The organism is Acinetobacter sp. CIP 102529 (genome assembly GCF_000368325.1).
GTDB classification, from domain to species: domain Bacteria; phylum Pseudomonadota; class Gammaproteobacteria; order Pseudomonadales; family Moraxellaceae; genus Acinetobacter; species Acinetobacter parvus.
Window position 1 is genome coordinate 90833 of sequence record NZ_KB849355.1, and the last position, 57671, is coordinate 148503.

Sequence of the window (57671 nt, forward strand, 5' to 3'; positions counted from 1 at the left end):
ATGGAGTGCGGTACGCTCCATGATCGGGATGTAAATTCCGCACTGAATATTCTTGCGCTCGGACATGAGCGTCTAGCAGTAGGAATCCCCGTCCTTTAGGTCGGGGAGGATGTCAAGCATGGTTATGTTGGGATTTCTGCTTTAGGTCGTACAGTGGTATGGACTAGGACGGATAGTGCGTCGTCCTAGTGGTTTATTTCTAAATATGTGAACCAGTTAAAATTCACTCTCATTTTAGACAGTCAAATATACATTTACCTTGTTGACTGTCTTCAAACATTAGAATAGATATATATAAATGAGATGGACCTGTTTTGCATTATGGAGCGTTTTATGCAAAAAAACTCACTCATGAATGGAATCATGGGAATTTCTTTGGCGGTGTTCTCAACTGGTGCTTTTGCTGTAACACCTGAAAGGTATTGGAAAAGCATTGACGACCGTACAGGCGAGCAGCTTTCATTTGTCGAAATAAAAAAGAAACCTGATACGACTTATACAGCAACCATTGTCTACCGTTATTCTGTTCTAGGTGGTGAGAATATACTGACCAACTGTGTTAAGTGCCCTGAAGTTTTCAAAAATAAACCCATTCTGGGTCTTCAGATCGCCTAGGGGTTAAAAGAAGACCCAAAGAACCCAAATCACTATATTGACGGTCGTGTTTTAGAGCCTAAAACAGGAAATATCTATGAAGGTAAGGCACAACTCAGTGCTGATGGCAAGCGTATACGTATGCGTGGTTATATGGGAATCTCTGTTTTGGGGCGTACCGTGGTCTGGATTCGGACGGAACATGCAAATCCATAAAACTTCGAACTGGGGCGTCAAAGTGAGTTGATTTAAAAATGTGATAAGTTATATAAAATTGGTTGTATAAAGATAAATGTGTTTCTTTTTAAATGACGGGATTAATTATGCTAAATCGTGTGTTCATAAAAGGCATCGTGGGATGCTCTATTGCTTGCGCAAGCCTAACAACTTTTGCAGCCTCTATCGAAGGTTACTGGAAAAGTATTGAAGAACGTACAGGTGAACAACTGTCAATTGTTGAAATCCGTAAAGGAAACGATGGCAGATATCATGGAAAAATCGTTTATCGTTATCCGAACTCGCATGGTATTGCACTGACCAACTGCACCAAATGTCCAGCACCTTATACTAATAAACCCATTCTGGGTTTGGAGATTTTATCTGGATTTAGGGAAGATCCAAATAAGGCAAATGCTTATATTGATGGTCGAGTACTGGAACCTACATCTGGGAGAATTTATAAAGGTAAGGCTGTGGTGACTGGTGAAGGTAAACGCCTGCGCATGCGTGGTTATATGGGGGTGTCTGCATTGGGTCGTACCGTAGTCTGGATTCGTACAGATAAGGCAAACCCTTAATCTTATTTAAAAAAACCTCGAACCATTGGGATTCGAGGTTTTTTATTGGGTCAACTAAACGGGGCACGGTAGATTTTCGTCTTCCTCACCGATTTTTTTCGCGGCAATGAGTGCCTGCACTTTTTTGCTTGGTACTTTTTCTTTTCCAAGCACATCATAGGTATTCACGATATTGGTAACTTCTAAGGCGCTAAGATCAATACCCTCCGCTGATAAGAATACTGAAATCACATGATGATCAATGCCCGCGGCAGCAAGATCATGGATTGCCTTAATATTTTCTAGACGATACAAATGTGCTTTTAATTCCATAACAGTAGCCCTCGCTTGTTATTTTATATACCTACATTGGCATATATCATTAAGCAATAACCATGCACAAAATGTAAAAGTCTGGAAAAAAATGTAAATTGAGCGATGAAATGCAATTGCTTATGTAGTTTTTATTTAAGAATAGAAACCTATGTTGTAATTTTGTCTAAACTATCAGCATATTGACTCAATTTGATTTGAAAATGACAGAGTTTAGCTCAATAAAATTGTTAAAACTCATACGGGGTCTTAAAGACAGGCGGTATCAGTTGGCGTATGATCAAGTCATTACGAGTCTTGCCAACAAGACCATCAAAAAGACATGACCAAAGATAAGGAATACTGATGAACATTGCGGCACGACCTCCTGTACAGGCAGATCAAACCATTTATTTAAAAGATTATCAAAAACCCGCTTTTCTGGTTGAGTCGATTCATTTGGACATTCAGGTCTATGATGATCACACCATTGTTGATTCAACATTGGTTATGAAACGTCAGGCAGCGGGTGAGCTGGTATTGTTGGGTCGTGATCTGGAGTTACAATCCATTCAAATGAATGGACAGTTGTTGAATGCTGGTCAATATCAACTGGACAGTGAGCAGTTGGTGATCACCGATGCACCAGATCAGGTCATTTTGAAAATTCAAGTGGTGATTCACCCTGAGTCAAATACGCAACTGGAAGGTTTATACAAAGCGGGTGATTTATTCGTGACTCAGAATGAGCCCGAAGGTTTCCGTAAAATTACATTCTATCCAGACCGTCCAGATGTGTTGGCGGAGTTTACCACCCGTGTTGAAGCGGATAAAAAATATCCAGTATTACTTGCAAATGGTAACTTATTGGAAACAGGTGAAGTGGGAGAGGGGCGCCATTTTGCCATCTGGCAAGACCCGACCAAGAAGCCAAGCTATTTATTTGCCTGTGTGATTGGTGATTTAGCGGTACTGAAAGATCGCTATACCACGTCTGAGGGACGTGATGTTGCTCTGGAAATTTATGCGATTGAAAAAGATATTCCAAAATGCCATATCGCGATGGAAGCACTAAAGCATTCAATGCGCTGGGACGAAGAACACTATGGTCGCCCGTATGATCTCGATAACTACATGATTGTGGCAGTGAGCCAGTTCAATATGGGCGCAATGGAAAATAAAGGTTTAAATATCTTTAATACGTCTTGTGTGCTTGCTGATGAGGAATACACCACTGATGCAGCCATTATGCGAGTGCAGTCGGTGATTGCCCATGAATATTTCCATAACTGGACAGGCAACCGTATTACCTGCCGTGACTGGTTCCAGTTGTGTCTAAAGGAAGGTTTGACAGTTTTCCGTGACCAGTCTTTCTCTGAGGATTTACAGTCTGCGGCAGTCCAACGTATTGATGATGTAGCGGTGTTGAAGTCACATCAATTTCCTGAAGATGCAGGTCCATTATCACATCCACCACGTCCAGATCATTTTGTTGAAATCAATAATTTCTATACTGCAACGGTTTATGAAAAAGGTGCAGAAATTAACCGCATGATGGCGACTTTGCTGGGCAAGGAAAAATACCGTAAAGGAACGGACGAATATTTTCGTCGTCATGATGGTCAGGCGGTGACGGTGGAAGACTGGGTTGCCGCATTAAGCGCAGGGTCAGATGTGGATTTAACCAATTTCTTAACATGGTATAACCAGCCAGGTACACCAAAACTGGAAGCCAGAGGTGAATATGATGCGGTTGCACAGACCTATCGTTTAAGCTTCAAACAAAGCCTAAAAGCACATCCTAAATATCCAAATTTAAAAGCAGTGCCAATTCCTGTGGCCTTGGCTTTATTTAATGCCAATACAGGTGAGCAATATACTTTGCATAGCCCTGATCTGTTTGTGGATGATGTTAAAGATGGGGTGTATTTATTTGATCAGGATGAGGCGAGTATTGAATTTACAGGTGTGACTACACAACCTGTTGCATCGTTATTGCGTAATTTCTCTGCACCTGTCAATCTGGTGTTTGACTATTCAGATGAAGATCTTGCTTTCCTGATTCAGCATGAAACCAACGGTTTTAACCAATGGCAAGCCACACAAAACTTGCTGGAACGTATTCTTTTAGAAGAGCATAAGGTCGATGCCTATATTCAGGCGATTAAAAATACCTTGCCTGAATTGGTCAATAAAGATCCTTTGCTTGCTTCACGCCTGTTTGATGTACCAAGTGAAAACTATTTAGGTAGTCGTATTGATCAAGACTATGAGCCTGAATTGATTCGTGAGAAACGCGAAGCAGTGTTGGATCGGTTGGCTCGTGAGTTGGGTTCATTCTGGAAAGACACCTATCTATCTTTAGACCCAGAGATGCAAAAAGAGTTTTCTTTGGCGATGGGGGTGCGGGCGCTTAAAAATATCATGCTAAATATGCTGGCACGTCAGGGCGATGAGTCGGTATTTGATTTGGCTTATGCGCAGTATCAAAACACGGGCAATATGTCTGAACGTTTGGGGGCATTGCGTGTGCTGGTCTGCAATGATGCACCACAGGCTCAAGATGTTTTGGATGACTTCTATAATCGTTTTAAGGATGAAGCCTTGTCGCTGGATCAGTGGTTTAGCATTCAAGCATCCAATCCGAATGCGACTGAAGAAACCATCAAATATTTGACCCAGCATGTAGATTATGATTTGGGAACACCGAATCGTATCCGTGCAGTGAGTGGCGGTTTGTCAAATAACCCAGTGAATACGTGGAGCTTTGGTGTCGATCATTTTATTGAGCTTGCCGCTTATTTGGATGAGAAAAACCCAATTTTAGGTTCCCGTTTATTACAGGTACTTTCTCGCTGGTACACTTTGGCTGAGCCACAACGCAGTCAGGTACAGCAGGCATTGAAGGCGTTGCAACCGAAAGTGAAATCTAAGAATGTATCTGAAACCTTGAGCAGTATGCTAAACATTGAATAACACATTATTTTCGTCAGAAAGGATGCTGTCACAGCATCCTTTTTTATATGTTCTGGATTATCATTAGCTCACAGAAAGGATACTCATATTGTGGTGATACATGGCTTTGCGTCGCAAAACACCAGCGGATCGGTTGTTTTATGCCATTTTAGGATTGTCGTTGGCCCTTATTGCGGTCATCTATTGTGCGGTAAATCAGCCCAGTAGCCATTTACGCTTTGAAGTCAAAGAACGCCAAAAAATTTCGGTATTTGACGGGGAGCGATTGATATTACAGGATGTGGATTCAGTTGCGATTTCATCAGCAGGTGGGCAGAACCGAATACAGCTAAACGCAAATGACTTTACTGAAGATCCCCATTTTGTTGCAACCTATCCTGAGATGCAGCAATTTTTTATCAAGCAGAGCCAAGTTCATCAACTGATGAGCCAGCATCAGCACATATTTTTGCAGTCAGGCGATCATTCAAGCTCAACGCCATATCCTGTCAATATTCAGCCTAAACGAACACTTCGGGATTTACCTTTTGAGTTCTGGTTTCAGCTTGCTGTCAGTTCGATTGGGTTTTTACTCGGCTGTTGGATTTGGGCATTGCGTCCCAATGAAATCGCCCCGCGTGTTTTTGCCTTACTCAATGCGGCCTATCCAGTATTCGCCTTTTCCGCAGCCATCTATAGCACCCGTGATCTGGCTTTAAATGCCGAATTATTTCGGGTACTGGTCGCAATCAATACGGGTGGTGCATTGCTATATGGCTGTGCATTAATCAGTCTATTCCTGGTGTACCCAAAGCAGTTGATCAGAACCCAATGGTTGTGGGCAATACCGATATTTTTCTCTGGTTGGTGGTTGCTCGATACCTTATTTCTATTACCTGAACCAAGCATGGGGGGAGACTTACCCGTTACCTTACAAATGCTGAGCGCAATTTTATGTATGGTTTGGCAATGGCGGGCAAACCGACATGATCCACGGGCAAAAGTGGCATTGCGCTGGTTTGCCTTATGGATTCTGGTTAGTAGCGGCGCATTTGTATTTTTGGTTCAGAGCACCCAGCTACTTGATATTCAGCTGAATATGTCACAAGCCTATTCGTTCGGTTTCTTCCTGTTTGTGACCATTGGTATTGCGATTGGCTTAAAACGCTATCAGTTATTTAGTCTGGACCGTTGGGCATTCGGAATTCTGTACTGGCTGGCAGGAGCGATTTTACTGGTGTTGCTGGATGCCTTTCTGGTGATGATGTTAAGCCCACTTATGTCACTCAGTCTGGCTATCCTGATCTGTGGTCTGATTTGGCTGCCTGTCCGTGGCTGGCTACAGGCACGGCTGTTACAACGTAAAAAATTATCCGACAGCGAACTGTTTGAGCGAATCTTGCAGGTCAGCTTTGCGGTGAATGAGCAGGAACGCCAGTTACAGTGGAAAGCCTTGTTGAATGACCTGTTTCAGCCATTAAACCTTGAAATAAGTGAACACGAAAATAATAGCCAAATTGAAGATAATGGACTGGTGATGTATACCCCACAGGTGGCAGGACTGGCAGCGATGCGTCTCAGCTATCCGCAGCAAGGCCGCCGTTTGTTTAATGCCTATGACCAGCAACTGGTTCAGAATTTATTACCGTTTTTAGCTCAGGCAGTCGAGAGTCGGGTTGCCTATGACAATGGTGTGCGTGAGGAAAGACACCGTATCGCCCGCGACTTGCACGATGACCTGGGGGCAAAACTATTATCAGGTCTGTATCAGAACGATGTGGATCAAGCCAAGCAGGCCATTCGTCAGGCGATTGCTGAAATGCGTACCATCGTCAATGGTCTGTTGGGTACGGGTGTTGAGTTAAATATGGTTTTGTAGGAGTTTGAGCATGAGGTTGTGACCCGCCTGCAAAGTTGTGGGATAGAACTGAATTGGCAACAAAATCTTGGAGATGTACCCATCACCTTAAGTTATGCACAATACAGGCATTATATTTCTGTGCTTCGGGAAATCATCAGTAATATAATGAAGTATGCCAATGCCCAGAGTGTAATCATTGAGATTAGCTTGGTTGATTCACAACTGGTTTCTGTCATTTGTGATGATGGTAATGGTTTTGATGGTGAAACTAATCAGTCTGAGGGGAATGGGCTTAAAAACCTGAGGGAACGTGCAACTGAACTTTCAGCAACCTTGCATTTCCAAAGTCTGCCAGAGGTAAAAGGTTCAAGGGTTGAGTTGATCTTCCCATTATAGCGACTTTGGCAAAAAGCAATGGATGGTCAATATATAAATGGGTATAAACATGATTCGAACGGCATTGATTTTAGAAGATATACTGGAAGTCAATGCATGGATCAAACAGATGTTACTTGAAACCTTTGCAGGCATTCGTATCCAGCAGGTTTATAGTGTAAAGGAAGCAAAGCAGTCATTATTGTCACAACATTATGATCTGGCCTTGATTGATCTTTCCTTGCCTGATGGAAAGGGAACAGAGGTGATTGACTGGCTGGCACAACATTCTGTCAATACCCTGAGTGTGGTGGTAACAATTTTTGAAGATGACCAATATCTGTTTGAGGCCATTTGTCATGGTGCAAAAGGGTACTTGCTGAAAGACCTTGAACCCACTATATTTCAGCAGCATTTGAAAAACCTGATTGCTGGAATCCATGCCTTTTCCCCAAGCATGACGCAGAAACTACTCAATTATGTCAAAACACATGAACAGCTTAAGCAGCAAAAGCAACAGGCCATACAGTCGCTGACTTTAACCAATCGGGAAAAACAGGTGCTTGTTTATATTGCCAAGGGGCATCAGGTGGCTGAAATCGCCTACGAATTAAAATTATCTGGCCATACCATAAATGGCTATATCAAGACAATTTATCAGAAATTGCATATCTCCTCCCGTGCTGAAGCGGCACTGCTGGCACAGCAATATGGTTTAATTTGAGAGGTTTTGTTCTGCTAGGGCTTTCTTCTCTAGCCATGTCACGACATCTTCATTTTTGACACGGTCATAAATATCTTCAACTGAAATGCTTAAACCAATTGAGTTCAGTGTAATGTGATCTCCCAAATAGTAGAAATGAGATTGCCAGTTTTGACTACGACATACTACTTCAATCTCGGCAATACCCTGTTCAATCAGGATATATTCCTGTAGGGTCGGAATCTGTAGATACTTTTCACGTTTGATCACACGGTCAATCTGGCGCGTGGATTTAGACAATACCTCAACAATAATGGTCGGTGTTTCTGTAAAAACACTGTCATCTGCTAAATCTGAACAATCAACCAGTACATCAGGATAGAAATAACAGCTATCTACTTTAACTTTCATATCTCCGCTATAAGGCTGGCAGGTTTTTCCCTTTAAGTGTTGGTGTAATGCAGAGGAAATGTTGAGGGTAATTCTGTTATGCGCCGCTTTTGCCCCAGCCATTGCATAGACTTCGCCATGAATATATTCATGTTTAATATCAGTTAGCAATTCGCCATCAAGATAATCCTGTTCACTGACTGAAAGTGGGTAGGCATGATGAGGTGACATGGCAATAACTCATAATGATATAAATACAGCCTATACCTTAGCGTGTATGAAGAAGTATCACAACTCATTGAATATTCACATTGTAAACAAGTTTTTGAAGTCAAAATAGATTTTAGGCTATCCCCCCCTGAACTGGGGATACGCAGAAAACCCTAAAAACGTTACTGTCATCACGAAAGGGATGAAATAACGAATGGGGTTCGTATGTTAAAAAAAGTTTATTGAGTGCTTGTATTGCTGCCAGTGTTTTACTTACAGCATGTCATGATGACGATGATCAGCACAGTAATACATCTCCAACACCGACCACAACCTACAGTAATTTAGCTGGAACAGCAGCTGTTGGGGCAGCGATTAAAAATGCCAGTGTCACAGCGAGTTGTAAAGATGGCACTGGGTTTAAAAATGAGGTTAAAACCAATGAACAGGGGGAATGGTCAGGCCAGGTGGATAGCACTAAACTACCTTGTGCATTGGAAGTGAAAGCATCAGATACCCAAACCTTGCATGGTTACGCTGCAAAAGCGGGTAATGTCAATATCACGCCATTTACTGATCTTGCTCTGGCTTTGGCAAGCTCACAAACGCCAAGTGACTGGTTTAAAACCTATCAACCGATTTTAGAAACCACACTTAAAACTGCGGTAGATAATTTAACTAAACAACTCAGAGCAGATGGTTATGTATTACCAGAAAACTTTGACCTATTAACAACTAAATTTGCAATTGATGATGCATTTGATAAGGCTCTGGATGCTTTTGCGGCATCATTGGCTGCCAATCAAGCAACAATTAAAGACTACGCTGCCCTGATTGAGAAAGTAAAAGCAGGAGATGTGGCAGCAGTTCCTGATTTCGTTCCTGTAACTCCTGCCCCAGTAACAGAAACCTGTGCCAGCAAGAAACTACCTGTAGGCAAACTCAGTGATTTGACGAGCTATAGCGGTGATTACAGTGATAAAGGTACAGTGGTCTTGAATCTGGATGCAGCGACAGGAAAAGTTATTGCAAAAGGCACAACTGCAACCATTGCAGAAGTTTGCGGTGCAAACGTTCAGCAAAATGGGACAAATTATTATGTAATTACTGACAAGGGATATGTGACCCTATTTAAAGAGAATGCAGGTAAATATTCTGCGGAAAGTGCAGATTTTACAGGTTTTTATCCGAATAGCCGTAAAACCTCGGGGTTTAGCCCGAGGATATAAGGCTGCAATCCGCTAGTCCCCCTTGTGGGGATTAGCTAGGATTGCTAAAAACATTTGAATCTAGTAATCCATGTGCTATGATAATTACGTTGTATATTTTTAGTCAGCAGACTGATACAACACGAAAAAAACAGTTTTCCCCATTGTAATCCGTGCACTCTTTGCAATCCGAAAGGTAGGACTACATTGGAATAAGAAGCAGAGAACTATAGTATCTGTTTCGTGGCAGGACATTGCCATCTAGCAGTAGGAATCCCCGTCCTTTAGGTCGGGGAGGATGTCAAGGTGAAAAGACCACAGCCTCTCCACAACTTTGTGAATCAAATGGTGCGGATGATAAGCTTGGCTTTAAGAATGCCCCGCATGATTTCTGTAGCTTTAGTAAGGTGAGTTCGGTTGTAATTAAATCACCTGATATTTATACATTTTTTAATGCTGATAAAAAAGAAAATGTAAAAATCACGGTTGAAAATACAGTCGTAAAAACTGTTCAGGTTGAAAATAATCAATATGCGTGGGCATGTGGTGTGGGAACAAATCCTGCCTGTAATGGTGTTACCGTAAAAGATGGACAGATCAATTCAAAACCTGCAAAAAGCTTCTATTTTAATAATACTGTATTAAAAGCAGTCAGTGGGACAACGCAAGATCTAACAGTTAAAAATAATAGTCTGTTGATGCATTTAGATAACAGTCAGCAGACTACACCGACACCTGCTACAAGCTGTGCAAAGAGTACTAATCAATGGGGTTGTATCACCATTACTGGATTAGCTTCGCCATTGATATTCGAACATAACTCAGCTGTATGGGCGACACCAAGAGTTGGGCAGTTTAACGCATCTAATCAAACTGTAAATGTACAGTTCGCCCATAAAGCAAATTCACCACTAGAGGATGGTATAACGATTACCAAAGCTAATGCGACTGCTACTTATATCTCATTTGCACTAGGTTCAATAACTTGGTATCAATGTGGAACATATGCTTCGGAAACTTCTGTATGCCCTGGATTAAGTTTGGACACAGCAAACCGTACATTAACATTTAAAGATGTAAAACTTTCTCAACAAGCTGATCCAACGAAAATATTAACTGCTAATGGTATACTGAAATTTTAAAAATTCACTCTAATCTTAGCTGGGGCATCTATTGATGCCCTTTTTTATTTGACAATTAATATTGTCAAAAATGATATAAAAGCGATTTAAAAAAATGGATAGCTGAAATGGAAATAAAAACAATCACATTACCGACACGTCAAATTGAAGTTGAAGTGTATGCACCTGCATCAAGCTCCGAAAAAGCACCAGCCATATTACTGCTGCATGAGTTATTCGGCATTCTCGATGTTTACCGTGAAGATGCCCAAGACTTGGCTGATCGGGGCTATTTGGTTTATGTGCCTAATTTATTTAGTGGTGGTGCAGTCAAATATTGTATTCGTGCTATGGTGAGTAAGGCAGGACGTATCAATGCAGCCGACAGTGAAGTTAATCAGGAAATTCATGTATTACTCGATGCATTAAAGGCAGACCCAAGATCGAATGGTCGGTTAGGCATGTTAGGGCAGTGTTTAACAGGGGGTTATGTGATTCAGATGGCCAAGCGTGAGGATATGCTGGCACCTGTGGTTTATCATCATTCACTGGGTATTCAAGGTGCGGGTGTACCGAAAAAAGAACCTCTGGATAACATTCGCATTTTGCAGGGACATTGGTCAAACGTTGATCCATTCTGTCCAGCAACCAAGCGCAACAAATTGATTCAGGAACTGGGTGATCGGGTTGAAGCCTATACCTATAACATGCCACATGGTTTCCGCAGTGTCAGTCGGGGCCTACCTGAAGCAAAGGTAGTTTGGCAACGTACGATTGATTTCTTTGAGCGAGAATTAAAACAAAACACAATATAAATCATTGGAACAACAGGTTATTATTTACTGAAATTCATTTATAGAAATAAAAAAGTGAGGGGAATATATGTCTCAGCAATACGCATACGCGGGCTTCTGGATACGTTTCGGTGCTGCGATTATTGATTCAATCATTGTGATGGTTGCCATGATTCCATTAACCATGATTTTTGATGGTGGCAATACCACAGTTGCCTCTGATGGTTTTTCATCATTCCAATTTATGTCTACGGCAGACTGGATTTGGCAAATTCTCGCCGCAGTCTTTTATATTTTTTGCTGGATTAAATTTGCAGGAACACCGGGTAAGCGTCTGCTTCGATTAAAAGTGTTGGATGAAAAAACGGGTGAAAATGTGACTGTCGGGCAGGCTATCATTCGATACATTGGTTATATCCCAGCAACATTAGTCTTTTTTATTGGTTTAATCTGGGTGGCATTTGATGCGAAGAAACAAGGCTGGCACGACAAAATGGCAAAAACTGTAGTGGTAAGAGAGCTTTAATTTAGAGCGAAATTTTATCATGTAATAAAAAATTCATACGATAGGGCTTGTGAATCAATTCGCATGTCCTATAATGCCGTTGAGTTTATTCACGGAGATCCTAAATGGGAAGTTGTTCGAGGTTCGGGTTTAATAAAGGATTAAGCCAAAGCGAATACTGAGCAAGTGAGCTATTTAGGTCGGCTGTCTTGCAATGAGATAGCTTTGCTAAAAATTATCTAAACCCTCCTATAAAATTTTGCTGTATCCACAAAATTTATTGTATTGACTGCATCCTGTTTAGTTTCTCACCTAAAATGGGGAGAAGCCCATGTTTTTTCATGCTTCCATTCAATGGCTTGCTGTTCTTAACGTATTTATTTTATGTGGATTATTGCTGACTCAAAAGAGTAAGGCGGGTCCACTCATCAACACCGATGATGTTTCTATTACAGCAGCGCAGCAGTGTCAGCTAGAAAGTACTTATAGCTATAACAAAGACGGCACTTGGTCTTATCAAGTTGTACCTGCCTGTAATCTCAATCAAAATTTAGAAGTATCTTTGGGCTATCACTCAAGTAAAGATCAAGATCAGATTCATGGCTTTTCGGTTCAAGCGAAAAGCATTTTAAAGCCAATGGAGAATGACTGGGGCGTTGCTAGTAGTTTACAGCTATCCCGTGATGATGTTGCTCATCATGGGGATTTAAACTGGTTTTTGAATGTTCCTGTCAGTTTTCAACTTTTAGATCAACGTTTAGCATTGGATACCAATCTCGGTTATCAACAGACCCATGAGCGCCTCGTTCGCTGGGGAATTGCTTCAACTTATACGGTGACTGAGCATGTCGGTGTAACAGTTGAAACATATAATCAAGATCGCCAAGCGCCATTTTTCCAGACAGCGTTGCAATATAGTTTGATTCCCAATGTACTTACTTTAGAAGCTTCCTTCGGCGATCGTCTACATCGTTTAAAACAACATTGGTTTGGACTCGGTTTAAGTTATACGCCGTCATCATAATCAGTTTAAATTCAGTTGATCCATCATTGAATCATTGATAAGAATATAGGTGTAAGATGCAATTAAAGTTTTTACAAAATATTGATTTATCAAATATTGCTGACACCTTGATCAGCCTGTCCGTTGCTTTTATTCTCGGCGCATTAATTGGCTTTGAACGTCAGTACCGACAACGCACGGCAGGACTCAGAACCAATGTTTTGGTGGCTGTCGGTGCTGCAATTTTTGTCGATATTGCTACCAATTTAACGGGTGCAGAAGGTGCAGTCCGCGTGATTGCCTATGTGGTTTCAGGTATTGGTTTCTTGGGTGCGGGTGTGATTATGCGCCAAGAAGGGAATATTCATGGTTTAAACACGGCGGCAACTCTCTGGTGCTCAGCCGCCGTGGGAGCTTCTGCGGGTTCAGACCTTATTATTGAAGCAATACTGGCAACGGCTTTTATCTTGGCAGCCAATACGCTGTTAAGACCGATTGTTCATGCCATTGATCGTCGTCCAATTGATGACGATACCGAGGTTTTACATGTCATCTATATTATTTGTGACCGTAGTCAGAGTAAGGTGGTGATGGATGAATTGAATTTAACCTTGCAACACCATAATTATCCTGCCAAAGATATTGAAGTAACACCTTTTGGTGACAAAGAGGTCGAAATTGAAGTCACTTTAATTGCTACGTCAATTGATGCAGAAGAAGCGCAGCATATTACTAATCATCTGAATGCCATGCCGCAAATTCGACAGGCATTTTGGGATAAAAATACCATCAATTAAGCCATTAGAAATTGTTTCTATATCATGGCATTGGGATACATTGTCTCATTAATGATATATAAAATGTCTATTGTTTCACATAAAATGACGCCAGCTTGATAACAATGAGAACAGTATGAGTTCAGAAGCACATTCAATCAGTTTAATTGCGCCAGTGGTCTTGCTTGCCGCTGCTGTAATTGCCGTTCCAATTTTTAAACGTATTGGCTTAGGTTCCGTCCTTGGTTATTTAATTGCAGGCCTGATTATTGGCCCATTTGGCTTTGCATTTTTCCACGACTCCACATCAATTTTACATATTGCAGAATTAGGGGTTGTCATGTACCTGTTTGTGATTGGTCTGGAAATGCAGCCTTCACATTTATGGGGACTCAGACGCGAAATCTTTGGCCTGGGGACATTGCAGATTGTAGCCTGTGCGACCGCATTAACAGGCGTGGGGCTATTATTTGGCTTCACATGGCAGGTGGCTTTTATTGGGGCGGCTTGTTTTGTACTCACTTCAACAGCAATTGTGATGCAGTTACTGGGAGATCGGGGTGATATTGCCCAGCCACAGGGCCAGAAGATTGTTGCCATTTTATTGTTTGAAGATTTATTGATTGTTCCTTTACTTGCAATTGTTGCTTTCATGGCACCGAATCATGTGGTTGAAAGTACCTCGGCGCGTTTAGAAAATATTGGTATTGGTTTAATTGCAATTGCAGGTTTAATCGCCGCAGGTTATTGGTTGCTGAATCCTCTGTTTAGATTTCTGGCGGCTGCAAAGGCGCGGGAAGTCATGACCGCAGCAGCGTTACTGGTTGTGCTGGGTGCTGCATTGCTGATGCAGGTCAGTGGTTTGTCTATGGCAATGGGTGCTTTTCTTGCAGGTGTGTTGTTGTCTGAATCAACATTCAGGCATCAAATTGAAGCGGATATAGAACCATTCCGAGGGTTGTTACTGGGTTTGTTTTTCCTCGGTGTTGGGATGTCGCTCGATTTGTCCGTGGTTGCCCAAAACTGGCAGCTTATTCTCAGTGGTGTGTTGGCGATGATGTTCGCCAAGGCACTGATGATCTATATCGTTGCCCGCATTACCAAAAGTTCACATACCGAAGCACTGGATCGTGCATTGCTGATGGCCCAGGGTGGTGAATTTGCCTTTGTGTTGTTTGCTGCGGCTCTCAGTGCCCAGGTGATTGATAATACAATCAAGTCGAACCTGACCGCAATTATCGTGCTTTCAATGGTGTTGACACCTATTCTGGGGATTGTATTCAAGCGATTTACTCAAACCAAGGACGAAATTAATTTAGACAATGTCAATGTTGCCGATGGACTCAGTGGTAGTGTTCTGATGATTGGTTTTGGCCGTTTTGGGCAGGTGACCAGTCAATTATTACTGGCAAGAGGCGTTGATGTCACCATTATTGATAATGACATTGACATGATTCAAAACGCGGAAAAATTCGGTTTTAAAATCTATTATGGTGACGGTTGCCGTCTGGATATTCTGCATGCTTCGGGGGCGGCTACGGCGCAGGCAATCGTGGTGTGTGTCGATAGTAAAGAAACCACCAATCGAATTGTGGAGCTGGTGACGCATGAATTTCCACTGGCCAAGCTGCTGGTACGTTCCTATGACCGCGAACACTCACTTTATTTAGTCAAGCAAAAAGTGGATTATATGATTCGTGAAACCTTTGAATCAGCAATCAAGTTTGGCGGCGTGATTTTGCAAGAACTGGGTGTCGATGAAGATGAGGTTCAGCGCATTGCCGATGAAATTCGTGAGCGTGATGATGAGCGTTTTGAAACAGAAATCGCTGCGGATGACGTTTATGCAGGTGTGGGTCTGCAATATACCAATGCCCATCCACGTCCAACTGCACCATTAATTCGACCTAAACAGGCTGGACGGATTTTAAACGATGAAGAGGCGCAGAAAGATTTGGATGAAAAATAACGGTTAACCAATTCATTTCTTAAATAAGCCTTAGGATACTAAGGCTTATTTTTTAGTTTCAACCTGAATAGGATCAAAACAAAAATACCTAAGATCAATCCCCAAAAAGCGGAACCAATCCCCCAGAACTGCACACCAGAAGCACTACATAAAAAAGTCAGCAAGGCTGCTTCACGTTCTTCTACATTGGCAAAAGCAAGTGCAACGTTATGGCTAATGGTTGCAAACAGGGCAACACCCGTCCAGCCGACCAGTTGATTGACATGCGGTTGATAGCCATAACTCTTGATCATGGCAATCCCAGGCAAGTTCTGTGAGGTCATATTAATCACAAACAGCGGTAAAGCCAGACCGAGTAAGGCAGACCATGAAAATGCAGGTTGCATCCAGACAGGTTGTGCCAAAGACCATGTGATGGAATGCAATTGAAACTCGATAAAGAATGGGCAAATCATCGCTCCTAAAATCACGGTGAGTACGATGCTGTAACGCGGAAACAGTCTTTTTGAGACCAGATAAATCAGCAGCATACTCAGGATAAAACCCAGATAAGTTTGCATACTGCTAAAAATCTGTATGCCAAATTTTAATAAAATTCCTGCAAGCATCGCACACGTGAGGCTTTGCGGAATATGCGCCATTAACTTTTGGAAAATGCCTGAAAATCCAACGATTGCGATTGCGACGCCACACATTAAGAAAGCACCAATTGCTTCATACAAATCATAATGGCCTGTAGAAGCGATAATCAACGCAATCCCAGGGGTCGACCATGCTGTTGCCACGGGATATTTATATTTCCATGACAGGATTAAGCCTGATAGACCAATTGCCAAACCCAGTGCCCAAAACCATGAGCTGATTTGTGCAGTATTTGCCCCTAAAGATTGTGCGCCTTGAATCACCAAGACCGCAGAAACGCTAATCCCAATCAGGAAAGTAATAAAGCCAGCAAATACCGCAGGAATGGAAAAATCTTGAATAAGGCGTTGCATCAATGCATCTATAGTTGATTAAAATTTGTTGAAAAGTATATCGTTAATATTCGCTAAATCGTAGTTCTAAAATGATTGAATAAATTGATCATTTGATCAAAAGTAGCATTAAGCCAGCGTTGAGGTTGCGAGTTTAACACCAAAACCAAAAAACAGGATGCCAACCAGACAAATACCACTTGCTGCCAGTTTAAGGTTATGTTTAAAAAAAGCTGCCAATTTAATACCAGAAAAGATCAAGGCGGTTAAATAACTAAAACTGATCAATTGCAGAATAATCGCCAGAATTAAAAAACTTAATGCAGGATAGGCATAGTCTGGTTTGACGAACTGCACAAAGAAAGACAGAAAAAATAGGATGGCTTTGGGATTAAGCAAGCTGATACTCAGTGCTGTACGGTAGGGGTGAACTTGATCTAATTGAGGTAAATCAGGCAGTTCAGCATGCTGTTGTGGTGTGTTCCATGTTTGATAAGCGCCCTGTAATAATTTAAAACCTAAATAGGCTAAGTAGGCACCCCCGATTATTTTTAAAATCACAAATAAAATTGGAAAAGCTTGTAACAGGGATGCTGCTCCAAAAATAGTCAGCAGGATTAAAATAGAATCGCCTGTTAATACGCCCAATGCACCCCAAAAACCTGTTTGGATCCCATAACGTGAGGCAACCGACATTACATATAACGAGTTGGGGCCAGGTAATAAGATAATCAACACTGTACCAATGATGTAAGTGGTTAAATCTGTGATACCAAACACAATCAACTCATTAAAAAACCGATTCTTGCTATAGTAACAAAAATCGGTTTTTTATAGTTGAAAAATCGACTAATTAAGGCTGGATTTCAGCATCAATACCAAATGATTGGCGTAGTAATAAACTGAGCTGGTCACGCGCCTTGATAAAGCCATCAATACCGCTTTGCAGTAACTGGAAAGCCATCAAGTCGTGTTCAAGTTCTGCCTTAAAGCTTTCTTTGCTTTGGGCAGGACGTTCAATTTTTTCTGCCTGTTGTGCTGCTTCGGTACTGAGCTGAGCTGTAACCGTTTGCTGATCCTGTTCCAGTTGCGCCAATAAATTTGGCGCAATCGTCAATAAATCACAACCTGCCAAGCCTAAAACTTGCGCTGTGGTGCGGAAGCTTGCACCCATGACCTGGGTTGGAATCCCATGTTGTTTGTAGTAGTTATAGATTTTCTTAACTGACAGCACTCCAGGGTCTTTTTCAATTGGATATTGATCAACGCCCTCAGCTTTTTTATACCAGTCCAGAATACGACCAACAAATGGGGAAATCAGTGTGACTTTGGCATCAGCACAGGCTTGGGCTTGATGTAGACCAAACAACAAAGTCAGGTTACATGGAATTCCCTCAGCTTCCAGCACTTTAGCTGCCTGAATCCCTTCCCATGTTGACGCAATCTTGATCAGGATGCGTGACTGTTCAATGCCATAGCCCTGATAAAGCTTGGAGAGTTCACGTGCCTTGGCAATCGTCGCTTCGGTATCATAAGACAGTGAGGCATCTACCTCAGTTGATACACGGCCATCAATCAGCTTTAAAATTTCAACACCAAATTTCACAGTTAAAATATCAATGGTGCGTTCAATCAGTTCATCACCCTGATAATTTTCCTGTTTTGCCTGAGTATAGGCATCTTCAATCAGTTCCTTGCTTTCGGGTTGTTCAGCAGCAGCCGTGATCAGTGATGGATTGGTAGTGGCATCCAAAGGGCGAAATTTTTCAATTGCTTCCAGATCACTACTATCGGCAACCACAGTGGTTAAATTCTTTAATTGATGTAATGCAGATTCAGTCATTGCTATAGATTTCTTGCTAAACAATATTATTGGTAACTTCTGTTATAGCACAATCTGCGTGAAAGCAAAGCATGGCTTTGATTGTAGATAGAGATTTATCTGTTTGCTTTTTATTATTTGTTATTGAGTTGGCGTTGTGTGCGGATATGCTCAATTAAGAAGCGTGCTGCTGCACCCAAGTCGCTTTCACGACTCCAGACCAAATCCACATAATATTCAAATTTGGGGGTAAAATCATAAAGTTCCATGATTTTAAATTTTTTCTTTAAGTCAGGATTTTCATTAAACATTTCCAGCGGTAAAACCCCCCAACCCAGATTCCTAACAATCATCATACAGGCGGAGTGATGATTATCAGTACGCCAGTAATCTTTGGAAAATAACAGCTCAGGTTTAATGGTATGGTCTCTGCAAATCAACTATTTTGCAGCGGTTCGTTTGACATTAGGTCTGTTGCCACATTTTCTGGAAAATGGTGGAGGACATGTGATTAATATCTCGACCATGTGCACCCATGTTCCGATGTCATCTAAAACAACGATTTATAAACATATGCAAATGCGGGATACCTCTACCGCAGCAGGATGGATTGTCAAGGCAGTACAGCAAAAGTCCTATCGTATCACCAGTACCAGTGGTGCAATTGCCAATGCCTTGCTGAATACTGCACCTGCTACGGTTATGAATTTAACCCGCCCCTTATTTCGCTTGATGGACCGCCAGTTAGAGAAAAAATGAAAAGATAAATCCAGTTAGTCTTCTTCCTGGATTTATATCCACATAAAAAACATCATGCTAAACTAAGTCAATTGTCCTTTAAATTGCACGATTTTCTCTATGTTTCAACAAGAAATCTCTCAATTAAATCTACAACAATTCAAAGCAGGCGAAAAACGCTGGATTGGTTCATTGCTTGGATCATCAGCTGCATTATTATTTAAAGAAATAGCCACGCAAAGTTCCAGTCTCTATGTGATTGTTGCAAGCAATAACCAGCATCTTGCGCAATTAGAAAGTGAACTTGAATTCTATGGCATCAAGCCTACCATTTTCCCTGACTGGGAAATTTTGCCTTATGACCGTTTGTCACCGCATCAGGATATTGTGTCAGAACGTTTGGCTATTCTGTCCCATATGCCACAAAAGGGCATTTTACTGATTTCGGCAAGTACACTTGCTCAAAGGGTTGCACCATATTCATGGGTTGTGGGCGAGCATTTTGATATTAAGGTGGGACAGAAACTTGATCTGGAAGCTCAAAAAAAGCAGTTGGTACAAGCAGGCTATCGGTTGGTTGATACGGTGTATGATCATGGTGAATTTGCGGTTCGTGGCAGCATCATGGATATTTACGCCTCTGGACAAGATCAACCGATTCGAATTGACTTATTTGATGATGAAATTGAGAGTCTGAAATTCTTCGATCCAGAAACGCAGCGCACCACTGAATCCTTAAAAAACTTTACTGTTTTACCTGCTAAAGAGTTTCCATTAAAAGAGGGGCGTTCGACTTTTAGAGATCGTTATGCGGAAAGTTTTCCCACTGCCAATCCTAAGAAAAATCCAATTTATCAGGATGTCCTAGAGGGCATTGCGACCCCAGGTCTGGAATTTTACCTACCATTATTCTTTGATAAAAAGCTGATGGAAACACAAAGCATCCTCACAACCTACTTACCAAAGAATTGCGTTGTCATTACAAATAATGAAGTTGAAGATGAACTCATCAACTTCTGGAAGGAAGTGGTTCGTCGTTATGAGGATCGTCGTCATAACATTGATCAACCGATTCTTCCTCCCGAGGAATTATTTTTAATGCCACATCATGTGTTACAGGCATTAAATCAATTTCCACGAATTCTGGCCTCAGCAGAAGCATTTGAAGCCAAAGCAGGTGTACTCAATCTTGCTGCTGAGCAGCCACCCAAACTTGCGGTTGATCCTAAAAAGCAACAGCCTTTTGAGGTGGTGAAACATTATGTTGATCAAGCTAAACATCCTATTTTATTGGTTGCGGAAAGTGCAGGTCGCCGTGAAACTTTAAAAGATGCTTTGCGGGCGGTATTAGGTGAAATTCAAACCGTAGAGAGTTTTGCCCAGTTCCAGAAAGATCAGTTACAGGTTGCCATTACCAGCGCGCCTTTAGATCGGGGCTTGTTGCTAACGAATCAACTTTCGGTGATTTCTGAAAATCAGCTCTATGAACATCGTGTGGTACAACGTCGCCGTAAACGTCAACAGGAAGTGTCGGAAGAATTCCTGATACGTAGTCTGACGGAACTGAGTATTGGTGCACCTGTGGTACATATTGATCATGGTGTTGGACGTTATGCAGGCTTGACGACGCTGGAAATTGATCAGCAGGATCACGAATTCTTACAGCTTGACTATGCTGATGGTGCAAAAGTTTATGTGCCTGTGACCAATTTACACCTGATTAGCCGTTATAGTGGCGGTGATCCCGATCTTGCACCATTACATAAACTGGGTACGGATACATGGAGCAAGGCCAAGCGTAAAGCACTGGAACAAATCCATGATGTTGCGGCTGAGTTGCTGCATATACAGGCACGTCGTCAGTCCAAGCCAGGCTTTGCATTTGAAATGGACCATACCGCTTATATGCAATTTGCCAGTGGCTTTGCTTATGAGGAAACACTTGACCAAGCCAATGCGATTGAAGCGACCCTACATGATATGCAACTGGCCAAGCCAATGGATCGTCTAGTCTGTGGTGATGTGGGCTTTGGTAAAACAGAGGTGGCGATGCGTGCCGCTTTTGTCGCTGTGCAAAATGGTAAACAGGTTGCCGTACTGGTTCCAACTACGCTATTGGCGCAGCAGCATTATGAATCGTTTAAAGACCGTTTTGCTGATACGGCCGTTCGTATTGAAGTATTGTCCCGTTTTGGCAGTAATAAAACTCATCTCAAAACTATTGAGGATTTGGCCGAGGGCAAAGTGGATATCGTGGTGGGAACACACAAGATTCTTCAGGAAAATATTCAGTTTAAAAACCTTGGTTTAATGATTGTAGATGAAGAACATCGTTTTGGGGTGCGGGATAAAGAGCGTATTAAAGCCTTACGTGCCGATGTGGATATGTTGACTTTAACCGCAACTCCAATTCCCCGTACCTTGAATATGGCATTCTCTGGAATGCGGGATTTATCGATTATTGCGACACCGCCTGCACGGCGTTTGGCAGTGAAAACCTTTGTACAGGAACATACCGATGACTCGATTAAAGAAGCAATTTTACGTGAATTGCTGCGTGGGGGTCAGGTCTATTTGCTGCATAATGAAGTGGAAACCATTGAAAGGGCAGCTGAAACGATCCGTCATCTAGTGCCAGAAGCACGGGTGGCTGTGGCACATGGGCAAATGCGTGAACGTGAACTGGAACAGGTGATGCAGCAGTTCTACCATAAAGATTACAACGTTCTGGTGTGTTCAACTATTATTGAAACAGGAATTGATGTTCCAAATGCCAATACCATTATCATTGAACGTGCAGATAAACTGGGTCTTGCCCAGTTACATCAATTGCGTGGTCGTGTCGGGCGCTCGCATCACCAAGCTTATGCGTATTTACTTGTACCATCTATTAAAGGCTTAAAAGGTGATGCTGAAAAACGCCTGGATGCCATTCAGCGTGCCTCAACTTTAGGGGCAGGTTTTATGCTAGCAACCGAAGACTTGGAAATTCGTGGTGCGGGCGAATTACTGGGCGAGCAACAAAGTGGTTCAATGCAAGCCATTGGTTATAGCTTGTATATGGAAATGCTAGAAAAAGCCACCAAAGCTATTCAGAAAGGCAAGACCCCGAACTTTGATGCACCATTGTCATTGACGGCTGAAATCAACCTGCACATGCCAGCCCTGATTCCAGATGATTATCTGGGGGATGTACATCAACGTTTATTATTTTATAAACGTATCAGTAATACCGATACTCAGGAGAAACTCGATAACATCCGTATGGAGTTGATTGACCGTTTTGGTATTCCGCCCCAGCCTGTAAAGCAACTGTTTAGTGTGCACCAGATTCGTTTAAGGGCAGAGCAACTGGGCATTACCAAAGTGGATATCAATAGCAATGATGGCTACATTGAATTTTCGCCCGATACACCTGTGCAGGCGATCAGCATTATTCAGCTTATGCAGAAAAATCCGACCTACTACCGTATGGAGGGTGGGCAGCGCTTGAAAGTGATGGTGCAACTGGCTGAATATGACAAACGTATCCAGTTTATCGTTGAGCTACTGAATAAATTGGTGGGTGAATTGCATAGTTAGTTGAAAAATGGATTGATGTTTAATTAAGCGAATATAGGTTTGTCGGTGAAAAATAACCATTTTTTGATCGGATGTTGCGCCAATAAATGAGGAAAATCATTGTTATTTGTAATCAAACAGGTGACTAATAATATTCACATCAAAACTGATGTGATAGTATTGATCATCATTATTCTGCATCATTTATAAAGATATGTTTAGTTTGCATCCACAACTTGCTCAAGATACATTTTTTGTAGGCGACTTCCCGCTTTCAACATGTCGTTTAATGAATGATATGCAATTTCCCTGGTTGATCCTTGTACCACGTGTGCCAGGCATTACAGAACTATATGAACTCAGCCAGGCAGATCAGGAACAGTTTCTACGTGAGTCAAGCTGGTTATCCAGCCAGCTCGCCCGTGTATTCCGTGCCGATAAGATGAATGTTGCCGCTCTAGGAAATCTAGTTCCACAACTGCATTTTCATCATGTTGTGCGCTATCAGAATGATGTGGCATGGCCTAAACCTGTGTGGGGTACACCAGCTGTGCCTTATAGCAATGATGTATTGGCACATATGCGCCAGACCCTAATGCTTGCATTGCGTGGTCAGGGTGACATGCCATTTGACTGGCGCATGGACTGAGCCAGAAAGAAAATAGAATAAAAGCCGTATTCTATAATAAGAAAAGGAGGATGGAGTGCCACTAGATAGGTTAATTGATAAAGAGCCTAGACAGTTCGCTTACTTTCATCGATTGATGGGATATTCGATCTTGTCGCTGATTTTGGTTATCTATACTTTTACCTCTACCAGTGCTAGCTATCAACTCTATATCCTCCCTTTGTTATTGGTCTATTTCCTGTTCTGTCCTAAACTGGAAAAGTGGCTGCAATATAAATATGACAAAGTCATTGAAAAGAATGTTGTCTTTGCCTGTGAAGCCATCATTGTTGCCATTGTTCTTGCGGGCCTGCATTTAAGTCTTGTCCCTACGTTTACCATTTTATTTGCTTTATTGTATGTTGGTCTAAATAACAAGATTTCCCTGCCAATTGGCTGCCTGATTGGGCTGATTGGTGTGGTGGTTTTTTATTTCTGTACTTTTTTTATCTTTAATGCCGAAGAATACTTTGAGCCAACCAATCCTGAACTGACCGTTGTGAGCTTGCTTGGTCTGATGATGTTTATTGTGATTGGTAACTACTATCAGCATCGTCGTCTCAATATTCTGGGACAGCAACGCCAGCATTACCATAATCAAATGACACGCTATATTGCATTTGCCAACCAGCTCAGTCGTTATGCACCACTGCAGTTGTGGCAATCGATTATGCGGGGTGAGACTGAGGCAAAAATTGAATATAAACGTAAAAAATTAACGGTTTTCTTCTCAGATATTCAAGGTTTTACCGAACTCTCAGAAACACTTATTCCAGATGATCTAGCTTTCCTGCTTAATGATTATCTTAGTCACATGACTGAAATTGCCAAGCAGTATGAGGCAACCGTGGATAAGTTCATGGGAGATGCGATCCTGATTTTCTTTGGTGACCCAAACTCACAGGGTGTGGAGCAGGATGCTAAATCCTGTATGGAAATGGCAATTTCCATGCGCCAGCAAATGAAACTTTTGCGTGAACGCTGGAAGAAAATGGGCTATCCAGCCCTGCACATCCGCATGGGAATCAGTACAGGTTATTGCCACGTTGGGAACTATGGTGCTTCACACCGTATGGCCTATACCATTGTAGGGCGTGATGTAAATCTGGCAGCGCGTTTACAGTCTGCGGCTGAAGTGGATGAAATACTAATTGCGGATGACACACATCAGTTGATTAAAAATGAATTTCTATGTGTGCCTAAAGTACCAATTTACTTAAAAGGCATTCAGGGGCCCGTAAAAACTTGGCAGGTGATGGAAAAATTCACTGGCAAGAAATCAGATACCCAAAAATGGTTTGATTTTGAGTACAAAGGTTTTCATTTGGTACTTAATTTAGAGGAAGTACAAAATTATGAATATCCTGAACTGGTTGAAATTCTTGAAAAAATGATAGACCGAATTAAAAAGCAACAGAAAATTACCAATGCACAGGGAATTCCAAAACTGACGTTGGATGATGAGATTAGACAATAACCCAGATTTATTCTTGAATAAAAAAACTCCTCTAATAAAGAGGAGTTTTTTTATGGATAAAGCTTAGTGATTTTCCGAAGCATGATTAATCGTATATTTCGGAATTTCAATTTCTAAGTCTTCATCAACGATCTCAACCTGACATGACAGGCGAGAGTCAGGCTCTAAACCCCATGCACGATCAAGTAGATCTGCTTCAACATCGTTCATTTCTTCAAGGCTATCGAATCCTTTACGAACAATCACGTGGCAAGTCGTACATGCTGCAGACATGTCGCAAGCATGTTCAATTTTAATGCCTTGTTTTAATAAACTTTGGCATAAATTGGCATTTTGTTCGACTTCAAATTCTGCACCTTCTGGGCAAATTTGTGCATGAGGAAGAACTTTAATACGTGGCATATTGATCACCTATACCTTTAGTTTGAGTTTGACCAATCTTCAAGTTTCGTACCTTTTAAGGCATGGTCAATATGTCGATTCATACGCAACGCGGCAAAGGCATCACTGTGAATTTTAAGCTGTTGAACAGCCTGTTCAATTGCTGCAAGCTCATCGGTTTTAAGGCGAGCTTTTAACGCTTCAGCAGCAAGAATTAGATCTCGTGCTTGTTGCTGAGAGAGTAAGTCAGTATCTGCTTTTAACGCTTGTTCTAAAGCTTCCAACTCACGTTGTGCTTCCACTTTTGTTTCTTGCAGATGGCGCAATTGTTTGTCTTCTTCAGCATGTTGGAAACCTTCAACCAAGAGGCGTTCAGTATCCGCTGCAGATAGACCATAAGATGGTTTGATATCAATTTGCGCTTGAACACCAGAAGTGGTTTCTTTCGCAGATACTGTCAGTAAGCCATCCGCATCAACTTGGAAGGTCACTTCAATACGTGCTTGACCCGCAGTCATTGGTGGGATGCCATGTAAAACAAAGCGACCCAATGAACGACAATGCTCGACTAAATCACGTTCACCTTGTACCACATGAATCAACATCGCGGTTTGGCCATCTTGATAAGTGGTAAATTCTTGACGGCGAGCGACTGGAATTGCTGTGTTTCGTGAAATCAAACGTTCAACCAATCCACCCATGGTTTCTAGACCAAGAGAAAGTGGCGTGACATCAAGCAGTAATGAACCATCTTGACTGTTGCCAATGAGCTGGTTGGCGGTAATAGATGCGCCAATTGCAACGACTTCATCAGGATTGATCGTACAGAGTGGTTCACGTTCAAATAATTCGCGTACAGCTTTTTGTACGGCATATGAACGTGTTGAACCACCTACTAAAACCACATGTTCGATTTCATCGAGTTCAAGTTTAGCATCACGCAGTACACGTTTACATACACTCATGGTTTTATCGAGTGCAACTTGAATAATCGATTCAAAGGTCGGACGATCTAAAGTGAGACGATCATCCAGTAATTTTAATTCAGCAGCTTCATGATCTGTTAAGTATTCTTTGGCTTGACGCGCTGCCACAATAAAAACAGCATATTCTTCATCGCTTAAAGTTTCGATATTAAGCTGTTTTTTTGCCCATTTTACGATTAAGCGGTCAAGGTCATCACCACCAAGCGCGGTATGTCCACCAGTCGCAAGAACTTCAAAAACACCTTGTGAGAAACGTAGGATGGAGACGTCAAAAGTACCGCCCCCTAAATCGTAAATCACATAATTACGGTCTGTACTGAGATTGGTATCTTGGTCTAATCCATAGGCAACCGCGGCAGCCGTTGGTTCATTCAACAAACGTAAAACATTCAAACCTGCAAGTTGAGCAGCATCACGTGTCGCTTGGCGTTGTGCTTCATCAAAATATGCTGGAACAGTGATCACTGCACCGTTGATAGGGTTGTTGAGGCTTGCTTCGGCACGATCTTTTAACTGCTTTAAAATGTCTGCAGAAATTTCGACAGGCGTTTTACGACCAGCAGCAGTTTGAAATGCTGGCATCTCATTTTCTGCACCAACAAGTGTATACGGATGCTGAAATTTGATATCTGCTTGCGAGCGACCCATAAAACGTTTTACTGAAACAACAGTATTTTTGGGGTCAGTCATCATAAACGGCTTGGCTTCATAACCAAACGTCGTTGAATCTTTTGCGTAATGAACAATCGACGGTAGTAATACACGATCTTTGTCATCTTGCAGAACTTTCGGTTTTCCCGATAGCACTGTCGCCACTAAAGAGTGGGTTGTCCCTAAGTCAATGCCGATCGCAATACGATGTTGATGCGGAGCAGTAGATTGACCTGGTTCAGCAATTTGCAAAAGTGCCATGCGTGCGGTATCCCTTGAAAATATTTGGTAACAGCGGATTAAAAATCATCATCGAGATCGAAGCCATCTTCTTCGTCCAACATACGATCTTCGGCTTTATCAATATCATTCATGACACGTTGAAAAAAACGTAGTTTACGAACGGTATCACGAGCCTCAGCCCAGTCTTCTTCAGCAAAATCAATTTTAAATTCACGAACTAACCCGTCAATCCATTGCTGAACTTCAACTTTTAAGGTGCGAAGTTGCTCGGTAGAGGTGGCTTCGTCAAGCTGTTCACGCATTTCGAGTGCAGATTGTAAAAATTCAAAATCGCTAATGGACTGATCCAAGTGATGATCTTGTTTTTTTAAGCCAAGTAAATACGCCGCACGACTATCAACTTGTGAGAGTACTTTATACGCTTGATTGATTTCACTCGACTTGATCAATGCTTGATCTTTGTCAGTGGCTTTATCGGGATGATATTGCTGTTGCAAACTTAAAAATTGTTTTTTTAAAGCTGCTAAATCTATATCGAGTGCTTCTGGTAATTGGAACAACTCAAAATGATTCATGGGAGATGAATTCCGCTATTAATAAATACGTTAAAACAGTGCGGAACACACTGTTTTGACGAAAAGAAAGAGGGTGTTGCTAGTTAGACGGTAAATGATTCACCGCAACCACATTCACCTTTTTGGTTAGGGTTGTTAAATTCAAAGCCTTCATTCAAACCATTTTTCACATAATCCATCTCTAAACCATTGAGATAAACAAGGCTTTTAGGGTCAACAAAAACTTTAACACCGAGTTGCTCAAACACTTGATCATGTGTATCGATATCATCGACAAACTCAAGTACATAGGCCAACCCAGAACAACCCGAAGTTTTCACACCAATACGAATGCCTTCACCCTTACCGCGGTTTTGCAGGTAATTGCTGATGTGAGTCGCAGCATTTTCAGTTAAATGGATCATGAAAACTCCAATATTATTTCGGTCATCACACAGCTTTCGCTTTCTTACCACGATAGTCTTCAATCGCAGCTTTAATTGCATCTTCAGCCAAGACAGAGCAGTGTACTTTTACTGGTGGAAGTGCAAGTTCAGTCGCGATATCAATGTTTTTGATCGCTTGAGCTTCATCAAGCGTTTTACCTTTTAACCATTCGGTTACCAGTGAACTTGATGCGATTGCAGAACCACAGCCATAAGTCTTGAAGCGAGCTTCTTCAATTACGCCATTGTCATCGACTTGAATTTGTAAACGCATCACGTCGCCACATGCAGGTGCGCCGACCATACCTGTACCTACGTTTTCTGCATTTTTGTCTAATACACCAACATTACGAGGGTTTTCGTAATGATCAATTACCTTTTCACTATAAGCCATGTCGCTTCTCCAAACCTCGGGGTCAGCCTAATATTAATATGAGGGTTAAAACACTGTTTTCAATGAAGAGTTCAATTCAAACTCCAATGAATTAGTGTTCAGCCCATTCAACTGTTGAAAGGTCGATACCTTCTTTATACATATCCCAAAGCGGAGAAAGTTCACGTAATTTCTCAACAGCAGCTTTGGTAATTGTTAACACATGATCAATATCTGCTTCAGTTGTATATTTACCAAAACTAAAACGAATTGAACTATGTGCTAATTCATCGGATAAACCTAAAGCACGTAATACATATGACGGCTCTAATGTTGCAGATGTACATGCTGAACCACTTGATACTGCAAGATCTTTTAACGCCATCATTAATGATTCACCTTCAACGAAGTTAAAGCTGACATTAAGATAGTTTGCAACGTTCTCAGTCGGATGACCATTCAAGAACACTTGCTCAAGGTCTTGTTGGAAGCCATTCCAAAGTTTGTCACGTAGGTGGCGAAGACGCTCTTGTTCTGCTTGCATGGTTTTTCCAGCAATTTCGAAAGCTTCACCCATACCTACAATTTGATGAGTTGCTAAAGTACCAGAACGCATACCGCGCTCATGACCACCACCATGCATTTGTGCTTTTAAGCGAACACGTGGGCTACGGCGGACAAATAGAGCACCAATTCCTTTAGGGCCATAAATTTTATGACCAGAGAAGCTCATTAAATCAATTTTCATGGTTGAAAGATCGATTTCAACTTTACCAGCTGCCTGTGCAGCATCAACGTGTAAGAATGTTTTATTCGCACGTGTTAGCTCGCCAATAGCTGCTACGTCAGTAATCGTACCGATTTCATTGTTCACCATCATGAGCGATACAAGAATGGTATCTGGACGTAAAGCTGCTTTCACCATTTCAGGCGTAATTAAACCTGTACGTGGTTCGGGTTCTAAATAAGTAATTTCAAAACCTTGTTCTTCTAGCTCGCGGCAAGTATCTAACACAGCTTTGTGTTCGATTTTACTGGTAATGATGTGTTTGCCTTTTGAACCGTAGAATTGGGCAATTCCTTTAAGTGCCAGGTTGTCAGATTCAGTTGCACCTGAAGTCCAGACGATTTCACGAGGATCAGCCTTGATCAGATTGGCCACTTGCTCACGGGCATATTCAACTTTTTCTTCAGCCTGCCAGCCATAAGCATGTGAGCGTGAGGCAGGGTTACCAAAAGTCCCTTCGAAAGTTAAGCATTCCATCATACGTTCTGCAACTTCAGGAAGTAATGGTGTTGTTGCTGCATAATCAAGATAAATTGGGCGTTTCATGTCAAATACCTGTAACCGATAGAAAGGCTGAATCGAGACTTACTGAATTCTGGCGAATGGCAACAGTTTGAACGTTGTCACGGGAAATCAGGTCAGCAAGATTGATTTTTGCAAGATAATCGGCAATATGGTGGGAGAGTTCTTGCCATAAGTCATGCGTTAAGCACATTGCACCATTTTGGCAGTTGCCTTTGTGGTCACAACGAGTCGCATCGACCGTTTCATTTACAGCTTCAATAATTTCTAGTACGGTGATTTCACTGGCATGTCGTGCAAGGTGATAACCACCATTTGCACCACGAACACTTGAAACTAACCCGTGACGCTTAAGTTTTGCAAATAACTGTTCCAAATAAGCGACTGAAATGGATTGGCGAGCTGCTATTTCCGCAAGCGTGATTGTTTGTTCAGTTGGCTGCAAAGCTAAATCAAGTAGAGCAGTCACTGCGTAACGACCACGAGTTGTAAGACGCATAATTCGATACACATGATTAGACTAGATGACTAAATTTTATGAATTCCGACTAAAATAGTCAAGTTTTAAATCGTCATTATGCGTGTGAAAAGTAAAATATTATGAAATTATTGTATCCACATATTATAAACAAAAAAGGCAATAAAAATAAAGCTCAATACAGCAAAGCCAATATTGATCAGGCGCTGGCGTTTTTGCATGCGGTGAATACGGTTCTGGTATTGTTTTGCTTCAACCAGCAAAGTGTTGATTTCAGAACGTTGCTGGTCAATTTTATCAAGCAGTGGGGTAATGCGCTGTTGGGAAGCAACGGCTTCCGCATCATTTTCAAAGTGGTTGAACCATTCACGCCAGTTGACCAAAATTCTGGACAGGGTGAGGTGCTGTAATACATCGGTCAGGTCTGTGGTAAGTTCGGGCTTACCCATAATCCGCATATTGTATAGACTTTGCTGATTGCTAAAGATGAAAATTTTAATTAGGTCAATCAGTGTGGTGTTGATCTCGACATCAATTGTACGATCATTGGCGGCAAGGTCGAATAAAATGCCTTTTTCAGTGAACTGAATGTAAAAATCAAAGAAAGGGATGTAGCTGTTTATCCTGATCGTGGTTTTTTTCTGGATCAGTTTCTGTGCCTGTAAGCGCAGGGTGGCATCGTGGGTTAAAATAAAGGAAAAAAAAGTCTCTAAAGCAATCAATGTCACATTTAGCCATAAATGTTTGGATTTTGAGCTTTCGTTCATTGATTGATTTTTCCTTACCAATATCGCTATAAAACAACAAGACTTGTAAGCCTGATCATCCTTACTCAATTATTAAAAATAATTTACAGGTCTTTGTTGCTTTGTAGAACAGTTTTATAAAACGATCAAGTCTTAATTTTGATATTATAAAATCATTTTTATGGTTAAATACCACATACTGTTTGTAAAGTGCTTGGGAGCAATGGTCAATGGATAACTCGAACATAGAAAATCCGAATGAAGAAGCTGAGGTAAAAACTAAGCCAAAATCAAAGAGTTCGAAGAAATCTGCACTCGATTTCAAAAAGTATACACAACAAATCTGGCTGGCAGGTTTGGGAGCTTTTTCACGCGCCGAAGAAGAGGGAAATAAATTATTTGACTCTCTGGTCAAGGTGGGTGAAGAGCTAGAATCCAAGACTGTAGATTTTGCTGATAACACCGTTGGAAAAGTGACTGAGAAAGCCAAAGAGTCGGTGACTGACACCAAAGACAAGGTGGAAAAAATTCTGGATACAGGTGTGAATCATTCGTTGAATCGTATTGGTCTAGTCACTCCAAAAGATCTCCAGCATATCGAGCAACTTTTAGTTCAGCTACATATTAAAGTAGATGCATTGATTGAAGAAAATAATCAATTAAAGAGTAAATTGAATAAAAAGTAAAAAATATAGGCACTCGTCTGTTTATGTGGTTTTTGAGTATTTATTTTTGCTAAAAGGTCTTTCTGGTATTGCGTTCTCCCCTAAAGCATTGCTATAAAGGCGGCATGGCCTTTTAAACTATAGCCTTGGATCTTAACAAACGATATTAAGAGGATGTTTTTTATCATGAATAAATCAGAATTAATTGATGCGATTGCTGAAAAAGGGGGAGTATCTAAGTCGGATGCTGGTAAGGCACTCGATGCAACGATTGCGTCAATCACTGAAGCACTTAAAAGCGGTGATACGGTTACTTTAGTTGGTTTTGGTACATTTAGCGTTAAAGAACGTGCTGCACGTACTGGTCGCAATCCTAAAACGGGTGAAGAGCTTCAAATTAAAGCAAGCAAAGTGCCTAGCTTTAAACCAGGTAAGGGTTTGAAAGATTCAGTTGCGTAATCTTTTTAAATCAATAAACGCACCGTTTCGGGTGCGTTTTTTATTTATTGAATGAAAAATTTGCTTTGAGCCGTATTCTGCATTCATTCGCTTTGTTTTTTCAGTTAAAATTGCCCCGAAATAAAATATTGGAATTCTTATGGAATCGTTTCGTACAGTCATTAAGGGTTGGCTTGGCAAAGTCCTGTTAGTTTTGTTTTTGACCCCTTTGGCACTTGTAGGTATTGAAGGATATTTTAGTGGTAGCAATAAGGCAGACGTTGCGAAATCGGTTAACGGTCAGGATATTTCTAATAAAGAATTAGAAAGCGCAACCAAAAATTATAAAGATCAATATTTATCATTGGTTAAGGGTGATGAATCACTGCTCAACCTGCCTGTGATTCAGCAAAAGGCACTGGATGCGCTGGTTGCGCGTAGCTTGCTTTTGCAGCAGGCCGAAAAACTCGGTATTTCTTTAAGCGATGTACAGCTTGAGCAAATGTTGGCGCAACAGCCGAGTTTTCAGGAGAATGGCAAGTTTTCCCAGCAGCTCTATGAAAATTACCTGCGTTCAGTGGGCATGACCAATCAGGGGTTGATTGCCAGCCTACGTCAGGACCATGCCTTGAAAATGATTTCAACCACCTTGATGGATTATGCATTGGTGAGTCAGTCAGACCTACAGCAATTGGCTAACTTGCAGACAGAACAGCGTACCCTGCATTTGGCAAGCATCAAGCTGGATGATTATAAAAAGGGTGTAACTGCTTCCAGTCAGGAAATCACAGATTACTACAACAAGCATAAAAATGAATTCAAGCAGGTTGCAAGTGTTGATGTAGATTATGTGGTTTTAAGCCCAGCATTACTTCCTGCGACCAATCTTGCAGTAACAGATGCCGATTTACAGCAAGCTTATAAAGCATTTGTTGAAAAACAGCAAAAAGATGTAAAACGTCAAGTTAAACATATTTTGATCACCACGGATGCCCGTGATGATGCTGCGGCTCAAAAGCTTGCCAATGAGGTCTATGCAAAAATTCAGGCAGGCATGACATTTGCTGATGCCGCTGCTCAGTTTTCTGATGATCCAGGCTCTAAAACTCAGGGCGGTTTGGTGGCGACCTATGCACCAGGTGTTTTCTCAACTGATTTTGACAATGCAGTCAATGCATTAAAGAATGGTGAAATTTCAAAACCTGTTAAAACCCAATATGGTTATCACATTATTGAAGCAAATTCTCCAATGGTGAAATTGCCATCGTTTGAATCAGAAAAGGTACGTTTAACTGCTGAAGTTGAGAAAACCAAACTGGCGAATCTATTCAGTGATACGGTCAATAGCCTGAATGAAATGGTAGTTGGTAGTGATTCTCTGGATGCGGTTGCACAGGAAGTAAAAGGTGCTCGTGTTGAATCTGTTAAGGGTGTAACCTTAACCACTGATAACCCATATTTGAGCGATTTGAATGTTAAGGCCAAATTGTTTAATGATGATGTGAAGAATGGTGATCGTAACGCATCTTCAAATATTCAGTTGGCAAATGGCGATACCATCTGGATTAAGGTTCGTGACTATCATCCAGCAGGGATCAAGCCATTGGCACAGGCCACAGCAGAAGTAAAGGCGAAAGTGGTTGAAGAGAAAGCCTATAAGGCTGCTCAGGCAAAAATTGCCAGCATCCTTGCTGATTTTAAAACGCAACCTGCGGCGCAGGTGGTTGCAAAATCACAGGTAACTTTTGAAGATGCAGGTACATATGCACGTTCTCAGGGCTTAAAGCGTGCGATTGAGCGTGCAGCATTTAGTATCCCAGCACCGAGCAAAGAGGGTATGTGGTCTGCTACAACAGCTAAACTGCCAAATGAACTGGTGATTGTTGCTGTTTCCAATGTGAACACCAGTATTGCGAGTGAGTTGCCACCAGAACAAATGCATGAGTTGAGCAAACTCTATCAACAGTTCCGTGGTCAACAGATTTTGGAAGACTATACTGAATATTTAAAATCCAAGGCGAAGATCAAATGAGTTTGTTCTAAGCATAAAAAGCCAGTTTTCATCAACTGGCTTTTTTATTGGAAGAGGTTGGTTATTTTTTTTGAATAAATTTCGCTTCCTCAGATTGAGGATACTTGTTAAGCAACTTGGCCTTATACTGGTTTGCCAAGGCTGTATTTTTATCTACATCTTTTGCAATGCTATACAGCTGATAAACTGCACGTGAAGCTTTTGCAGAGTTAGGATAGCGTGTGGCAACAATATTGTAATTCTGCTTGGCTGCCTTATAGTCCACAGGCTCAACAGCTAAATAGAACTCAGCCAGCCAAAAATAGGCATTGCCCACATAAATACCATTCGGGTGGTTTTTAATAAAGTTTTGCATTGGCTCAATTGCCTTTTTAGCGCCACCTTGTTTATATGCATCTAATGCAACCGTATAAGCTGCTTTTTCGAGTTCAATCTGGTTATTGGTGGTGTTTGTTGTTGCCGTATTTGTCTGTGGCTGCACAGCAGCACGGGCCTGTGTCTGGGCTGGAGGTTTAGGTGTCACATCCGCTACTGGAGGCGGGGTGGGTGTTATTGGGGTTGCTGTCCGCTCTGTTCCAGCCTGAGCGGTATCTGTAGCACCATTTTCTTCGGTATTTTCTTCTGGTGGATCAATTTTCTGTGAAAGTAGCTCCAGACGCTGGTCTAAATCTGTATAGCGGTTTGCAAGCTCTTTCTTGAGTTGTTCAATCGCATTGTCATGTTCTTCTAACTGGCCGCGTAATTTACGAATTTCTTCTTCAAGTTTTTGATTCTTTTGCATGATTTCCCAGTTTAAACTTGGAGAACCTGCAACGACGTTATTGGCTTGCTGTTGGCTTAGGGCACGAGATTCAATCGGGACATTGGCATATAAATGCGTACTGCTGAGTAGCGCAATAAAAAGTATAGAATGCTTTTTTAGCATGAAAATTCATCCATAAAGTTGAAAAACAAAGCTGTGGGCGAACAAGTCTTCATTTTTTACTTGCAACACACCGAATACACGTTTTTGATTTAGCCATTAAAACAGCAACTCGTTTAAATGCAATAAGCATTTACAATCTTCAAGCACTTTTGAAGAGAATTAGAGAGCTGTTGTTTAATGTTTATACAGCTTTTAAGTCGGTTATAAAGATATAGTGGCAGTATTGATGAGGAATTAGGCAGTTGAATTAAAAACTTACTGAAAAACAGAGACAAGTCTTGCAACTCAGGTAAAAATCTCTATACTTTGTCAGGCAATGGTAGCCCTACTGGTAGCTTCGCAATTGTACTCTACGAACCCCGCCAGGACCGGAAGGTAGCAACGGTAGTAGAACTATGATGTGCCGAAGTCATGCTGGTAGGGTTGCCACCAATCACTCTTCTTCGCTCGTTCGGGCAACCGCTTTCATAATTACATCCATATCAAAGCCACGGTATTGTAAAAACCGAATTTGTTTTGCCTTTGTTTTTGGATCCTTGGTTACAGCCTCTCCAAATTTTTTAACCTTGAGCTGATACGCCTGTTCATACCAGTCAATATCTTGAAGTTCTTCGGTAATCAATTCAGTATCGAGCTGCTTGGCCTTTAATGTCTGTTTGATGCGTTGTAAGCCTTTTCCCTTGCGAATTTGGCTGGCCAAAGTCTGTTCGGCAACGCGTTGGTCACTCTGATAGTTTTGCCCAGCTAATTCCTCCACCAGATTTGCCACCTCATCAGGATGAACTGCATATTGATTGAGTTTTGTGATTAACTCCGCTTGTGAGTAGTCACGGCGGGTCAGTAGGGCAAAGGCATAAGAGCGTAGTCTCTGACCTGTCAGGGTTTTGGGCTTTTCAGCTTTTTCTGAATTCAACATATTTTCCTCATGAAACAAAAACGCCCCGTAGGGCGTTCTAGCTTAGTTTTCTAACAAGTCTGGTTCTTCTGCATCTTCAGTTTGTGCGGCTTCATTATTGTTTTTGGTGAGAAGTTGCTCACGAATAAGCTTTTCAATTTCCTGAGCCATTTGTGGGTTTTCTTCAAAATGACGAATCACGTTATTTTTACCCTGACCAATTTTGTTGCCTTGATAAGAGTACCATGCACCCGCCTTTTGTACGATTTCCTGCTGTACCGCAAGGTCTACAAGTTCACCGAGTTGGTTGGTGCCTTTGCCATACATAATCTGGAACACTGCTTCACGGAAAGGAGGCGCCATTTTGTTCTTCACAACCTTAACCCTGGTTTCAGAACCCACAATTTCATCGCCCTCCTTAACCTGTCCAATACGGCGAATGTCCAGACGTACAGAAGCATAGAACTTAAGTGCGTTACCACCTGTTGTGGTTTCAGGGCTACCGAACATTACACCAATCTTCATACGAATCTGGTTAATGAAGATCACCATACAGTTGGAGCGTTTTGCATTACCCGTGATTTTACGTAATGCCTGACTCATCAAGCGTGCCTGCAACCCCATATGTGAGTCACCCATTTCGCCTTCAATTTCAGCTTTAGGGGTTAACGCCGCAACAGAGTCGACAACGATTAAGTCAATTGCACCTGAACGAACCAGCATGTCGGCAATTTCCAACGCCTGTTCACCATGGTCTGGTTGTGATACCAGCAGGTTGTCAATATCCACGCCTAATTTACGCGCATACTGCGGGTCTAGGGCATGTTCCGCATCAATAAAGGCACAGGTGCCACCATTTTTTTGACACTGTGCAATCGCCTGTAATGTCATGGTGGTTTTACCTGAAGATTCAGGACCATAAATCTCAATGATACGGCCTTTTGGTAATCCGCCAATGCCGAGTGCGATATCCAGTGTTAAGGAACCTGTAGAGACAGCTTCAACTGCCTGTACTGTATTGTCACCGAGGCGCATCACCGTATTTTTACCAAACTGTTTCTCAATCTGGCTTAATGCAGCTTGTAACGCCTTGTTTTTATTATCATCCATCTCAAAACCTCAAAACTTTATCTTCTTAACGACTAACCCAAGTGGATGTATTGAATCTCAACTTGTTGGGACTTGGGTATAGTGGCAGATTCTCATTGTTTATTCTACATCTGATCCGTGTCTGTACGACACAAGATGACGCATCCATTATTGTAAAAATTACTCGTCATGGTAAGACCATGATTGAGCATTTTCATGTTTAAAACGATTGATATCACGACGGTCTTTTTTACTTGGTCGGTGATCTGGTCGGGCTAGATTATGCATTTTTCGCTGTGAGGCATGCAACTCCCGACGTTCAATACTTTCTGCTGTTTCTTCATAAAGCTGCTGGGCAATTGGTGCGCCACCACGAACCGCAGAAAGAGCCTTGATGATTACGGTTTTTTTCTCAAAACCCTGCTGGATGGTGAGTTCCATACCAATGCGCACGTCTTTGGATACCTTGACGCGTTCATTCTGGTGATGGACTTTACCGCCCTCTATGGCAGCCTTGGCAAGGGAGCGTGTCTTAAAAAAACGCGCTGCCCAAAGCCATTTATCAATGCGCATGGCATCCATGCTTGCTGGTTCATGCTGTTTTTGCATCTGTATCCTGTAGTTTAATTTCAAGATAATCGACAAGTTCAGTGAGATGGTCGAGTGCAGGGTAAGGAAGTTCTGTTGCCGCTCTTGCAGGCTTTGCACTTGAGGGCTGTAGAATACTGAATAGTTGAGCGATGCCAAAGTCTTCTGCACCTTTGAGTACCGCAATGGTGTCATCCACAAAAACAGCTTGGGCTGGATTAAAGGGATGCAGTTGTTGTAGCTTTTGCCAAAATGCAACTTCCTCCTTGGCATGTCCCAGTTCCTCACTGCTGACCATTACTTCAAAATAGGGGCTTAACTCGATATTTTCAAGTTTAAGCTGTAGCCCTGCGTGGTCAGCATTGGTCAGTAACCAGCAGCGATAGCCCCGATTTTTGAGTTGTTGCAAAAGTTGATGACAGCCTATACGGGCACGAATTCTTTCACGATGTTCGTATTGGAGTTGTAATACATCAACACCAACTTTCGCCGTCCAGTAAGCCGAAGAATACCAAGATAGTGTATGCTTATGCTGTTGGTAGAACTGAAACAGGGTTTGTTGGCTCTGTTGCAGACTGCATTGATGGACCTGGGCATGTCGCTCTGGCAAACAATGATTCCAGATGAAATCGTCAAAGGCTAAATCAAGTAAAGTGCCATCCATATCAAAGAATATGATGGGTTGCTGCTGTAAATCTGAATATGACATAAGGTTGATCTATGTTTATTAAAACGCTTGCCCCACAGGATCAGTTGATTTCGCAACTTGTGCCAATCATGGCGCAGGCAAGTCAAATATTGCTGGAAGAATACCAAAGTTATTGTGCAGGTTGCGAGTTTAATATTCAGGAAAAAAGTGATGATTCACCTGTGACACAGGCTGACCTCAAGATAAACCGTTTTTTATTAAAGCACTTGGCGGAAATAACCCCCGATTTGCCTGTATTGTCAGAAGAAAGTGATTATTCTGCCCGAGCTGCATGGCAACGTTGCTGGATGCTTGATCCTCTTGATGGAACCAAGGAGTTTATTCATGAACGTGATGAATTTACCATCAACCTGAGCCTGATTGAAGACAGTCAAACTACTTTCGCGATTATTGCGGTGCCGTGTGAACAGGTGATGTATATCGGTTATACCTCACAGCAGCCTTATAAATACAGTTTTAGCCGCCAGCAATGGTCGCAGTACCAGATTGAAGAACATGTGGCTGAAGCAGCAATTCAAATTGGCCTGAGTCATCATAGTAAGAATCCAAAATACAAAAACTTTATTGAACAGATTTTGCGGTATCGTGAGGTTATTCGTCGTGAGGCGGGCAGCGCCTATAAATTCTGTATGATGCTGGAGGGGGAAATTGATATTTATCCGCGCTTTCATCCAACCTCTGAATGGGACACCAGTTCAGGACAGGCTTTTCTGGAAAGTATTGGTGGTGGTTTGATGACGCTGGATGGCAAGCCATTTCAGTACAACCAGCGTGAGACTGTGCTGAACAAGGGTTTTATCGCCTTTAGAGATCAGGATTGCAAAAAAATTGCTTATGATGCCTTGAGTCATTCAGGCATTTTAGATTGAGAGTTGAGCAGCTCATGGTATAGTGGGCTAAATTCTTATCTTTTATAATTGTAATATGGCCCTGCATTTATTGCCAAAAAGTATGTTTGAAGCAATTGATTTACTTCCCAATGCTTCAACCCCAGTGACTTTATTTACCCGCCACTCGCTGCGTGAGCTGGTAAATGGTCAGGGCTTGGCAAGCTATGATCTACAGTTGACTGAACAGGGGCGGGAGCTTGCCTATGCATGGGGGCAGTATTTAATTCAGAATACAGATCGGGCCATTCAGCACTGTATTTCAAGCCCAATCCAGCGTTGCGTGGATACCGCCGCATTGATGATAGAGGGTGCGGATCGCACCCATAAAGTGGTTAATACCCATACCATTGAAATTGTTGAACAGCGTTTGCTGGTTGAACCAGGCAGCTTTGTACTGGATATTCAGCAGGCTGCGCCCTATTTCCGTAAACAAGGTGCATTAGGGTTTATTAATAGTTTTGTGAACAATGCTTTGCCTGGTATGAAACATCCAATTACAGGCGTTTTTGATGTTCTGGAGCTGTTATATCATACCCATCCGACGCAACATCAGGGTTTAAGCTTGGCTGTTAGCCACGACACCATTCTTGCTGCGATTGTTGCTGTTATTTCAGGTAACAAACAAATTGAACAGTCCGATTGGCCTGACATGATGGAGGGGCTGTTTGTCTGGTTTGAGGGAGAGGATTTTAGCAATAGTAAGCTAAAATGGATTTGGCGTGGTCAAAAGCATGAACTGGTCATTAAAGATTTTCAGAATAAATAAGACTTTTGAAAAGTATGATTTAATTGTGCAATTTAAAATTAACAAACTACTAACGTTGCATTAGTAAATTGAAGATAATAAAAAAGCCCGAAAATCGGGCTTTTTTACATGCATCAAATTAGTTAGCTAAAGCTTTAATTTGAGCGTTTAAGCGGCTCTTGTGACGAGCAGCTTTATTTTTGTGGATGATGCCTTTATCAGCCATACGGTCGATTACAGGAACAGCTTTTTTGTAAGCTTCTGTAGCAACACCATAATCACCAGCAGCGATTGCATTTACTGTACGTTTGATGTAAGTACGAACCATAGAACGCAAGCTTGCGTTGTGTTTGCGTGCTTTAACGTTTTGACGAGCACGTTTTTTAGCTTGAGCAGAGTTTGCCACTCGTGCACTCCTTGAAAATAAGTTGGTCTGGGCGGGCTGAAGTTTAAACCAACAAAATTGGAAACATTCACCAGCCCGTAAACAAGTGCCATATTTTGAGGAAACTACGTCGCGAAGTCAAGCCTTGTAATGTGTTTAACTACATTTAACAGGTGATAATCTTGCAAGAAAACGTTACATTAACCCTAGTTATAACTTGAGTGATATAAAAATGAAAAGAGGTGATAAAAAAGCAATTGTGATTGGTGCAACGGGTCTGGTTGGCCAGGCCTTGGTGGAACGGTTGCAACAATCAGATGATTTTAGTTTAATCACGGTTGTGGTGAGAAAAAATTCAGATATATTAAAATCTTATAGTAAAGTAACACAGCTTATTCTGGAAGATTTTCTTTTGTTGAATGATGAGGACGTCAGTTCACATACCCATGCGTTTAGCTGCTTGGGAAGCACCATTAAACAGGCGGGTTCAAAAGAAAAATTTTATGCAATTGATTATGAAATCAATGCACACTTTGCTGATCTGGTTCAGGATAAAAATATTCATTTATTGGTTGTCAGTGCCTTGGGAGCGAATGCTAAATCGCCAATTTTCTACAATAAGGTAAAGGGTGAACTGGAACAATATCTCAAAAGCCTCTCAATTTATAAACTTTCAATTTTCCAGCCTTCATTGTTGATTGGTAAGCGCAGTGAAGTAAGGGTGTTGGAAGATATGGCTCAGACCGTATATAAACTGGTCGAAAAAGCTTGGACCAAGCCGTTTAAAGTTAAGCCTGTATCAGCTGAACAATTGGCGCATACTATGCTGGTCGCAGCCCAGACCCAATCAGCTGCATTTAAGCTGTATGATAATTTGAGTATACAACAAACCCAATAATGGAGAACTTCAGTGGCAACAATCCCTTTTGTAACCTGTGACCTGTTAGATGATAATCCTGAGAAAGACCTACAAGTCGTCACACCAAGCCTGGATGGAAAATTCTTTAAAAGTTATGGTGCGCGTAAAACTTTTGGTGGGCAGGTTGTAACAGTCAAGTGTTTTGAAGATAACTCACGTGTAAAAGAGCTATTGGCAACTGACGGTACAGGCAAGGTGCTGGTTGTGGATGGTGGGGCTTCCATGCGTTGCGCGCTAATGGGCGATTTGATTGCTGAATCAGCTGTGAAGAATCATTGGAATGGTGTGGTGATTTATGGCTGTGTGCGTGATGTTGACGCGATTGCTGAACTGGATTTAGGGGTTCATGCATTGGCTGCAATTCCACAAAAAAGTAACCGTAAAGGCATAGGTGAAGTTGATATTACCTTGTATTTTGGTGGCGTAACAATCAGTTCTGGTGATTATATCTATGCTGATAATAACGGAATTGTGATTGTTAAAGAAAAGTTGGTCGACTGCTAAAAGGAACACGATATGCTGAAAATGGTGAATCATCAAATTAAGGTTTTACAATCTGTTGTTGCAACTTTAATTGAAGGTGGAAGAGGTGTGATGGGAACACCCCAACCGAATCAGCCTTCGAAACCGTTAAAACTTTATGAGTTTGAAGGTTCACCCTTTTGCCGCCGTGTTCGAGAGGTCATTACCTTGCTGAATCTGGATGTGGAAATTTATCCATGTCCTAAAGGTGGGAAGAAGTATCGCCAAATTGTAAAAGATAAAGGTGGAAAAAAACAGTTTCCATTTTTAATTGATGAAAATACAGGGGCTCAACTTTATGAGTCACAAGAGATTATTCATTATCTATTCAAGCATTATGGTAAAACAGGGCAAACTCCTAGGAAATTCAGCCACTATCCAAAGCTTCCGTATATTTCGGCTTTGGCTTCAGTTGCCAATGTGGGTCGTGGTATCTGGATTGACCAGCAGATTATAGATCGTCCCGCTCCAGAAAAGTTATTAGAGTTGTGGAGCTTTGAGGCAAGTCCTTATACACGTTTAGTGCGTGAAGTTTTAACCGAATTAGAACTCCCTTATGTACTACATAATGTACCAAAAGAACGCTGGCAAGATATGGGACCTGCGGTTTTACGTTTGAAACCAGGCCACTATATTCCACTGCCTAATGGCAAGCGTGAAAAAGTGGTTGAAGTCATGGGGCGTGATATTCAGGTGCCATATCTGGTTGATCCAAACACAGGCGTGAAGATGTTTGAGTCAGCCAAGATTGTTGAGTACCTGAAAAAGCAGTACGGAAAATAAATTAGGACTTACGCATTGACGGATTCAAAAAAGTATTCAACTAGTTTATAAAGTATCTGTGATCAGACGAACTAAACATGTTTCTACAGCAACTTGTACATTACCCATTTGAGAAGTTTCAGGTAAGACGATCTAAACTGATTTTGAATCATATTTTTTCAGCCTTGATGGCCTACGTGGAGATACAAAAAAACCAGTTTGAGCAGATCTTTGAAAATGTATATCGTTGGCAGAAGAAATTATTTAGACCAATGATCAAAAACTTCATTGATGACTTTATTCTCGATAAAAATCATCTGCTACCACAGAAAGTCTATAAATAACAGTGCGTAAGTCCTATATATTTATAAGGGTCTAGACTAGAGCCTTGTTTTTTTCCTGATTGTGTGAAAATAATCCATATGAAAAAGAAAGTTTGATAGCCTAATGAAAAAATATCTTTTAATTGTATTGGGATTGGCAATTGTTCCAGCAACTTACGCAATGCGGCAACAAACATTTAACGTACAACATGTTCAATATGAGGTCATCAAAATAGAGGATCTGAGACAGCTTAAATTGTTCCTAAAAAGTCCTAAGACAGATCGTTATTACCAGAAGTTTTCTAATATTAAACGGGAGTTGCCAAAATGTGCACAGTTAAATTTTGCCATGAATGCAGGGATGTATCATGCTGACTTTCAACCTGTTGGGTTATATGTCGAAAATGGAAAGCAAATAAATCAGTTAAATGAAGAAACAGGTTTTGGTAACTTCTTTATGCAACCGAATGGGGTGGTTGCCTGGAATGATCAACAAGCGGTGATTAAAACAACCACGGAATATAAGCATGATGGGTTTAAGCCTCAGTTTGCCACTCAGTCAGGACCTATGCTGGTAAATAATGGCAAAATGAATCGCCAGTTCTTGCCTGACTCAAATTCCTTAAAAATCAGGAATGGTGTGGGGATCAAGGATAATCAATTGTATTTTGTCATTTCGAAACAACGGGTCAGTTTCTATCAGTTTGCACAATTTTTTAAGCAACAACTAAAAGTGGATAATGCGCTGTATCTGGATGGTTCAATTTCAAGTTTATATTCGTCCCAAACTAAACGTCATGACAAGACTTTTAATTTAGGGCCAATTGTTGGGGAAGTGAGTCGGAAAGATTGTCCCTAATCCCATTTAAGAAATTAGGGAGAATTTTATTTTTATTGGATTGGTGGCTTAGTGAGTGCAAGTAATTCCTTGCGACTGTAGCCTCGGGAAATCAATACTTTTTTGATGCCTTTAATCACATCTTCATCTGTTGCTTTGACTAAAGCATCCAGTAGTTGTTCATTTGATTTGCAAGAATAATCATTTTCAACGCAAGAGGTTTGGTTCTTGTGTTCATTATATTGCTGATCTGCATTAAACAATTTTTGCCAAAAACTCATAGAGCCTTCATATACAACCTAACATAGATCGAAATATAGTCACTTTAAAATAAAATACAAGTCAGCTTAAGTGATAAAAGCAGCAGTTGAACTTCAGTTTTTTCGATGATTCTTTTTGTTTCTAACGAAATTATGACAGTAGAATGACTTGATCTTTGAAAAACATCATTTTTTTTAGTAAAAACTTTGAATAAAAATAGAGAGTTATGGAAACTCTCTATTTTAAATGGTTACTTTGCAATAATTTGTTTAAATTTTTTCGAGCAATACACCAGATTCCACATGATGAGTAAAAGGGAATTGATCGAACATCGCAAATTTTATAATACGATGTGTTTGACTGAGTATTTTTAAATTATCATGCAAGGTATCTGGATTGCATGAAATATAAAGAATACGCTTAAAGCCTTGTAATAGTTTCAACGTTTCGTCATCAATTCCTGCGCGCGGGGGATCGACAAATACCGTATCAAAGTCATAGCTTTGAATATCAATTTCGGCTTCTTGGAGGCGTCTAAACGCTCTTTCACCTTGATACGCCTGAGTAAACTCTTCAGCTGATAAACGTGCTACTTGAATATTATCAATTTGATTCTGCTCAATATTCCATTGCGCTGCGTAGACTGAAGATTTAGCAAGTTCAGTTGCAAGGACACGTTTAAATTTCAAAGAGAGTGGCAGGGTAAAGTTACCATTACCACAGTACAATTCTAATAGGTCTTTCTCAGAGCTTTCAGCAGCATCACAAGCCCACTCCAACATATGTTGGCACACTTGTGCATTGGGTTGTGTAAAGCTACTTTCAATTTGTTTGTATTTAAAAATACGACCATGAACATTGAGTTGTTCAACCACGTAGTCGTCACCAATAATCACTTTTTGGCCACGGCTACGTCCCATAATTTTAATATTCAGCTTTTCTGCTAAAGCGTTCGCAGCGATTTCCCAATCTTCATCTAAACGGCGATGATAAATTAAAGTCACCAACATTTCTCCGCTCAATGTGGCAAGGAAATCAGCTTCAAAAATACGTTCTGATAAAATAGGAATTGCTTTTAATTCTTCTAATAAACGTGGCATCAAATCATTGATGCTTTGATCCGCAATTGGGAACTCATCCACACGAATAACTTCTTTTTGTTTACCATCTTCAGCACGTTCAAACATGGCATAGAACAAATCATTTTCGGTATGCCAGAGACGGAATTCGGCACGCATACGGAAATGTTGTTCAGGTGATTGAAACACTTCTAAAGTTGGAGGGGTGAACGGCGCAAATTGTGTGGTAATGCGTTCAACTTTCTCTTGAAGTTGCTGTTGATAAGATAGGGTCATAAGCGTGAAAAATTACAAATTAAATTTAGGTGAGGATGGTAGCAAAAAATAGGGTGAGCGTGTGGTTAAACTTAATATTCAAATTGTTCATACAGTACATGAACAATTTAAATATGATTGAAAAGTGGTGTTTTTATGACTTGATCTTTAAAATAACTTTTCCTTTTGATCGTCCAGTATTGACATATTGCAGTGCTTCTTGGGCTTGATCAAAATCATGGATTTGATCAATGATGGGTTTAAGCTTTTCGGCTTCGTCCAATTGTGTGATTTGGGTTAATTGCGCTCCATTGGGCTGCATAAATAAAAATGAATAATCAATACCACGCTGTTTGGCTTTGCAACGGATTGACCAACTGAGTAGCGGAATCACTTTTTTGAGTAACCAATTTGCATGGATAGCTTCCGCAAAATTTAGATCAGGAGGTCCAGAAATACGGATGATTTGCCCACCACGTTTTAGTACATTCAGGGATTTTGTTAAAATCTTATCGCCTTGAGTATCAAAAACCACATCATAATCATGAAGTACTTGTTCAAAATCAGTCGTGGTGTAATCAATAATAATATCTGCACCTAAGGCCTTGACCCAGTGAAGTTTGTTTCTCCGTGGTAAATTCTGCAAAAGCACCGACCTGATCAGTTTTGGCGTAAACTTCATCACCGACTTTAAAGTTATTGACTTGATTGCCAATCCCAACAACGACTCCTGCCAAATCATGTCCTAGGATAAAAAAAGCCCAGTTCAATATGACTGGGCTTTTTATCTTCAAGTTTATAAAGAATTATAAACCTGATTCGTATTCTTCATTGGAAAGCAGTTTTTCAACATCAGCGATATTGTCTGGCTTGATCTTGTAAATCCAGCCTTTACCATACGGCTCTTCATTGACGAAATCAGGATCATCTTCAAGCGCAGTGTTTACTTCAACCACTATACCTGAAACAGGAGCATGAATGTCAGAAGCAGTTTTGACTGATTCAACAATACCTGCCTGTTCAGTTGCAATCACATGGCTGCCTACTTCTGGTGTTTCCACATAGACTAAATCGCCCAACTCATCCTGTGCATGGTCACTAATCCCCGTAACAACCAGGTCACCCTCAATTCTTACCCATTCATGCGTACGCGCATATTTCAAATTTGCTGGATGGTTCATGACAACTCCTTAACAATCTGTCTCATCATTTTTGTCTGGTTTTATACAGGTTTTTTGGTCAAAACAAAAGTATTTAAAATGAAGCACTTTGCAATATTATAAATAAGGGTCTTTACGCCAGTTGCTTGGGCTACGACCACTCCAGCGCTTAAAGGCACGGCTAAAGTTTGCCACATCAGAATAACCCAATTCATCTGCAATTTGTTCCAGACTATAATCTGTACGTGACAGCAGAGAAGTGGCATGACGATAACGCACTTCATCCACCAGTGTTGAAAAAGATGTACCCTCAGCTGCAAGCTGACGCTTTAAGGTGCGGTCAGACATATGCAGACGTTCAGCAACACTTTCAATACTTAAATAATGCTGTTCAGAATTGGTTAAAATATCACGGACACGCATGGCCAGACGGCGACGCTCGCCTAGAGCAGACAGTTCAGTTTCACACTGGTTAATGGCAATCTGGCTGGCAATTGGGTCAGCATTGACCATCTTTAAGCCAAGATATTTTTTATCAAAGCTGGAAATCAGATGTGGTTGGTTAAAGCGAATGGTACTGCTTAATTTATCCCTATATTTGTCAAAACCCGCAGGTTCAGGAAAATCCAGGTCAACATCACTTTTTAAATCTTCTATCCCTGTCAATGCTCTTGCCATGGTCATAATGCCGATGGTGAGGCCGAGAATAATTTCAGTGCGTAAAGGTTCAACTTCAATGTCACACTGCAACTGCAAGGTGGCTTTAGGTCCAAACGTAGAAAAATAGAGCTGTAAAAAAGGCAAGCGTAACTGAATAAAACGGCTTGCAAGTGCAATTGCATCGGTAATGTCATGCGCGGTCATAATGGCATAGCCAATGAAGCCATGAATTGAAATTCGCATTTGTGTACCTAAATGAAAGCCAAGCGTGCTTTCACCCGTTAGGCGCAAAGAATGCTTCACCAATTCATTTGCAATCGGTGTTGGAATTCGGTAATTTGGATCGGCCAGTTGCTCACTGGTTAAACGAAATGGAGCAAATAAGGTTTCATCGTTATATCCCCAACGAGAAACAACATCTAATAGCAATAAGCCATAGACGCCTGGTATGCCTTGATCTTGACGAGTTGAGGTTGTTTTCATGTGCTTTCCGTGGCGCTCATCAATTTTGCCAATATCTTTTAAACATATAAGTCTTAAACATCTTTACATGAAATAAAATTATCAATCATAAAAATTGTTGGACAAAGGAGTCACCTAATCGTTCAAAAATCAGGTTGGTTTTCTGAAGACCATAATTTTGGTTGTGGATATTAATAGCACATCCCCATGTTGGTTCAAAGCCTGAGTGACATAGCTGACGATACCACGATCAATTTTGGTTTTAGATGGCACAATTGCCGTAATTTCAATTTCAACATGAATTTTATCGCCAACACGTGTTGGACGGGGCCAGCGTAAACTGGACTCTGTGCCCAACAAACCACCTGCGACAGGAAAACATTCAGTCCATAAACGCATGGTGACTGCTGAGGTATGCCATCCACTCGCCGCCAAACCCTGAAAGATAGGATGCTGTGCGGCAGCTTCTTCATCCAGGTGAAAAGGTTGTGGGTCATATTGACCAGCAAACTGTTTCACCTCATCAAGTGTCATTTCATATTCACGGCTGATGAAATGATCTCCAACCTTTAAGTCTTCTAAATACAACATTATTCTGCGTCCTGAGTCACTCGCTGATCTACCAGGAAACCACCCGTTTGACGTTTCCATAGCTGAGCATACAAGCCATCATGAGTAATGAGCTGTTCATGTGTACCTTGCTCTGCGATTCTGCCTTGATCAAGCACAATGAGACGATCCATTTGGGCAATAGTAGATAAACGGTGTGCAATTGCAATAACCGTTTTGCCAACCATCAACTCATTTAAACTGCTTTGAATGGCTGCCTCGACTTCTGAGTCAAGTGCACTGGTAGCTTCATCCAAGATTAAAATTGGTGCATCTTTCAGGAAAACCCTTGAAATTGCAATACGTTGACGTTGCCCACCAGACAGTTTGACCCCACGCTCACCAACATAGGCATCAAAGCCAACACGACCTTTTTGGTCAGTCAGTTGGGGGATGAATTCTTCTGCCTTGGCTTTTTTAACAGCAAGCTGAATTTCGGTCTCAGTCGCGTTGGGGCGACCATACTTAATATTTTCAGCAACCGTACGATGCAGTAGAGAGGTGTCCTGAGTCACGAGGGCAATATTGGCACGTAAACTATCCTGTGTGACTTCCTGAATATCTTGGCCATCAATCAGGATACGACCTTGCTTGATATTATAGAAATGCAGAAGCAGTTGAATCAGGGTGGATTTTCCCGCACCCGAGCGACCAACAATCCCAATTTTCTCACCTGGTTTGATGGTCAGGTTGAAATGATCAATGACATTCTTTTGGTTATAGGCAAAACTGACATCTTCAAAACGAATTTCACCGCGCTGAACGGTTAACTGTTTTGCATGTGGTTTATCTTGAATCTGAATCGGTTTACCTAAGGTTTTCATGCCATCCTGAATGGTACCGACATTTTCAAACAGCATGGTGACATGCCACATAATAAATTCTGCAAGACTATCAAGTTTAAGCACCATTGCTGTGGTTGCCGCAATCACACCAATCGCAGCCTGACCCTGTGTCCACAGCCAGACCGAAGTGCCAATTACGCCAATAAACAGAAAGGCACTTAATAGGCGAATACTGATCTGGTATTTCACACCCAAACGCATTTGCTTGTAAACAGTGACCATAAATTCCTGCATGGATTCTTTGGCATACTGGCTTTCACGGCCTGCATGGGCAAACAGTTTTACCGTTTGAATATTGGTATAGGCATCGGTGACACGACCTGTCATCACTGCGCGCGCATCAGCCTGTTCCTGCGAGACTTTGCCCAGACGGGGAATGAAATAACTGGCAATCGCGATAAATAGAGCCAGCCATAAAATCAAAGGAATAATGAGTACGGGGGAGATTGAACCAAGTACCAGACTAATCGTAATAAAGTAGATCAGTACATAAACCAGCATATCACCCAGGATCATCCAGAATTCACGGACGGCCAAAGCGGTTTGCATCACCTTGGCTGAAAGGCGCCCTGCGAAATCAGTATGGAAAAAATCTAAACTTTGTTGAAGTAACAGGTTGTGAAAGCGCCAGCGCAGACGCATTGGAAAATTACTGAATAAAACCTGGTGCTTGATAACAGATTGCAGACTGACAAAGAAGATATTGGCAAACAGGATGCTAATCAGAATGGTGATATTTTGCTGGTTGCTTTCTAAAAAGGTATTGGGCTGGCTTTTGGTCAGCCAGTCAACCAGTTTTCCAATATAGGAAAAGAACAATGCTTCAAAGCAGGCCGCCGCCGCGGTACAGGCGATCAATAAAAACAGGAAAGGGCGGATGCCTTTGGTGGCTTGCCAGACGAAAGCAAAAAACGTGGTAGGCAATGGTTTGTTTAAGTCTTTCGTGGGATAGGGATCAACTCGTTTTTCAAACCACTGCAGCATTTCGCTTTTCCTCTAATTTTAAGGTACTGATTCAGTTTCTTGGGTTAGGATAGCAGAAAATTGATCTTGATAGATGAGAAAAGCGTATCTCTAAAAATGAGACATTTGTCCAGCCTAAAGCTTAGGTGATTTATTGAACCGTCAAGGACATCATATAGGACCACGTGATACATGTACTTTAATGAAGAAAATGGGCATTAATGCGTTGTGTCGTCAATGTGCAATTGAATGTCGAAAAATGGCCGCCTAAATATTTTAATCATAGATATTAAAAACTGAATACATCGGTTAAAACAGGCGTATACTGAAAGACAACACCAGAACCAAACAGGATTAAAAGATGCTTGTTAAATTTGCAATTCGATTCATGGCTATTTTGTTTTCAGTATTGGCTTTAGCCGCAATTATTATTCACTTTTTCTTTTCGAGTGCCTTAACCACTGACTTATGGATTATTGTTGTTCCTGTTATTCTTGGTATCCCGATTCTGACCGCGGTGGTCGTTGCAAAAGATGAGGAACTTAGTATTCATTGAATTGAGAATAAATCTTAATTTTCCGTATTCATACTTAGTTCTGTAATCTCATCATTGAAAGCAGATTTAATATTTTGAGCTTTAAATTAAGCCTCCCATATGGGAGGCTTATTCATTTGGAAATGGTGTAAAAGTTATCTCAGCCCTCATTCAGACCTGTAAGAGAGGTTGGATTTGCAGCCCCAGTATTTAGGTTTTGAAAGTCATGACCTGATGGTGCCTGATAAATTCTCAATCCAAACTCAGGAATAATCGCAATCAAGTGATCAAAAATATCAGATTGAATTGCTTCATAAGATGCCCATGCCGTTGTATTTGTAAATGCATAGATTTCCAAAGGCAAGCCCTCACTGATCGGCTGCAACTGACGGACCAATAATGTCTGGTTTTGGGCAATGCCCTGATGCTGTTTCAGATAAAACTCAACATATGTCCTGAATGTGCCAAGATTGGTTAAACGTCTTTGGTTGTAGCGCGACTGATTGCTCAGGTGTTTGTTGAAATCCTCAATTTCAGATTGTTTGGCATCCAGATACTGATCTAATAGCAAGAACTCTTTTAACTTTTGCTGCTCTTCGTCACTCATAAAATGTACGCTACATTGATCAAGAAAAAGTGACCGCTTGATGCGACGGCAACCTGCATTACTCATACCACGCCAGTTTCTAAAGGTATCCGTCACCAGTTTATTGGTTGGAATGGTGGTAAATGTCTTATCAAAGTTCTGTACGGTCACGGTATGTAATGACATATCAATGACATCACCATCCGCATTTAAAGAGGGCATTTCAATCCAGTCACCAATCCGCACCATGTCATAAGAGGCGATCTGTACACTCGCCACCAAGGATAAAATGGTGTTCTGGAACACCAGCATCAGGACTGCTGCCATGGCCCCAAAGCCAGCGAGCAAGGTGAATACATCCTTTTTAAGGAAAGTACCCAGAATCATCAGACCACACACAACGAACAAAATAAGCTTGATCAACTGTAGATAACCCTTGATCGGCTTGTTCCGTGATTTTGGATTACGTTGATAAATCAGGTTAAAAATATTCAGTGCTTCACTGATGGTCAGTGCAATGGTGAGGAAAATGAATGCCTGTGCACCCATCTGAATAAACATGATCAATTTGGGTGAAAGATGAGGAATGGTGGTAACCCCATTCATAACTACAAGGGCAGGAACAAGATTGGCAAGTCTGCGAATAATGCTGTGCTCGGCAAAAATGGATTGGTTCGATGTTTTTAGTTTGGTGACTAAATAGCCGATACCCCGAACAATCACTCTCTTGGCAATAAAGTTCGCTAATGCGGCAAAGAGGACGAGAACAATCAAGGCAAGCAAGGTTTCTAGCCACGGAAAGTGGCTTAGTTCACTTCGAATATCAGCTATAAAATTTAAATAATCCAAACCTAAACACCTTAAAATTCTTGAAGTGGAATTTTAAGGTGTTAAACGCTGCTATGATAATTTGGTCACATTTTATATACGATTCTTAAGAAATTTTAACATTTGTTAAAAGTAGATTACCACATCAGGTCATCTGGAATCACATAGGCTGCGTATGGGTCTTCCTCGTCCGTTGTTTGATCATTGGTCTGTGCATTATTATTCACAATGATAAAGCCCTGCATTTTCTGCTCAATTTTCTCCGCCAATGCCTTAGGGAGGTAGGCATAACTCTCTTGATCCTTTGCAATCACAAGCGAGCCTGAAACCAGCGCATTATAAACCTGTTGTGAGATATAGACTTTCTTGATCTTGCTGTCATCAATAAACTGGTAGACTGCATCACCGTCAGTTTGATTAATCTTATGTTGTTTAATCATCTGGATAATAGATGCCTTAAGGGCTTTTTCTTCCAATACACGCTGTTTTTCCAGATTGAGTGCCTGGTCTTTTGCCAGTTTCTCCTGATTGACACGGTCAATTTCCGCTTTTAATGTCGCATCATCATTCTGTCCAGTGCGCTGTTCATGCTGGGCTTGCTTGGTCAGTTTCTTTGCTTTTTTATTGTCAACTAAACCTGCTTTTAATAATTGCGCTTGCAGTGCATTTTTAACCATAATTCAATCCAGATTTGGGTGAGAAGAAGAACGAAAATAAACGATCCAATATGTCATACTCATGGCAAGGCTTAAACCTGTGGGTATGAGAAAGGTTTGTAATTTTAAATAAGGATAAAGCAAACTGGCAATCAGTCCACCCATTAAAAAACCAATAAAGATCAATACATGTAAGGAAATACGGCGATTTTCAACTTTTAAGCCACGGGCCTTATATCCGAGTGTCAGACCAATATCGGTTAAGACACCAGATAAATGCGTGGTACGGATAATTGCGCCTTTATAATGGCTGACCATCGCATTCTGCATACCCATTGCCACACATGCCCACAGCAGTCCATAACGGGGGAAAAATGGCAACAGTAACCAGGTAAGAAGCAGGAAAATGGCAACCAGACTAAGCGGCACGCCATAATGTCTACCAAAGGTCACGTGACCATTGCCAAGAATCAGGCCGCTGTAAAAAGACCCAATGACAAAACAAAGGATGACAAGGCTTAGATAGATAAAATGCTCAGGCCGCCAGTCAAGCAGACTCATTGCGAGCATGCTGACATTGCCTGTCATATGTGAAACGGATTGGTGTAGAACCGTGAATAAACCCAGAACGTTTACCATGCCTGCATTTAATGCCAATAGGAAAGCACCAAATTGAATCCAGTTGGGTAAACGTTGTAAAGGCATAGCAAGCTCAAACTACTAATTCTAGCGGTTTCGGAAATCTACAGCAGCAGTAAACAGAACATCGGTTGATGAATTTAACGCGGTTTCGGTTGAATCCTGCAATACACTAATAATCATACCAATTGCAACGACTTGCATTGCAATCTCTGATGATATACCAAATAAGCTACATGCAACAGGAATAAGTAACAGAGAACCACCCGCAACACCTGAAGCGCCACAGGCGGAAACTGCTGCGACAATAGAGAGAATCAGCATCATGCTAAGATCAATATGAATGCCTAGGGTATTTACCGTGGCAAGTGTTAATACCGTAATGGTAACTGCCGCGCCTGCCATATTAATGGTTGCACCCAATGGAATTGAAACACTCGCCATCGCTTCATTCACACCTAAACGATGCGCCAGATCGAGGTTTACAGGAATATTGGCGGCTGAGCTACGGGTGAAAAATGCGGTAATCCCACTTTCTTTTAAGCATTGAAAAACTAAGGGATATGGATTTGCCCGCATTGTGATGCCAACCAAGATCGGATTAATCACCAATGCCACAAAAATCATTGTTCCAATTAAAACCATCAATAAATGCGCATAGCTGGACAGGGTTGCCAAGCCCGCATCGGCAAAGGTCACTGCCACCAAGCCAAAAATACCAACAGGGGCAAAACCAATGACGGTATGGATAATTTTATTGACCGCATCAGCAACATCTGTCAACACTTGCTTGGTTGAATCTGAACCATGTCGCAGGGCCAGTCCCAAACCCACTGCCCACGCCAGAATACCAATAAAGTTCGCTTCACTAATCGCCTGAACGGGATTGGCAATAAAGCTTAACAGCAGATTTTTTAGAATATCGGTAAGGCTTCCAGGTGCCTGTAGGGTGGTCTCGGTTGCCAGATGCAGGAATAGCTGGCTTGGAAACACGATACTGGCAATTACGGCGCTGAATGCGGCAAGCAACATTCCAACCACATATAACACCAATACAGGTTTCAAATTTGAGTTTTGTCCCACTTGGAAATTTGCGATTGAGGCAAGAACCAAAACAAACACTAAAATCGGTGCAACTGACTTTAATGCTTTAATAAACAATTCACCCAATAAACTTAGGTAGGGTGTAAAGCCAGGGAACAGCAATGCCACGCCAACCCCTAGAAAAATAGCGATAATAATTTTGCTGACTAAACTTAAGCGAGACAATACATTCAACATATAAAAGCCTTATAAACCAGTGCGCGGTTTAAGGTTAAACAAGCGCGGTATTCTATACCCAAGAACCGTGAATAATAAATTTTTTTTGCAACCTATTTACTCTAAAAATATTGTAAAAATTAACACAATGTTTTTAAAAGTCTTTTATAGAAACCTGGCACATCTTTTTGTATGAAAAAAGAGCTAAAAAGATGGGTTTATGGGTGCAGGATTTCAGGTGAAAGTGTTTGTATGGCCTGATAGTGGGATAAAAAGATTTTTCCACTTAACATATTGATTAACCTAGATGAATTGAGCTGATCCATGACTGGGCTCTTTACTTCAGATAAATGCAGTTGAATTCCCAGTTGCAATAATTCCCCATTAAGCTCTTCCAGCATTTCCACCGCACTCAGGTCAATATTGCTTATGCTGGAACAGTTAATCACCACATGCTGTATCTGTGGATTATGGCTGAGTTCCGTGATGATATAGCCCTTTAGCACATGCGCATTGAGAAAGTTAAGGTTCTCATCAATACGGAAAGATGCGATTGTTTCTGTGGTAAGCACATCATAGCGGGATACATTCCTAAAATGCTGTGTACCCTCAACCAGACCAATCACGGCAATATGTGGACGGCTAATCCGCCATAATAAAAGAATAAATGTAAGGATGATTCCAATCACAAGTCCTGTCGAAATATCAATACAGGTGACACCAAGGAATGTGGCCCACATGGCCAGCCCATCGGCCTTGGAATATTTCCAGGTTTCAAAAAAGGGTAGGAATGAGACCAGTTTCCAGATGGAGACAAAAATCGTGGCAGCCAGAATTGTTAGCGGCAGATTTTGAAAAAAACTGGTGAAATAAAGGCTGACCGCAATCATCAATAATGAGGACATGACCCCAGACATAGGTGTTTTTGCACCTGCATCACTATTGACAACCGTACGGGACAAACTTCCTGAAACTGCAAATCCCATATTTATCCCTGCCGCAATATTGGCCAAGCCTAGAGCGATCAGCTCCTGATTACTATTGAGGTCATCACGCTTTTGCAATGCGGTGGCCTGCGCAATCGCCAGTGACTCAACAAAACTAATCATCGCAATAATAAATGCGCTGGGAAGCAGTTTCTGAACCAGATCAAAATTCCATGTCGGAAAATGGAAACTGGGTAGACCTGTGGGAATGATCCCAACAGTTTTCAGCCCATGTTGATCCAGACTGAATGCATACACAACAATAATTGAACTTAAAACCAATAACAGCGGAATGGTCTTATTTAAAAAATCTGATCGCACCCATTTAGGCAGAAAAACCAGTATGGTGATTGCCGCTAAACTCACGCCTACACTTAGAAAACTGATGTGATGGAAGTTATTGACCAAACTTCCAATAAACTCTGGAATATTGTTGGTCTGTAATGGAATGTCGAGTAGAAACTTAAATTGTCCCAAAGCGATTAATAATGCAGATGCAATAATAAAGCTTTTGATAACGGGATGGCTAATGAGCTGGATCAGGAAGCCAAAACGGAACAGGCCTAAAATCAGTGAAATAATTCCGACCATAATCGCCAGGAGACAGGCAGCTTCAATATAGGCGGTAGAGCCAACGGCAAAAAGAGGTTGAAGCGCTGAAAAAACCATCATTGAGATGATGGCAACAGGACCAATCGACAGTGTGGTGCTACTGCCTGTAAAGGCATAGATGATCATGGGTAGAATACTGGCATAGATACCCATCACTGGTGGAAGCCCTGCAAGCATGGCATAGGCCATTCCTTGGGGAACCAACATTGCAAGTACAATTAATGCAGCAACTACATCAGCCTTAAAGTGCCTAGGGTGATAAGTCTTTAGCCATTTCAGTGCAGGAAAGATGGACATATTCAGGTTGAACCGTTTTATGCATAAATAATTTATATTATATATAAATATATATTATTAATAAAAAAAGCTAAAGCGATTCAGTAGCAATTGCTTATTTAAGCAAAAGGTTTATATATTTGGACAGTAGTTTTCGTATAGGGTCTTTAAAACGACCTGTAGTTTAGGGTCACTAATTGAGTAAAAAATTTGTTTGCCTTCACGACGTGTCGTAACAACCTTACTTTTTCTGAGCATCATTAACTGTTGGGAAAGTGTTGGTTGGAAAATGTGAGTAAGCACTTCAATCTGGGAAACATTCAGTTCCTGCTTGGCCAAGTGGCACAAGATGATTAAACGATCCGTATTTGCCAGAGACTTCAGCACATTTACAATTGAGTCGGCAGACTCTCTCATTGCCTCGATCTCAAGATCCTTTTGCATATTACTCTCACGACATTACAACCGAACTTAGTATAAGGTGAGTAAATCAAAAAATTGAAGTAAAACTGAATAATTGCAATGGTTTTTAATGAAAATATATATAAGTAAAAGTGATATATTGTCTTGTTTTGCAGATTGCATTATTTTTTATTAAGAAAATAGGTATAGGATAAGAGTTCTGTGAAATTTGTCGTGTACAGAGATGAAAGAGAAAAAGACGCATCTAAACAGGATTACAAGTTTAGATGCGTAAAAGTGTATATATTGTTGAGGTAAAGAGTGTTGTTAATTCAAGTTTTTTAACTCATTTTCCAAAACTGGCCATAGTTTCTGATGGGATTTTTTAAACATCAGCATGTGTCCAATCTGTTTATAGCCATGTTTCCTAGGGTCAAGTTCGATGAGCCTGGTTTTTGCATTGGGATAAAGACGCAGTAAATCCTCAACATTTGCCTGTGTTGCAATTTCATCATCTGAGGCCCAAAAAGAAGTAATAGGGCATTGAATTTCCTGATGATAGTCATCAAAAATGCTTTTCCCAATCGCATTCATCACATAGCCAGGTTTGCTACAGAATTCTGCCCATTGCCTTGCCACATTTTTTGGCAAGTTTTCCCCCATACCGATAAACTGGGTTGCGCCATAGCCTTTGAAAAAGCTGGAAATAGGAAAAATAACATTAAACATGATAGGGGCGAGCAGCTTGGTTTTGCCTTTTAAGCCTTTTACGTGGCCTGTTGAGCCAGCAATTGCCAGAACTTTGGCAACTTTACTATAATTGGGATTAACGCCAAGAAGCTGACCACCAGCACTATGCCCAATAATAATGACTTTTTCTGCCTGGGTTCGATTCAGCAAAGCATCAACTGCCG

57 protein-coding genes, 1 other RNA gene and 6 pseudogenes (1 of these 64 cut by a window edge) are annotated in these 57671 nt (G+C 41.3%); 30 read left to right on the top strand and 34 right to left on the bottom strand.

The window, feature by feature from the left end; translation table 11 throughout:
- The 3 genes and pseudogenes from F972_RS16555 to F972_RS05465 all read left to right on the top strand — a co-directional run.
- Window positions 1-99 (top strand): annotated as a pseudogene (locus tag F972_RS16555) (RNA-guided endonuclease TnpB family protein); the annotation flags it as partial.
- 234 nt (window positions 100-333) lie between these two features.
- A pseudogene (locus F972_RS15165) lies at window positions 334-810 on the top strand (DUF2147 domain-containing protein).
- Window positions 811-917: 107 nt separating this feature from the next.
- Window positions 918-1391, top strand: coding sequence for a DUF2147 domain-containing protein (locus F972_RS05465; protein ID WP_004680985.1), 474 nt, complete (start codon window positions 918-920; stop codon window positions 1389-1391).
- Window positions 1392-1445: 54 nt separating this feature from the next.
- Here the strand turns inward: F972_RS05465 and F972_RS05470 are convergent, their stop codons facing one another.
- Window positions 1446-1703, bottom strand: coding sequence for a hypothetical protein (locus tag F972_RS05470; protein ID WP_004680984.1), 258 nt, complete (start codon window positions 1701-1703; stop codon window positions 1446-1448).
- 345 nt (window positions 1704-2048) lie between these two features.
- Between F972_RS05470 and pepN the strand changes: the two genes are divergently transcribed.
- The 4 genes from pepN to F972_RS05490 all read left to right on the top strand — a co-directional run bounded on the left by pepN (window position 2049) and on the right by F972_RS05490 (window position 7597).
- Window positions 2049-4658 carry an aminopeptidase N gene (gene pepN, locus F972_RS05475; protein WP_004680983.1) on the top strand — a complete coding sequence of 870 codons (2610 nt, stop codon included), beginning with the start codon at window positions 2049-2051 and terminating at the stop codon, window positions 4656-4658.
- A 100-nt stretch (window positions 4659-4758) separates the two neighbouring features.
- A complete protein-coding gene (locus F972_RS05480) occupies window positions 4759-6516 on the top strand; it encodes a sensor histidine kinase (RefSeq protein WP_004680982.1) in 1758 nt (585 codons plus the stop codon).
- Window positions 6517-6534: 18 nt separating this feature from the next.
- Window positions 6535-6894 carry a sensor histidine kinase gene (locus F972_RS05485; protein ID WP_004680981.1) on the top strand — a complete coding sequence of 120 codons (360 nt, stop codon included), beginning with the start codon at window positions 6535-6537 and terminating at the stop codon, window positions 6892-6894.
- 49 nt (window positions 6895-6943) lie between these two features.
- On the top strand, window positions 6944-7597 hold the full coding sequence (locus F972_RS05490) for a response regulator transcription factor (RefSeq protein ID WP_004758257.1): 654 nt from the start codon (window positions 6944-6946) through the stop codon (window positions 7595-7597).
- Here F972_RS05490 and F972_RS05495 read toward each other — a convergent pair.
- Window positions 7589-8197: a Uma2 family endonuclease gene (locus F972_RS05495; protein ID WP_004677877.1), complete on the bottom strand. Its 609-nt coding sequence runs from the start codon at window positions 8195-8197 to the stop codon at window positions 7589-7591. The genes F972_RS05490 and F972_RS05495 overlap by 9 nt on opposite strands.
- A gap of 221 nt (window positions 8198-8418) precedes the next feature.
- On the opposite strand from F972_RS05495, the gene F972_RS05500 reads away from it, so the two are divergent.
- From F972_RS05500 to F972_RS05530, 7 genes are all read left to right on the top strand, one after another.
- Window positions 8419-9405, top strand: a complete 987-nt coding sequence (locus F972_RS05500; protein ID WP_004769209.1) for a hypothetical protein — start codon at window positions 8419-8421, stop codon at window positions 9403-9405.
- 233 nt (window positions 9406-9638) lie between these two features.
- Entirely contained in the window at window positions 9639-10526 is an 888-nt protein-coding gene (locus F972_RS05505) for a hypothetical protein (RefSeq protein WP_004769211.1), read from the top strand.
- A gap of 107 nt (window positions 10527-10633) precedes the next feature.
- Window positions 10634-11320 carry a dienelactone hydrolase family protein gene (locus tag F972_RS05510; protein ID WP_004769213.1) on the top strand — a complete coding sequence of 229 codons (687 nt, stop codon included), beginning with the start codon at window positions 10634-10636 and terminating at the stop codon, window positions 11318-11320.
- 67 nt (window positions 11321-11387) lie between these two features.
- On the top strand, window positions 11388-11825 hold the full coding sequence (locus F972_RS05515; protein ID WP_004769215.1) for an RDD family protein: 438 nt from the start codon (window positions 11388-11390) through the stop codon (window positions 11823-11825).
- Between the two features lie 310 nt (window positions 11826-12135).
- Entirely contained in the window at window positions 12136-12828 is a 693-nt protein-coding gene (locus F972_RS05520) for a hypothetical protein (protein ID WP_004769217.1), read from the top strand.
- Between the two features lie 56 nt (window positions 12829-12884).
- Window positions 12885-13604, top strand: a complete 720-nt coding sequence (locus F972_RS05525; protein WP_004769219.1) for an MgtC/SapB family protein — start codon at window positions 12885-12887, stop codon at window positions 13602-13604.
- A 115-nt stretch (window positions 13605-13719) separates the two neighbouring features.
- Window positions 13720-15552, top strand: coding sequence for a monovalent cation:proton antiporter-2 (CPA2) family protein (locus F972_RS05530; RefSeq protein WP_004680974.1), 1833 nt, complete (start codon window positions 13720-13722; stop codon window positions 15550-15552).
- Between the two features lie 38 nt (window positions 15553-15590).
- Here F972_RS05530 and F972_RS05535 read toward each other — a convergent pair whose 3' ends face one another.
- The 4 genes and pseudogenes from F972_RS05535 to F972_RS15170 form a co-directional block, all read right to left on the bottom strand.
- Window positions 15591-16547, bottom strand: coding sequence for a benzoate/H(+) symporter BenE family transporter (locus tag F972_RS05535; RefSeq protein ID WP_004680973.1), 957 nt, complete (start codon window positions 16545-16547; stop codon window positions 15591-15593).
- 108 nt (window positions 16548-16655) lie between these two features.
- Window positions 16656-17306, bottom strand: coding sequence for a leucine efflux protein LeuE (gene leuE, locus F972_RS05540; RefSeq protein WP_004677871.1), 651 nt, complete (start codon window positions 17304-17306; stop codon window positions 16656-16658).
- 73 nt (window positions 17307-17379) lie between these two features.
- A complete protein-coding gene (gene tal, locus F972_RS05545) occupies window positions 17380-18369 on the bottom strand; it encodes a transaldolase (protein WP_004677869.1) in 990 nt (329 codons plus the stop codon).
- Window positions 18370-18482: 113 nt separating this feature from the next.
- Window positions 18483-18779: pseudogene (locus F972_RS15170) on the bottom strand (LysR family transcriptional regulator); the annotation flags it as partial.
- On the opposite strand from F972_RS15170, the pseudogene F972_RS05550 reads away from it, so the two are divergent.
- The 4 genes and pseudogenes from F972_RS05550 to F972_RS05565 form a co-directional block, all read left to right on the top strand.
- A pseudogene (locus F972_RS05550) lies at window positions 18775-19107 on the top strand (hypothetical protein); the annotation flags it as partial. The pseudogenes F972_RS15170 and F972_RS05550 overlap by 5 nt on opposite strands.
- A gap of 99 nt (window positions 19108-19206) precedes the next feature.
- Window positions 19207-22668, top strand: coding sequence for a transcription-repair coupling factor (gene mfd, locus F972_RS05555; protein ID WP_004769221.1), 3462 nt, complete (start codon window positions 19207-19209; stop codon window positions 22666-22668).
- 193 nt (window positions 22669-22861) lie between these two features.
- Window positions 22862-23296, top strand: a complete 435-nt coding sequence (locus F972_RS05560; protein WP_004677866.1) for an HIT domain-containing protein — start codon at window positions 22862-22864, stop codon at window positions 23294-23296.
- A gap of 55 nt (window positions 23297-23351) precedes the next feature.
- Entirely contained in the window at window positions 23352-24791 is a 1440-nt protein-coding gene (locus tag F972_RS05565) for an adenylate/guanylate cyclase domain-containing protein (RefSeq protein WP_004677865.1), read from the top strand.
- Window positions 24792-24854: 63 nt separating this feature from the next.
- Here the strand turns inward: F972_RS05565 and fdx are convergent, their stop codons facing one another.
- The 8 genes from fdx to F972_RS05605 form a co-directional block, all read right to left on the bottom strand.
- A complete protein-coding gene (gene fdx, locus F972_RS05570; protein WP_004680966.1) occupies window positions 24855-25193 on the bottom strand; it encodes an ISC system 2Fe-2S type ferredoxin in 339 nt (112 codons plus the stop codon).
- Between the two features lie 17 nt (window positions 25194-25210).
- Window positions 25211-27070, bottom strand: coding sequence for a Fe-S protein assembly chaperone HscA (hscA, locus tag F972_RS05575; RefSeq protein ID WP_004680964.1), 1860 nt, complete (start codon window positions 27068-27070; stop codon window positions 25211-25213).
- Between the two features lie 38 nt (window positions 27071-27108).
- Window positions 27109-27627: a Fe-S protein assembly co-chaperone HscB gene (gene hscB / locus F972_RS05580; protein ID WP_004769222.1), complete on the bottom strand. Its 519-nt coding sequence runs from the start codon at window positions 27625-27627 to the stop codon at window positions 27109-27111.
- An 83-nt stretch (window positions 27628-27710) separates the two neighbouring features.
- Complete coding sequence (iscA, locus tag F972_RS05585) at window positions 27711-28031, bottom strand: iron-sulfur cluster assembly protein IscA (protein ID WP_004661460.1); 321 nt, start codon at window positions 28029-28031, stop codon at window positions 27711-27713.
- A gap of 25 nt (window positions 28032-28056) precedes the next feature.
- Window positions 28057-28446, bottom strand: a complete 390-nt coding sequence (iscU, locus tag F972_RS05590) for a Fe-S cluster assembly scaffold IscU (protein ID WP_004677862.1) — start codon at window positions 28444-28446, stop codon at window positions 28057-28059.
- A gap of 91 nt (window positions 28447-28537) precedes the next feature.
- Entirely contained in the window at window positions 28538-29758 is a 1221-nt protein-coding gene (locus F972_RS05595) for an IscS subfamily cysteine desulfurase (protein ID WP_004680961.1), read from the bottom strand.
- 1 nt (window position 29759) lies between these two features.
- Window positions 29760-30233 (bottom strand): Rrf2 family transcriptional regulator, encoded by a 474-nt coding sequence (locus F972_RS05600; RefSeq protein WP_004677860.1) that lies wholly within the window; start codon window positions 30231-30233, stop codon window positions 29760-29762.
- Between the two features lie 107 nt (window positions 30234-30340).
- Window positions 30341-30979: a hypothetical protein gene (locus F972_RS05605; protein WP_004680960.1), complete on the bottom strand. Its 639-nt coding sequence runs from the start codon at window positions 30977-30979 to the stop codon at window positions 30341-30343.
- Window positions 30980-31188: 209 nt separating this feature from the next.
- Between F972_RS05605 and F972_RS05610 the strand changes: the two genes are divergently transcribed.
- The 3 genes from F972_RS05610 to F972_RS05620 all read left to right on the top strand — a co-directional run bounded on the left by F972_RS05610 (window position 31189) and on the right by F972_RS05620 (window position 34093).
- Window positions 31189-31644, top strand: coding sequence for a phasin family protein (locus F972_RS05610; protein ID WP_004677856.1), 456 nt, complete (start codon window positions 31189-31191; stop codon window positions 31642-31644).
- A 165-nt stretch (window positions 31645-31809) separates the two neighbouring features.
- Window positions 31810-32082, top strand: a complete 273-nt coding sequence (locus tag F972_RS05615) for an HU family DNA-binding protein (protein WP_004661469.1) — start codon at window positions 31810-31812, stop codon at window positions 32080-32082.
- Window positions 32083-32221: 139 nt separating this feature from the next.
- The gene (locus F972_RS05620) at window positions 32222-34093 is read left to right on the top strand and encodes a SurA N-terminal domain-containing protein (protein ID WP_004680959.1); all 1872 of its coding nucleotides are present in this window, start codon (window positions 32222-32224) and stop codon (window positions 34091-34093) included.
- 61 nt (window positions 34094-34154) lie between these two features.
- On the opposite strand, the gene F972_RS05625 is transcribed toward F972_RS05620, so the two are convergent.
- Entirely contained in the window at window positions 34155-35018 is an 864-nt protein-coding gene (locus F972_RS05625) for a YbgF trimerization domain-containing protein (RefSeq protein ID WP_004680958.1), read from the bottom strand.
- A 326-nt stretch (window positions 35019-35344) separates the two neighbouring features.
- Here F972_RS05625 and ffs point away from each other — a divergent pair.
- Window positions 35345-35441: signal recognition particle sRNA small type (gene ffs / locus F972_RS15175), an RNA gene on the top strand.
- A gap of 10 nt (window positions 35442-35451) precedes the next feature.
- Here ffs and F972_RS05630 read toward each other — a convergent pair.
- From F972_RS05630 to F972_RS05645, 4 genes are all read right to left on the bottom strand, one after another.
- Window positions 35452-35934: a regulatory protein RecX gene (locus tag F972_RS05630; protein ID WP_004680957.1), complete on the bottom strand. Its 483-nt coding sequence runs from the start codon at window positions 35932-35934 to the stop codon at window positions 35452-35454.
- Window positions 35935-35976: 42 nt separating this feature from the next.
- Window positions 35977-37023, bottom strand: a complete 1047-nt coding sequence (recA, locus tag F972_RS05635) for a recombinase RecA (RefSeq protein WP_004680956.1) — start codon at window positions 37021-37023, stop codon at window positions 35977-35979.
- A gap of 159 nt (window positions 37024-37182) precedes the next feature.
- Window positions 37183-37611, bottom strand: a complete 429-nt coding sequence (locus tag F972_RS05640; protein WP_004677846.1) for an RNA-binding S4 domain-containing protein — start codon at window positions 37609-37611, stop codon at window positions 37183-37185.
- Complete coding sequence (locus tag F972_RS05645) at window positions 37595-38299, bottom strand: HAD-IA family hydrolase (RefSeq protein ID WP_004680955.1); 705 nt, start codon at window positions 38297-38299, stop codon at window positions 37595-37597. The genes F972_RS05640 and F972_RS05645 overlap by 17 nt, the downstream gene beginning before the upstream one ends.
- An 11-nt stretch (window positions 38300-38310) precedes the next feature.
- On the opposite strand from F972_RS05645, the gene F972_RS05650 reads away from it, so the two are divergent.
- Together F972_RS05650 and F972_RS05655 are read left to right on the top strand one after the other, a co-directional pair.
- On the top strand, window positions 38311-39168 hold the full coding sequence (locus tag F972_RS05650) for a 3'(2'),5'-bisphosphate nucleotidase CysQ family protein (RefSeq protein WP_004680952.1): 858 nt from the start codon (window positions 38311-38313) through the stop codon (window positions 39166-39168).
- Window positions 39169-39223: 55 nt separating this feature from the next.
- Window positions 39224-39955, top strand: a complete 732-nt coding sequence (locus F972_RS05655) for a histidine phosphatase family protein (protein WP_004680951.1) — start codon at window positions 39224-39226, stop codon at window positions 39953-39955.
- Window positions 39956-40073: 118 nt separating this feature from the next.
- On the opposite strand, the gene rpsT is transcribed toward F972_RS05655, so the two are convergent.
- The gene (gene rpsT, locus F972_RS05660) at window positions 40074-40340 is read right to left on the bottom strand and encodes a 30S ribosomal protein S20 (protein WP_004677838.1); all 267 of its coding nucleotides are present in this window, start codon (window positions 40338-40340) and stop codon (window positions 40074-40076) included.
- A 211-nt stretch (window positions 40341-40551) separates the two neighbouring features.
- On the opposite strand from rpsT, the gene F972_RS05665 reads away from it, so the two are divergent.
- From F972_RS05665 to F972_RS05685, 5 genes and pseudogenes are all read left to right on the top strand, one after another.
- On the top strand, window positions 40552-41217 hold the full coding sequence (locus F972_RS05665; protein ID WP_004680950.1) for an NAD(P)H-binding protein: 666 nt from the start codon (window positions 40552-40554) through the stop codon (window positions 41215-41217).
- 12 nt (window positions 41218-41229) lie between these two features.
- On the top strand, window positions 41230-41742 hold the full coding sequence (gene rraA, locus F972_RS05670; RefSeq protein ID WP_004680949.1) for a ribonuclease E activity regulator RraA: 513 nt from the start codon (window positions 41230-41232) through the stop codon (window positions 41740-41742).
- A gap of 12 nt (window positions 41743-41754) precedes the next feature.
- Entirely contained in the window at window positions 41755-42543 is a 789-nt protein-coding gene (locus F972_RS05675) for a glutathione S-transferase N-terminal domain-containing protein (protein ID WP_004680948.1), read from the top strand.
- A gap of 107 nt (window positions 42544-42650) precedes the next feature.
- Window positions 42651-42866, top strand: a pseudogene (locus tag F972_RS05680) (IS701 family transposase); the annotation flags it as partial.
- Window positions 42867-42969: 103 nt separating this feature from the next.
- Window positions 42970-43704 (top strand): phosphodiester glycosidase family protein, encoded by a 735-nt coding sequence (locus tag F972_RS05685; protein ID WP_004680947.1) that lies wholly within the window; start codon window positions 42970-42972, stop codon window positions 43702-43704.
- Window positions 43705-43736: 32 nt separating this feature from the next.
- Here F972_RS05685 and F972_RS05690 read toward each other — a convergent pair whose 3' ends face one another.
- The 7 genes and pseudogenes from F972_RS05690 to F972_RS05720 form a co-directional block, all read right to left on the bottom strand.
- Window positions 43737-43964 carry a hypothetical protein gene (locus F972_RS05690; RefSeq protein ID WP_004680946.1) on the bottom strand — a complete coding sequence of 76 codons (228 nt, stop codon included), beginning with the start codon at window positions 43962-43964 and terminating at the stop codon, window positions 43737-43739.
- 249 nt (window positions 43965-44213) lie between these two features.
- Window positions 44214-45299: a tRNA (uridine(54)-C5)-methyltransferase TrmA gene (gene trmA / locus F972_RS05695; RefSeq protein WP_004680945.1), complete on the bottom strand. Its 1086-nt coding sequence runs from the start codon at window positions 45297-45299 to the stop codon at window positions 44214-44216.
- Between the two features lie 133 nt (window positions 45300-45432).
- A pseudogene (locus F972_RS05700) lies at window positions 45433-46033 on the bottom strand (zinc-binding dehydrogenase); the annotation flags it as partial.
- Between the two features lie 51 nt (window positions 46034-46084).
- Entirely contained in the window at window positions 46085-46459 is a 375-nt protein-coding gene (gene gcvH / locus F972_RS05705) for a glycine cleavage system protein GcvH (RefSeq protein ID WP_004758233.1), read from the bottom strand.
- A 96-nt stretch (window positions 46460-46555) separates the two neighbouring features.
- Entirely contained in the window at window positions 46556-47581 is a 1026-nt protein-coding gene (locus tag F972_RS05710; RefSeq protein WP_004677822.1) for an AraC family transcriptional regulator, read from the bottom strand.
- 129 nt (window positions 47582-47710) lie between these two features.
- Entirely contained in the window at window positions 47711-48151 is a 441-nt protein-coding gene (locus tag F972_RS05715) for a MaoC family dehydratase (RefSeq protein ID WP_004677821.1), read from the bottom strand.
- The gene (locus F972_RS05720; RefSeq protein ID WP_004769230.1) at window positions 48151-49998 is read right to left on the bottom strand and encodes an ABC transporter ATP-binding protein; all 1848 of its coding nucleotides are present in this window, start codon (window positions 49996-49998) and stop codon (window positions 48151-48153) included. Before F972_RS05720 ends, F972_RS05715 begins: the two co-directional genes overlap by 1 nt.
- A 340-nt stretch (window positions 49999-50338) precedes the next feature.
- Between F972_RS05720 and F972_RS05725 the strand changes: the two genes are divergently transcribed.
- Window positions 50339-50533 carry a hypothetical protein gene (locus tag F972_RS05725; RefSeq protein WP_004769231.1) on the top strand — a complete coding sequence of 65 codons (195 nt, stop codon included), beginning with the start codon at window positions 50339-50341 and terminating at the stop codon, window positions 50531-50533.
- A 139-nt stretch (window positions 50534-50672) separates the two neighbouring features.
- Here F972_RS05725 and F972_RS05730 read toward each other — a convergent pair whose 3' ends face one another.
- The 7 genes from F972_RS05730 to F972_RS05760 all read right to left on the bottom strand — a co-directional run.
- A complete protein-coding gene (locus F972_RS05730; protein WP_004769233.1) occupies window positions 50673-51947 on the bottom strand; it encodes a mechanosensitive ion channel family protein in 1275 nt (424 codons plus the stop codon).
- A gap of 116 nt (window positions 51948-52063) precedes the next feature.
- The gene (locus tag F972_RS05735) at window positions 52064-52603 is read right to left on the bottom strand and encodes a DUF2058 domain-containing protein (RefSeq protein ID WP_004680937.1); all 540 of its coding nucleotides are present in this window, start codon (window positions 52601-52603) and stop codon (window positions 52064-52066) included.
- 3 nt (window positions 52604-52606) lie between these two features.
- Window positions 52607-53287: a YoaK family protein gene (locus F972_RS05740; protein ID WP_004680936.1), complete on the bottom strand. Its 681-nt coding sequence runs from the start codon at window positions 53285-53287 to the stop codon at window positions 52607-52609.
- Window positions 53288-53308: 21 nt separating this feature from the next.
- Window positions 53309-54502 (bottom strand): serine/threonine transporter SstT, encoded by a 1194-nt coding sequence (gene sstT, locus F972_RS05745; protein WP_004769235.1) that lies wholly within the window; start codon window positions 54500-54502, stop codon window positions 53309-53311.
- 197 nt (window positions 54503-54699) lie between these two features.
- Entirely contained in the window at window positions 54700-56397 is a 1698-nt protein-coding gene (locus F972_RS05750) for a SulP family inorganic anion transporter (RefSeq protein ID WP_212749499.1), read from the bottom strand.
- Between the two features lie 90 nt (window positions 56398-56487).
- Window positions 56488-56799, bottom strand: coding sequence for an ArsR/SmtB family transcription factor (locus F972_RS05755; protein ID WP_004680927.1), 312 nt, complete (start codon window positions 56797-56799; stop codon window positions 56488-56490).
- Window positions 56800-57084: 285 nt separating this feature from the next.
- Window positions 57085-57671, bottom strand: the 3' portion of a protein-coding gene (locus tag F972_RS05760) for an alpha/beta hydrolase family protein (protein ID WP_004769238.1). The gene runs 277 nt beyond the window's last position; the window shows 587 of its 864 coding nt (coding positions 278-864); its start codon lies off the right edge, out of view; it ends in the stop codon at window positions 57085-57087.

Bases quoted from the DNA above. Each gene is read 5' to 3' on its own strand.
- F972_RS05465 (WP_004680985.1), top strand. From the start codon at position 918: ATGCTAAATCGTGTGTTCATAAAAGGCATCGTGGGATGCTCTATTGCT.
- F972_RS05470 (WP_004680984.1), bottom strand. From the start codon at position 1,703: ATGGAATTAAAAGCACATTTGTATCGTCTAGAAAATATTAAGGCAATC.
- pepN (WP_004680983.1), top strand. From the start codon at position 2,049: ATGAACATTGCGGCACGACCTCCTGTACAGGCAGATCAAACCATTTAT.
- F972_RS05480 (WP_004680982.1), top strand. From the start codon at position 4,759: ATGGCTTTGCGTCGCAAAACACCAGCGGATCGGTTGTTTTATGCCATT.
- F972_RS05490 (WP_004758257.1), top strand. From the start codon at position 6,944: ATGATTCGAACGGCATTGATTTTAGAAGATATACTGGAAGTCAATGCA.
- F972_RS05495 (WP_004677877.1), bottom strand. From the start codon at position 8,197: ATGTCACCTCATCATGCCTACCCACTTTCAGTCAGTGAACAGGATTAT.
- F972_RS05510 (WP_004769213.1), top strand. From the start codon at position 10,634: ATGGAAATAAAAACAATCACATTACCGACACGTCAAATTGAAGTTGAA.
- F972_RS05515 (WP_004769215.1), top strand. From the start codon at position 11,388: ATGTCTCAGCAATACGCATACGCGGGCTTCTGGATACGTTTCGGTGCT.
- F972_RS05520 (WP_004769217.1), top strand. From the start codon at position 12,136: ATGTTTTTTCATGCTTCCATTCAATGGCTTGCTGTTCTTAACGTATTT.
- F972_RS05525 (WP_004769219.1), top strand. From the start codon at position 12,885: ATGCAATTAAAGTTTTTACAAAATATTGATTTATCAAATATTGCTGAC.
- F972_RS05530 (WP_004680974.1), top strand. From the start codon at position 13,720: ATGAGTTCAGAAGCACATTCAATCAGTTTAATTGCGCCAGTGGTCTTG.
- F972_RS05535 (WP_004680973.1), bottom strand. From the start codon at position 16,547: ATGCAACGCCTTATTCAAGATTTTTCCATTCCTGCGGTATTTGCTGGC.
- tal (WP_004677869.1), bottom strand. From the start codon at position 18,369: ATGACTGAATCTGCATTACATCAATTAAAGAATTTAACCACTGTGGTT.
- mfd (WP_004769221.1), top strand. From the start codon at position 19,207: ATGTTTCAACAAGAAATCTCTCAATTAAATCTACAACAATTCAAAGCA.
- F972_RS05560 (WP_004677866.1), top strand. From the start codon at position 22,862: ATGTTTAGTTTGCATCCACAACTTGCTCAAGATACATTTTTTGTAGGC.
- fdx (WP_004680966.1), bottom strand. From the start codon at position 25,193: ATGCCACGTATTAAAGTTCTTCCTCATGCACAAATTTGCCCAGAAGGT.
- hscA (WP_004680964.1), bottom strand. From the start codon at position 27,070: ATGGCACTTTTGCAAATTGCTGAACCAGGTCAATCTACTGCTCCGCAT.
- hscB (WP_004769222.1), bottom strand. From the start codon at position 27,627: ATGAATCATTTTGAGTTGTTCCAATTACCAGAAGCACTCGATATAGAT.
- iscA (WP_004661460.1), bottom strand. From the start codon at position 28,031: ATGATCCATTTAACTGAAAATGCTGCGACTCACATCAGCAATTACCTG.
- iscU (WP_004677862.1), bottom strand. From the start codon at position 28,446: ATGGCTTATAGTGAAAAGGTAATTGATCATTACGAAAACCCTCGTAAT.
- F972_RS05595 (WP_004680961.1), bottom strand. From the start codon at position 29,758: ATGAAACGCCCAATTTATCTTGATTATGCAGCAACAACACCATTACTT.
- F972_RS05600 (WP_004677860.1), bottom strand. From the start codon at position 30,233: ATGCGTCTTACAACTCGTGGTCGTTACGCAGTGACTGCTCTACTTGAT.
- F972_RS05605 (WP_004680960.1), bottom strand. From the start codon at position 30,979: ATGAACGAAAGCTCAAAATCCAAACATTTATGGCTAAATGTGACATTG.
- F972_RS05610 (WP_004677856.1), top strand. From the start codon at position 31,189: ATGGATAACTCGAACATAGAAAATCCGAATGAAGAAGCTGAGGTAAAA.
- F972_RS05615 (WP_004661469.1), top strand. From the start codon at position 31,810: ATGAATAAATCAGAATTAATTGATGCGATTGCTGAAAAAGGGGGAGTA.
- F972_RS05620 (WP_004680959.1), top strand. From the start codon at position 32,222: ATGGAATCGTTTCGTACAGTCATTAAGGGTTGGCTTGGCAAAGTCCTG.
- F972_RS05625 (WP_004680958.1), bottom strand. From the start codon at position 35,018: ATGCTAAAAAAGCATTCTATACTTTTTATTGCGCTACTCAGCAGTACG.
- F972_RS05630 (WP_004680957.1), bottom strand. From the start codon at position 35,934: ATGTTGAATTCAGAAAAAGCTGAAAAGCCCAAAACCCTGACAGGTCAG.
- recA (WP_004680956.1), bottom strand. From the start codon at position 37,023: ATGGATGATAATAAAAACAAGGCGTTACAAGCTGCATTAAGCCAGATT.
- F972_RS05640 (WP_004677846.1), bottom strand. From the start codon at position 37,611: ATGCAAAAACAGCATGAACCAGCAAGCATGGATGCCATGCGCATTGAT.
- F972_RS05645 (WP_004680955.1), bottom strand. From the start codon at position 38,299: ATGTCATATTCAGATTTACAGCAGCAACCCATCATATTCTTTGATATG.
- F972_RS05650 (WP_004680952.1), top strand. From the start codon at position 38,311: ATGTTTATTAAAACGCTTGCCCCACAGGATCAGTTGATTTCGCAACTT.
- F972_RS05655 (WP_004680951.1), top strand. From the start codon at position 39,224: ATGGCCCTGCATTTATTGCCAAAAAGTATGTTTGAAGCAATTGATTTA.
- F972_RS05665 (WP_004680950.1), top strand. From the start codon at position 40,552: ATGAAAAGAGGTGATAAAAAAGCAATTGTGATTGGTGCAACGGGTCTG.
- F972_RS05675 (WP_004680948.1), top strand. From the start codon at position 41,755: ATGCTGAAAATGGTGAATCATCAAATTAAGGTTTTACAATCTGTTGTT.
- F972_RS05685 (WP_004680947.1), top strand. From the start codon at position 42,970: ATGAAAAAATATCTTTTAATTGTATTGGGATTGGCAATTGTTCCAGCA.
- F972_RS05690 (WP_004680946.1), bottom strand. From the start codon at position 43,964: ATGAGTTTTTGGCAAAAATTGTTTAATGCAGATCAGCAATATAATGAA.
- trmA (WP_004680945.1), bottom strand. From the start codon at position 45,299: ATGACCCTATCTTATCAACAGCAACTTCAAGAGAAAGTTGAACGCATT.
- gcvH (WP_004758233.1), bottom strand. From the start codon at position 46,459: ATGAACCATCCAGCAAATTTGAAATATGCGCGTACGCATGAATGGGTA.
- F972_RS05710 (WP_004677822.1), bottom strand. From the start codon at position 47,581: ATGAAAACAACCTCAACTCGTCAAGATCAAGGCATACCAGGCGTCTAT.
- F972_RS05715 (WP_004677821.1), bottom strand. From the start codon at position 48,151: ATGTTGTATTTAGAAGACTTAAAGGTTGGAGATCATTTCATCAGCCGT.
- F972_RS05720 (WP_004769230.1), bottom strand. From the start codon at position 49,998: ATGCTGCAGTGGTTTGAAAAACGAGTTGATCCCTATCCCACGAAAGAC.
- F972_RS05725 (WP_004769231.1), top strand. From the start codon at position 50,339: ATGCTTGTTAAATTTGCAATTCGATTCATGGCTATTTTGTTTTCAGTA.
- F972_RS05735 (WP_004680937.1), bottom strand. From the start codon at position 52,603: ATGGTTAAAAATGCACTGCAAGCGCAATTATTAAAAGCAGGTTTAGTT.
- F972_RS05740 (WP_004680936.1), bottom strand. From the start codon at position 53,287: ATGCCTTTACAACGTTTACCCAACTGGATTCAATTTGGTGCTTTCCTA.
- sstT (WP_004769235.1), bottom strand. From the start codon at position 54,502: ATGTTGAATGTATTGTCTCGCTTAAGTTTAGTCAGCAAAATTATTATC.
- F972_RS05755 (WP_004680927.1), bottom strand. From the start codon at position 56,799: ATGCAAAAGGATCTTGAGATCGAGGCAATGAGAGAGTCTGCCGACTCA.